Origin of the sequence: Kitasatospora sp. GAS204B, from assembly GCF_029892155.1 — a bacterium.
Classification (GTDB): domain Bacteria; phylum Actinomycetota; class Actinomycetes; order Streptomycetales; family Streptomycetaceae; genus Kitasatospora.
In genome coordinates this window covers 1-53076 of sequence record NZ_JARZAG010000041.1, presented here as the reverse complement: position 1 = coordinate 53076, position 53076 = coordinate 1, and the positions used below count along the sequence as shown (strand labels likewise).

The following is a 53076-nucleotide window of genomic DNA, read 5'->3' as shown; positions in this document are numbered from 1 at the left end:
CTCGTCGACCAGCTCCGGAGGAAACGCCCGCGTCAGCACTCCCAACGCGATCCGATCCGAGAACCGATCAACCCCCGACGACTTCAACTGACCCGCCCTTGGCATACCCCACCCAACGACCAGAACCCACCAAAGTCACCGGTATTGCGCCTAGGCGGAGTGCACTTGACTATCCAGCGCATCCCCGGATGGCTCATCGCCACAGCCACAACAGGAGGTGGAGCCCTCGCGGCGTGGTGGGCACACAAGTAGCGGCCGGCGGTCACCGCTCAGAACGGCGGGTTCCTCGCCCCGAAGTCCTCGCGCGTCTTGGCCTTGTGGCGACGAGATCCCGCCCGGTGCACCGGCCATTGACCGACTCCAGCGGGCGCGTGCGGAGGCATGAGCGGCTGAGCGAGTCTTTGCCGAACGGTTCATGGAGCTGGACCGAACGGACGGGCGGGCGTAGCTGAGCGTCACGACCGCCGAGCGTTCCACAAACGATGGTTAGTGGAACGGTCGAGCCGGACACCTGATCGGGACTCAGATCCGTTCCAAAAGTCGTTCCAGAACATGCCTCAAACCCCTTGGGTTTCGGAACGAGTTTTGGAACGATCGGGGCATGGCGACGAAGACCGCCACCGGCCACCTGATCGGCTACGCCCGAGTCTCCACCGACGACCAGGACGCACAGCTCCAGCACGACGCGCTGACCGAAGCCGGCTGCTCCCGGATCTTCACCGACAAGGCCAGCGGCAAGAACACCGACCGGCCCGAGCTTGCCGCCGTTCTGGACTACCTCCGCCCCGGTGACACCCTGGTCGTCTGGAAGCTCGACCGCTTCGCCCGCTCGCTCATCGACCTTGTGACCACCGTGGACGCCCTCACAGCGCGCGGAATCGGCTTCAAGATTCTGACCGGCGCACTGGCCAGCATCGACCCGAACACGCCGGACGGACGGCTCATGCTCCAGGTGGTCGGTGCCATGGCCGAGTTTGAGCGGAGCCTGATTCAGGACCGGACCCGCGCCGGACTGGAAGCCGCCAAGGCCCAGGGGCGCACCGGCGGACGACCGAAGGCCATGACACCGGACATGCTCGCCGCCGCACAGCGCCGCAAGGCCGCCGGAGAGTCCTACGGCGAGATTGCCAAGGCTCTGGGGGTCGGCAAGGGCACCGTGCACCGGGCGTTGACCGCCGAGTAGGCGCAGCAGGACCGAGGGACCACCTACGCGAAGCCGGTAGGTGGTCCCTTCGTCGTTCCGGGACGCTTGGGACGCTTTCGGGGGGTGGTTGCCTGAACCTGCTCCATACGCGTGTTGGGGAAGGTTGGTGCAATGGCCTCTCAAAGTGTCCGAAGCGTCCCGGCTGGAGTCCTCCCGCTGTCTAGCTGGGCTGGCCGAAGATGTCCGCTGCCAGGGTGCGCACGCCGACCACCCCGCGCTTACCGGCCCGCTTGCTGACCTCCGCACCGAACTGGCGGGCCACGGCCTTCGACCACGCTTGCGGCTGCCCCGGCAGCTTCGGGTGCACCCGTTCGCCTCTCTGCTTGATCTCGCTGCTGGGCACGAAACCGCCCGGGTCGGGCTCGAAGTTGGCTACCACCCAGTCCGCGAACGGGTCGGACTCCTCGCGGTACTCATCCGTTGCCCTGGTGACCCGCTCAGGCTCGTTCAGGCCGTGCCTATGCCACTCAACAACACCCCGGACCACCCACGCCGCGATGCCCTCTGCTTCGGCCAGCAGGCGGCCCTTGAGCCCCTTGTCCTCCCTCCCGATGAACGACTCATCCCACGGCACGCAGCGGAACCGGCGCCAGATGCCTTCGTCGGTGCCCGGATGGTCGGCTTGTCGTTGCCGGACATGATGAGCAGCGCCGTGGGGGTGAAGTCGTAGGCCGGCTTGTACTTCTGGTTCGCGGTGAGCAGGTCGGCAGCGGTGAACAGCTTCACGAACGCTTCGTCCAGACGGGCCGCTGTCATCTCGCTGGACAGCACCACCCGGGCCCCGTGGAGCTTGGCCACCAGCGACCCGTTGCGGCCGTTGCGCTGCTTCTCCCAGAATTCGGCCTCCTGAGCCGTGGTCACGGCTGCGAAGACCTTGCCCAGCGTCTCCGTGAACACCCCCTTGCCGTTGCGGCCTGACCCGTAGAAGAACGCCAGGCACTCCTCACGCGTCGAGCCGGGCACGGCATAGCCGGCCAGCCGCTGAAGGAACGAGTGCATCTCCGGATCGTTCGGTTGGGAGCTCTCCAGGAACCCCAGCCAGGAAGGACACTCGGCTTCCGGCCGATAGTCCAGTTCCACGAGTCGTGTGATCAGATCAGCAGGGTCATGGGGGCACAGCATGCCACTGCGTAGGTCCACGGTGCCGTTGCGGAAGGTCAGCGCATACGGGTCGGCGTCCAGGTCGGCCACGCTGCGCCGGATGGCGGGCATGGCCTGCATCTCCAGCAGCGCCGCCGAGATGTGCCGAGAAGTGCGCAGTGCCTTTGCCGCGTCGATCAGCGCATCGCTGCCCGTGCTGGCCGCCTCCTGCAACAGCTCGCCGGACACGTCGTGCACCATGCGGCGCGCCACCGCGTCACGAGTTGAGTCGTTCGCCCAGCGCCGCCCGTTTCACGCGTACCACCCTGGCCCTTCCACGTAGATCAGCTCCCCGCGCACCCGGCCAGCGATGAACTCCGCACGGTCCACGTCCGTGCCATCCCGCAGGGTCAGAAGACGCACAGTCTCCGTCGCTGTCGTCACTGTCCACCCTCCCGGTTCGCCGTCCAGGCAGCTAGGTACGCGCTGTTGCGCCCCTTCTTGCTGCTTTCCTCGATCTCTTCCGCAGACGTCCCGGGTCGAAGCGCTGTCCTCGGCCACTCGCCGGAAGATCTCCCGGAGCACGTCCGCCCGGGACGGCATCCCCTCGGCGGCCGGGGCGGTGTCCGGCACCAGCATCCGGTCACGGGTGACCGAGTAACCCCACGGCGCCCGCCCGGCGACCCACAGCCCCGAATCGCGCTGCTCTTCCTTGGTGTCCCGGACCCGGCGGGAAGGTTCTCGCTGTACTCCCGTGCTTCCTCGGCCCGGTTGATGATCCAGCGCCGATCGCGCGGTTCGTTGGAGTCGAGCCCGTCCATGTCGAAGATGACCTGGGCCTTCCCGATCACCTTCAACAGGTCCTCGGCGCCCTTGCGGCTGAACCGGTCCACCGCGTAGGCCCACAGCGCCGGTACGTCCCCGCCCGCCAGCGCCTTCAGCGCCCGGTCGAAGTCGGCCCGCTCAACGTCCTTGTAGCCGCTCGCGATGTCCTTCCAGACCTTGCGGACGGCGTACCCCTCGCGGTGCGCGCGGCGGTGCCCCTGCTCCTTCTGGGCGTCCGTGCTCAGCTCCTGCCGGTGGCCCCGAACGAGCTTCGACTTCCGGCAGTAGAGATCGATGCTCTGTGCCTCAGGCTGGCCGCACAGAACGCATATGTAGGTGTCGCTGCCTTCCAAGGTGGTGCTCCCGCTGACCGTTTCCGCTGGTCACAGCATGGTATGCATGTGTCCACGCCTCCTCGGCGAGTAGGACACGGATGGTCACGGTCAGCCCTTTCGGCCGGCGCGGAGCGGCAGTTCGGCGTTGATACGGAAGCCCCCGGTCGGGCGCGGTCCGGCGGTGAGGGTGCCGCCTGCGGCTCTGGCCCGTTCGTGCATCCCGATCATTCCGTGTCCGGTGCCGGTGCCGTGGGCTTCGTCGGTGGTCGTGGTGGCGGGTCCGCTGCTGCTTCCCCGGGTGCCGGGGCCGTCGTCTTCGACGGCGATCCGCAGGGCGTCGGTGCGGTAGTCCAACTGGACCCGCGCCGGTACGAGGCCGACGTGCTTGCGGGTGTTGGTCAGGGCTTCCTGGATGATCCGGTACGCCGTCAGGTCGGTGATCGGCAGCAACTCGTCCGGTTGCCCGGTGCGTTCGAGTGTGATCTCCAGGCCGGAGTGGCGGAAGGAGTCCAGCAGAGGCTCAAGATCGGCGAGGCCGGGCGCTGGTTCGCGAGGTGCGGCCGGGGCGTCGCTGTACCGGAGCAGTCCTACCGTGGCGCGCAGCTCGTCCAGTGCCGCCCGGCTGGTGTCCCGGATGCGTTCGAGGGCTTGGTAGGCGTGGTCGGGGTCGGTGCGCATCAGGTGGTGGGCGACGCCTGCCTGGGCGTTGACCAGGGTGATGTGGTGGGCGACGATGTCGTGCAACTCCCGGGCGATGCGCAGGCGTTCTTCGGTGACGCGGCGGCGGGCCTCGTCCTCTCTGGTGCGCTCGGCCCGTTCGGCTCGCTCCAGGGCGGAGGTGAGCAGTTTGCGGTGGCTGCGGACGGCGTCGCCACTGGCCACGGCCAGGCCCAACCCGGCGATCTGGGCCAGGTATTGCCAGACGTCTTCCAGGCTGGGACGGGAGATCAGCGACGCGCCGACGAGTGCCACGGTGGCGCACGCGGCGATGCGCCAGGCCGTACGTCGGTCGGTGCGCATCGCCACCGTGTGGAGCGCGACCGCGATGGGGGCGGCCGTCGGTCCGGCGAACGCGAGGACGAGGATCTGGGCGATGTTCACGGCCAGAGTCGCCGCGACCACCTGGATCGGCCAGCGCCTGCGGGCGACCAGCGGTACGCAGGCGACCGCCAGGCCGCTGAGGTACCAGGCGACCGAGGCGCGGTGGACGTAGGCGACGGCTACCGCCACGGGGGTGGACAAGATGAAGCAGCCGACCGCGACGACCAAGTCGCCCCTCCACGGCTGGGCCCGCAGCCACTGCGTGAGCCGGTTGATCATCTGCACTCCTCTACCGTACGCAGTCCGGCCGGACCGGCTGATGACGCCGATCCGGCCCCGCAGTGTTCGCGGGGTCGTCGGACGAGCCTGTGGATCGCCGTCGACGGATTCGACGCGCGCCGCCGCCGCGGCACCGTCAGATCCCCGATTCCAGCGCACAGGCCGTCCGGCGACGGTCGTCAGTTCGCTACCACGGCCTGGTCTTCGTGCGCCAGCAGCTCCTGCAGCCGTGTCTTCTCGGCCTGCAGGCCCTGGAAGAGACCGGTCCGCTGTTCGTCAGGGAGCGAGCCGATCTCGTGTTTCGTCAGACGCGACGCATCGCACCAGGCGAGGAGGTCGGGGTCCGCGGACCAGCGCAGGAGCAGGTCATCGGCGTGCACCATGCCGCGCAGCCAGTCCAGGGTGGTGCCGGGGTGGGGCGAGGCGACGCACAGCTCGTTCTTCTCGGTGTCGTCGCCGTATGCCGCCTCGACGTGGGCGGCGAGCGCGGCGCTGAACACCTGCTGGCACGGGACGATCGCCTGAAGTGTGATGCGGGAACCACTGAACATCGGCACCGCCGGCCGCGCCTCGAGGCCATCCGCGGTGCAGTCGATGTAGAGGGTTCCGGGACGGGCGGAGACGGTCGCCCCGTCGAGTTCCACGGTGTCGGCGCCGATCCGCTTGACCCTGCCGTGGCGGACGATGCCGGGGATCCGCCGGAGCTGTTCGAGTTCGGAGCGGGTGACGGTCGCGCAGCGAAACGCCGTCGGCGTGACGTCCGAGGACAGCCGCAGCAGGAGGCCGCCGGCGTCCAGCCGCTGAAAGAGCTCCTCGACCGTGTGGGACCCGAGGACCGCTCCAACGCGGGCCTTGAGCAACTCGGCGTTGATCGCGGCGAACTCCGGTCCGGGCTGGATCTGCGCACGGTCGAGCAGCCATGCGTCGCGCGGCATGATCCAGGTGATGCCGGACGGGTCGACGTCATGCTGCAGCAGCCAGAGGCACGCGTCGATGCCGGTCTTTCCCGCTCCCACCACGGTGTAGTGCGACGACGGATGATCCTGCGCCGGCAGTTGGTTGGGAGTGATCAGCCGGACTCCGGAATCCACCTCGTACTTCGGCGGGCACATCGCGGGAACCGTGACGTTCATGTAGGTGGCGTCCACGGTTCGCCGGCGCACGTGGATGTCGAACTCGCGGCCGGTGACGACGGAGTGACACCGCTGGACATCCGGTCGCGCCGGATCCGCGCCATCGTGACTGGACATGGGGAAGTACGAGACGCGACCGGTGGGCAGGAGGGTTTTGCGCATCACCTGGTCGAAATAGGTCAGGATCTCATCGGCCGACGCCAGCTCGTGCAACCCCGCGTTCCAGCCGTGCCGGTCCACTTCGCCTGTTCCCAGTTCACGAGAATTGACGCCGTAGAACGACGAAGGCTGATGCAGGCGCACGAACGGGTAGGCGACCGTCCAGTGGCCACCGGGTCGACCGTAGCGATCGACGATGGCCACGGTCGCGTCCGTCTCGGTCACCAGAGTGTCGGCGAAGGCCATGCCCATGGCTCCGGCCCCGATGATCAGGTAGTCGACCTCTATGGATTCCCGCTCTGACAACGTATTTCCTCTCTCTGTGGTGGTGTGGAATTCGCCATCGCGCTGGCAGAACGACGCCTTCGTCGCCGCTCACCAGTGCGTTGTGTCTCCGCTGGATGCTCGTGCACGCGCGGCAGGACAGCGGCCCCGTCTCGTCAGGACTCGCGCCCGAAGGCGGCTCGCACGGCTTCGCGGTGCGCTGCGGGGTCCACGGCTGCTCCAGGCTTCGACAGATGGTGCTCGTTTCGCCGCTCGCGGCACTGTCCACCGTGCCGTCTCGCCCCGAGGCTGTCGTCGTGCGCCTGCAGACTCTTGACCTACCGCGCGCGCAGTACGAGGTGTGCAGCGCCTACCGCAGGGGCAGACGCCGTCCGAATGCCTGAAGGGTTCCTGAAGTCCCATGCACGCGCTGATCTGGGCGTGCAGGCGTGGCCTGTCCCCCTTTCGGGTAATTCCCAGCGCATTCCGCGGCCCGGGTATCTCGGCGGCCGGATGATCCTCCTGGGGGTCGTGTCCTGCGGCCCGAGGAAGGATGGTGCGCACACCGATGAGCACGACGCGACGAGTGGTGCTGAGCGCGGCTTTGGCTGCGCCGTTGCTGGCCCAGTTCACGGGGACGGCGTCCGGCGCCACCGCGGACGGCAAGTGGGGCACGGTCTCCGACGGCTGGGTCGAGGTCCGCTGGACCGCGCAGGCCCAGGCGCAGCTGGACCGATTCGAGGCCGTGGTCGAGGCGGTGGCTCCGGCCCAGCTGGTCAGGGACTCCGGTGGTTCGGCGGTGCGGTTCCCCGTGCGGTCGGGCACCGGCGATGCGTCGCTGACGAACCTCCCCAAGGCCCAGGGGGACGGTGTCCTCGACGGCGGGGTCGCGGTGCGCACGTCGAGCGGCACCTTCCAACTGGTCAACTTGGAGAGTGTTCTGCAGGACGGGGTGGCGTCTGGGAAGTGTGTGGTCAACGGCGTCGACGTCGGGCACCACGCGGTGGTCCGTTGCGGTCTGGCCGAGGGTCTGCTGACCGCCGACACCGTGCCGGTGGGCCTGCCGCTGAAGGTTCAGCTCAGCGAGGTGCCGCTGCGCGCCACCCCCGAACTGTTGGAGGTGTACACGGCCACCTTCGGCACGCCCGCGTTCACCGCTGACACGGTGTTGGCGTACGTGACCGCTCAGGGCGTGTACACCCCGCCGAAGCCGTGAGGTGACGTCCGGCCGGCCCCGGGCTCAGGAGATCGGGGCCGACCGCACCGGGCGGGCAGGGGCGGGAAGGTCGCCGCCGAAGCGGCGCCGGCGGCCGGCGTACGCCGTGACGGCCTCCTGCAACTGTGCCAGGCCGAAGTCGGGCCAGGGCGTCGGATCGAAGACCAGTTCGGCGTAGGCGAGGTGCCAGGGCAGGAAGTTGCTGATCCGCTGCTCGCCGGAGGTGCGGATCAGCAGATCGACGTCGGGTAGACCGGGTACGTACAGGTTCCGGGCCAGGTCGGCGGGGCCGATGTCCTCGGGCCGGATCGTCCCCGCGACCGCCTCGGCGGCCAGCGCGCGGGCGGCGGCGGCCAGTTCGTCCCGTCCACCGTAGTCGACGCACAGGGTCAGCGACAGCACGTCGTTGTTCGACGTCAGGCTCTCCACCAGCGCCAGGGCGGAGGCGAGCGAGGGCTCGATGCGGTCGCGTCGCCCGCACCAGCGCACCTGCACGCCGAGTTCGTGCAGCCACGTCGCGCCTTGGGCGATCCCGTCGGCCAGGGTGTCGAACAGGGCGGCCAGTTCCTCCTGGGAACGGTCCCAGTTCTCGGTGGAGAACGCGTAGATGCTCAGGTGCCGCACCCCCAGCCGCAGGGCGGCGTTGACCAGGCGCATCGCGGCCCGCTCGCCCGCGTGATGGCCCTGGGCGGTCGGCAGGCCCCGCAGCGCGGCCCACCGCCGATTGCCGTCCATGATCACCGCGACATGGCCCGGCACCGCAGCCACGTCCGGCCGGGCCGGGCGGCGGCGCGCCGCACCGGCCGCCGTCAGCGGCTCGACACCGTCGACGAAGACCCGAGCCTGCTGGAGCGTGACCTCGTCGAACTGCAACTGCGCCCCCAGCAGCAGGCCGTACAGGAACGGCTGGTACTCGGGACCCACCGTCGCCGTCACCGGCACCGCCTGCTCCAGCAGGCCGCGCCAGCGGCCGAGCTGGACTCCCACCAACTCCTCCAGCGCCTCCCGCCGCACGCCACGTTGCAGGTCGTCGACCTCCAGTCCCAGCCCGCGCATATCCTCGCGCGGCAGGTAGCAGCGGCCTGCGGCGAGGTCGACCGGCAGATCCTCGAAGATGTCCACCAGCTGGCACACCTCGCCCAGCACCGAGAACAGCGACGACACCTCCGGTCCCCTCGCGCCCAGCAGCGGAGTCCACAGCTCGGCAACCGCCCCCGAGGCTCCCCGCAGATAGCGCCGCTGGTCCGCGAACGTCTCGAACATCGGCGGGCGGACACAGTCGGCCCAGATGGCATCGAGGAACTCCTCGACCATCCCGCGGTCCAGATCCCACTGCCACACCGTGTCCACGAACGCCCGCCGCAACGGGTGCTCGCTGTGCCCGGAGCGGAGCTCTTCCAGGGTGTCGCGGCGCCAACGGGTGGTCCGCTTCTCGCGGTCGGCCTGTGCTCCCTCGTCGGCGAGGCGGTCGGTCCGTGCCATGAAGGCGTGTACGGCGTGGAAGTGGGGGCGGATCGCGGTGGGCACCAGCTCGGTCGCCGTCCACATCGGTGCCAGGAACTGCCTGGTCTCGGCCGCGCACAGCTCGTAGGACCCACGCAGTTCGGGCGAACCGTTGAACGCCGCCTGGTTCCTCAACACTTCTGGACCTCACCTTCGAGCGCGCTGCCGGGACGAGACCCGCAGTCCCTGCAGCGCGGCGGGCGTCGACACCTCCTCGCCAACTCACGACGGGGGTCTCTGCCATCACTAACGACCGGCCGGCCGACTGGTGCCGATCTCGGTGACGGATCGATGGCAGAAGTAACAGCTGTCGCGCGTAGGCATATTGGCCCGTCCCCTGAGCGGGCGACCGCAACGTGGAACTCCTACCACAAGGTAGGACCCCATTGGCGTGCTTTGTCCGCGAAGTAGCTGGTTCGAATGACTCCGGGGTGATCCCGTTCCGTGCCGGGGCAGGATCGCCGACACTTGCGGTGCAGTGCACCGCCGTTCGGCGGACAGTCGCCGCGTCGGTACCTCTGGGGAGGGTGGGGACAGTCGTGTCAGTGCAGGGGAGTGCGGGAGCGCGCGCCGACCGGAGCGCCGAGGCGCTCCAGCTCATCGCCGGTGTCGTCGACTTGGGGCTGGAGCAGGCGGAGGGGCTGTTGCGCCGGATGCGCGGTGTGCTGGGCCGGTCCGACCTGCACGAGGTGGCGGCGGACGGGCAGGAGGAGTTACGGGCACGCGGCGAGTTGCTTCTGGGTCGCCTCGCGTCCGCTTCCGAGTCGCACTTGGAGGCTGTGGCCCGGCGCGCGGCAGCGGCCCGCAAGCCGTCGCCCGATGCCTGAGCAGCTGCAGGCCCCGGCGTTCAAGTCCCGGGTCGACCAGGCACTGCTCGCCTTCGTCCGGGAGGAGACTGGGCTGCTGGTCGCCGTCGATCCCGAACTGAAGCCGGTGGCTGAGCAGTTGCGTGCTGCGGTGGCCGAGGGTAAACGGCTGCGGGCGGCGTTCGCGTACTGGGGCTGGCGCGCGGCCGGCCAGCCGGACAGTGCGGCGATGGTGCGCGCCGCTTCGGCGATGGAGTTGGTGCACGCGGCGGCCGTGGTCCACGACGACCTGATCGACGACAGTCCGATCCGCCGCGGCGCGCCCACCGCGCACCTGGCCCTGCGCCGGGCCGTCGCAGATGGGCCCGAACGCGAGACCCAGGGACGTGCGTTGGCGATGCTGGTGGGTGATCTGCTGATGTCCTGGGCGGGGCAGCTGTTCGCTGGTTGCGGCCTGCCTGCCGCCTACCTCGCGCGGGCCCGCCCGCTGTGGGCCACCCTCGCCCGCGAGCTGATCGCCGGGGAGTGCCTGGAGATCCTGCGCACCCGAGCAACACCCAGCGCGGAGAGCTCACTTGAGATCATCCGCTACAAGACCGCGAAGTACACCGTCGAGCATCCGCTGCACCTGGGCGCCCTGCTCGGCGGCGCTCCGCCCGCCCTGCTCGCCGCCTTCACCGCCTACGGTGTGCCGCTGGGCGAGGCGTTCCAGCTCCGGGACGACCTGCTCGGCGTCTTCGGCGACCCGCGGCGCACCGGCAAGTCCAACTTGGACGACCTCGCCGGCGCCAAGCCCACGGCGCTGCTCGCCCACGCCCTCACCAGTGCGACACCCGCCGACCGCGCGCGACTCCAGGCCCTGGTGGGCCGTGACGACCTCGGTACCGCCCAACTCGACGAGTTGCGGGAGATCCTGGTCCGTTCCGGAGCCCGCACCCGCGTCGAGGAGATGATCGACGAGCGGGCCACCGCCGCCCGCACCGCGCTCACCCGGGCCGCGCTCCCGCCACAGGCCGCCGGCGCACTCGCCGACCTGGTCGCCGCCGCGGCCGAACGCACCTCCTGACCCACAGCACCGAACGAGGGGGCACCCCATGACCGTGACACCCGAAGCGATGGACGCCCTGCGCCTGACGGGCGACCCGCTCGCCGACGCCGTGGTGGACGCGCTCTTCGAGCGCGGCGACATCGGCAAGTTCAACACCCTGATGCGCTGGTTCGCCCAGAGTGGCCAGCCCTTGCCCGACGACGTCCCCGACGAGGCCCGCGACTACCTGCACACCACCGCCACGCCACCCGACTGGATCGACTGGGACCAGCTGGAGCGGGCCCGGCTCTTCTTCATCCGCAACAACGTGCACATCTCCACCGCGCTGTCCTTCGCCGCGATGCCCGCCTGCTACGTCGTCCCGCACGTCGCCCGCCTGCTCAGCGCCACCCACTCGCTCGACTATCCCTCCAAGCGGATGGCCGAGACCGGCCAGTTCACCGTCTACCTGATGCGCCCCGACGCCTTCGAGGCCGGCGGCCGGTTCCTCCCGGCCGCTCAGAAGGTCCGCCTCCTGCACGCCTCCATCCGCCACCACCTGCGCCGTGAGAACCACTGGGACGAAGCCGCCCTCGGCGTGCCGATCTGTCAGGAGGACATGATCGGCGGGCAGATGATGTTCTCCATCCAGGTGCTGGACGCGCTGCACCGGATGGGCATCCACATCTCCAACGAGGGGGCCGAGGCCTACTTCTACGCCTGGCGGGTCGTCGGCGCCATCCTCGGTGTCGACACTCGGGCCGCACCCGCCGACCTGGCCGAGGCACGCGACTTCTCCGACCTCTACATGGCCCGCCACATGGGCCCCTCCGAGGAAGGCGTCACGCTCACCCGCCAACTCATCGACCTCTACGAGCAGGTCGTGCCCGGCACCCTACTCGACCCGGTGGTCCCCGCGCTGATCCGCTACCTGATCGGCGACACCTGCGCAGACTGGCTCCAAGTCCCGCGCTCCACCTGGGACAAGGCCATCACCCTCGCCCCCACCCTGCTCGGCATCCTGGAACGCATCGAGGACTCCTCCCCCCTCGGAGCCTGGGCCCTGGACCGCCTCGGCGACCTCACCACCCGCTTCGAGCTCAGCTCCCTCACCCGCGGCCGGGTCATGCAGTACGCCATCCCCGAACACCTCCACGACGAACACGGCGTCACCTCCACCAAACACCGCACCGACCCCTGGATCCCGCCCCCGCTCTCCAACAGACTCCCCGCCTGACCACCGCCTGTGAGCGCGGAGTTCACGGTTCGCAACATCGGCCGCGCCGGCTGGAAGCCGCTCTGACCTGACGGATCGTCATTGGCGCCAGGGTGGAATCTCACCGTGCATCTGCTCGCCGCTGGGCAGGGAGAGGAGGAGGCCGAGGGGGTGGAGGCGGCTGAGGCGGACGGCGGCCGCGGCAACGCCGCACAGGACGAAGAGCGCGATCAGGGTCCAGGCGATCCCGAGTGCGATGCAGGCGAATGCCAGGCCCACGACGGAGCCGAGCAGGAGGGTGAAGCCCACCGCCGTGGTGATCGCCTCGCGCAGGCGGCGGCCGCGGCTGTGCGTTCGTTCCCAGGTGGCGCCCGTACCGGTCAGTATGTCGATGAGTGCCTTGGCGTAGATCAGGTTGAGGAACTGGTCGAAGAGGACTTCCGGCACGAGCGCGGCGGCCAGGAGCAGGGCCTTCCATCCGCCGCGTTTGGCGGCCCAGACGCGTTCGAAGGCGGCGACGGAGGTGATCGCGAGCCAGAACCACGGCCACCCGGGGAAGCCCTTGCTGACGGTGTAGTACAGCAGGACGGTGAGGAAGAAGGGGACGAAGGCCACGCTGAGGTACGTGAGCAGTTGCCGGCAGACGTAGGGCAGCGTGACCCGGGTGACGCCGTAGGCCTTGAGGTTGTCCAGGGCGCCGCGTTGCCAGCGCAGCCGCTGGTAGTACAGCCGGGACCAGGTGGGCATGAGTTCGGTGCCCACGATGCAGGCGCACGGTGATACGCACCGGTAGCCCAGGTGTTTGAGGGCGAGGGTCAGTTCGTTGTCCTCGGTCAGCGACTCCACGTCGTACACGTCCCGCCCTCGGGGCAGGGAGCCGTGGGCGCGGGCCTCGTGGACCTGGCGCAGGGCGTTCACCGGGTAGAGGGAGGCGGTGCCGGTCAGGACGTCGGCGCGGCCGTGGCGGCGGTGGAGTTCACGCGCGTAGCGCACGTACTCGTTGTTCTGCAGGTGGCAGACCAGACCGCGCAGGGGGTAGCCGAAGAAGATGGCGCCCACGCCGCCGATGGGCGCTTGGTCCGTTTCCTGGTGGCGCAGGCGCCGGCCGGCCTCGGCGATGAACTGGGGTGAGAGGGAGGTGTCGGAGTCCATGACCATGACGGCGTCGTCGTCGGACAGCTGCGGCAGCAGCCGGGCCAGGACCTGGTTGAGGGCGCCCGCCTTGTCCTGCGTGTTGCCGACCGTCTCGACGGCCTCGGCGCCGTGGGCGGCGCTGATTTCAGCCGTGAGGTCGGTGCAGCGGTCGGCGACCACGATGATCTCGTCCGGGGGCCTGGTCTGGGCCGCGAGCGACTCCAGGGTCTCGCCGATGAGCGCCTCTTCGTTGTGCGCGGGCACCAGCACCACGATCCGGCCAGGTCCCGCATGCCGCAGGTCGGAGATGTGGCCGGGCTTGGTGCGGCCCTCCCGGGTCAGGTTCCTGGGCCTGCGCACGAACGCGGGCCCCCGCGCCTCTCTGCGCGCCTGTCTCCGCATCGGTCCGAACAGGCCCACCAGCGACTCCTCAGCATTCCGCGGCGCCCAGGCGGTCAGGCCGAAGCCAGGAGGCGCACCCAGTGGATTGTCGTGCCGTGCCGCGTCGGTCGTAGCGGCTGTTGCCCCGAACGGAGCATCATGTTCACCATTGGGGGCTGCCGCGGATCTGTACCCCCGCCTCACGCGGAGGTGTAGAGCGGGGCTGCGATGCCGCTGCGAAAGGCGCTCAAGGCTGCGCGAGAGGACCAGACGCGCCAGTCGGTCTCCTTGTCGGCGTTGAACCACACCAGAGCGCTGATCCGGTCGTCGCCGTCGATGGCGGCGAACATGGCCGTGATCCAGGCGGCCTTGTCGCCGCCCAGCTCCGTGCAACCGACCTCCGTGAGCCAAAGCGGCTTCGGGGTGAAGGTACGGATGGTGGCGATGGTGGGATCGAAGACCTCGGTGAAGGTCTGCCAGGTGCTGCCGCTGCGGGAGGTGCCCCAGTTGTAGCCGTCGACGCCCACCAGGTCCACGTACCCGTCGCCCGGGTAGAGCGTGGACAGCGGCGTCGAGCCGGCGTACTGGTTGATCGGCGTCCACAGCCACTTCACGTTGGTTGCGCCGACCGTGGTGAAGATGGCGCGGATGTGTTTCCACGTCGCCACGTACTGCGCGGTGGTGTTCCCGTTGACTCCCGGATCCCACGGGTTCCAGTTCCCGTTCATCTCCGCGCCCCACCGCAGGTAGACGGTGGTGCCGAAGGCCTTCGCAGCGGTCGCCCACCGCGTGATGTAGGCGTCGAAGCTCCCGGCGAGGATGTTGGAGAGTGCGTAGGCGGGCTGGTTCGCGTCGCCGGTCCAGTCCCAGGACTCCCACGTGATGAGCGGCGTCTGGTCGCGCGAGCGGACGTAGGCGGCGTCCGAGGTGGGGAACGGTTGCCGTCCCTCCCACTGGACGTACCACTGCACCACGCTGGGCCGCCGACCCACGGCAGCGTCGTAGCGGTCCAACTGGTCGTGCCATCCGGCAGGATCCCCGAAGGGGTCGGGGACATAGGCCCCGCTGGTGACTTTGCGGACCGTGAAGGAAGTCTCCCCACGCGAGGCAGGTCCGAGATCGGTGCCGGTGGAGACCAGTGCCAGCAGCATCACCCACCAGATGACTGCCCGGATCGGCCGCGCTGCGAACGGTGGACGATTCACCGGTTCGGACATCTGCCGCCAACCCCGTTCTTCGCAAGTCGAGTTCCATGTTCCCCAGGCGCGATCCGGGGATGTCATCGGGCCAGCCAGACGGCCGCATCGCCGGGCAGCAGCCCGTCCTGCAGGCGAACGCTGCTCAGCAGCACCTCCCGGTGGTCCGCCAGGGGAACCGCCTGCGGGCCGAAGTTGACGATGCATTGGAAACCGGAGGGGCGTGTGAACGACAGCAGGTCGGGTACGGCCGTACGGTCCCAGACCAACGCCCCGTCGCCCAGGGCCGGATGGATCCGGCGGATGTGCAGGGCCCTGCGGTACAGCTCGAGCATCGACCGCTCGTCGCCGCGCTGTGACTGGACGGTGAGCTGCTTCCAGCGCGGCGGTTGTGGCAGCCATGGAAGTGCGCCGGCGCGTTCGGGGCTGAAGCCGAACGGCGGGGCGTCGCCGGACCAGGGCATCGGCAGGCGGGAGCCGTCGCGGCCGCGGTCGGTGCGCCCCGACCGCTCCCAGGTGGGGTCCTGCAGGGTCGCGTCGGGCAGGTCCTCGACCTCCCACAGACCCAGTTCCTCGCCTTGGTACAGGTAGACGGAGCCCGGAAGTGCCAGCATGAGCAGGGCGGCCGCCCGCGCGCGCCGCGTGCCCAGGGCCAGGTCGACCGGACCGGGCGGGGAGTGGTTGGCGAGGGTGTGGACCGGGCCGTCGGGCTGCGGCCTCCCGAAGCGGGTGAGGTGCCGCACGACATCGTGGTTGGAGAGCGCCCAGGTCGCCGGGGCACCTACGGCGCCCATCGCGGTCAGGGAGCTGCCGATCGCGGTTCGCAGGTGTGCCGCCCGCCACGGGGCCGTCAGATAGTCGAAGTTGAAGGCGGTGTGCAGTTCATCGGCCCGGACGTAGCGGGCCAGGCGCTCGGAGTTTCGGGCGCACGCCTCGGCGACGAACACGCGAGGCTCGGGGTAGGAGTCGGCCACCGCGCGCCAGCCGCGGAAGATCTCGTGGACACCGTCGCGATCCCAGTGGGGATGATCGGCATGGGCCGCCGACGCGACGAGTTCCATGTCCAGGGGACCCAGGTCGGGTAGACCCGGGGCCTTGACCATGGCGTGCGCAACGTCGATGCGGATCCCGTCGACGCCCAGATCGAACCAGAACCGCAGGATCGACTCGAATTCACGGCGGACCAGGCGACTGTCCCAGTTGAGGTCGGGTTGCTCGGGCGCGAACAGATGGAGATACCACGGGCCGGCCCTGCCGTCGGGTTCGACGATGCGAGTCCACGCGGAACCACCGAAGACGCTGCGCCAGTTGTTGGGCGGGGCGTCACCCCCCGGGCCGGTGCCCGGCCTGAAGATGTAGCGGTCGCGCCCGACGCAGTCCGGGCCGCCCGCCAGCGCTTCGCGGAACCACGGGTGATGGGAGGAGGTGTGGTTCGGCACGATGTCGATCAGGATTCGCAGGCCCAGAGCGTGGATCTCCTCGATCAACGCCCGGGCATCGGTCAGGGTGCCGAAGACCGGATCGATGGCCCGGTAGTCGGCGACGTCGTAGCCTCCGTCGACCATCGGCGAGGGGAACCACGGGTTGACCCACAGAGCGTCCACCCCCAGATCGACCAGGTGGTGCAGGCGTTGGTGGAGCCCGGCGAGGTCCCCGACGCCGTCACCGTTTCCATCGGCGAAACTGCGCAGGTAGACCTGGTAGCAGACCGCGTCACGCCACCAGTCGAGGGCCTGGGCAGACGATCGGTTCCCGGAAACGCCCAGGACCCGCCCTGGCGAGCGCTCGCGTCGTCGATCTGCTCTCACCGGCCCAGGATGCCCCGCAGATGACGGCCCGTAGCGCTGGCACGCCGGGATGACGCGCGAGGGGATGTGCCCGAGGGGGAGATGCAAGGCATCCGGCGCCCCGGGGAACGGCCGGGCACCTCGAGCACTCCTTCTGCCTGTCGTGGCGTCATGAACGAGAAGTCGACAGTGCCACCACGAACCAACCGCGCGAGGGAATCCCGAATCCCTTTACGGGGAATGACTTATCCATTACGCTGAGTAGGCGCAGTGAAATCGCACCCCGGCGTGGCACGTCGACGAACGTGCCCTCGCCTGTTCCTGGCCAGCCCGTACCGGATTCCATGACCGAGGTACTGCTCTGACGCGGCCGGGCTCCCATCGCGGATTCAGCTTGAATCACTCTGATCGACCGTTGGGGCTGGCCACCGGACCCTGGTGAAGTGCCAGTCCCAGCTGCAGCACCCTCCACCAACAGTGCGAGCTTGGACGGAGATCATCATGGCCACCAGTTACTGGTTCAACGTCCTGGACTACGGCGCGACCGCCAATGGCGTCACGGACGACACCACCGCGATTCAAACCGCGATCAACGCGGTGCCCTCCTCCGGCGGAACGGTCGTCTTCCCCGCGGGTACCTACAAGATCTCCTCGGTGCTGGTGGCCCGCTCCAACCTCGTGCTGGAGGGGGTCAGTGACGGCTCGTCAGTGATCGCGCAGAGCAGCACCACCGCCAACGGGCTGACCGGCTCGGACATCACCCGGTTGACCGTCCAGGACCTCACCATCCAAGGGCCGGGCAGCGGCAGCGGTAAAGGGATCGTGCTCACCCGATCGGCCAACCCCGCGACCGTCTCGCTAGCGTTCGCGCGGATGACCGTGAAGTTCTTCGGCGACACCGGAATCGACCTCTCCAACCCGATCGTGTCCACGTTCGAGGGCGTGACCTCGGCCGACAACGGCAACCACGGCTGGAGCATCCACGGTGTCTCCGGAGGTGCCGCGGGGACGAGTTGCTCGTTCTCCTCCTGCTACGCCGACACCAACACCAACGCCGGCTTCCACATCGACACCATGGCCTACTGCTCCTTCGTCGGCTGCGCCGCCGACAACTGCGGCATCGGCTACGAGGTGACCGGCATCGGCAGCCAGGGCATCAGCTTCACCGGATGCGGCGCCGAATCCGCGGTCAACCGCGGCACCGGATACAACGGCTACAGCTGGAAGATCAACGCCGCCATCGGTGTGGGCCTGTACAACTCCTTCACCTACAACAGCCCGAACATCAGCATCTGGGTCACCGGCGCCGCGCGAGCGGTCAGCATCCTCGGATTCGCCGAGAACACGCCCGCCGTCTCGGCGGTCAACTCGGTCACGGTCGACGCCGGCTGTTCGGCCACCCTCGGCGACTGCAGCAACGTGAAGCCCCTGTCGCTGGCGGGCTACACCAACGTCATCAACGACACCGCCGGCGGCACGGTGGCCAGCGGCTTCGTCTACGGCTCGAACTCCGCCTACTACGAAGGCAACGTCTCCACCACCGCCGCACCGACGTCGGCCGAGCACCTGACGCGCAAGGACTACGTCGACGCGAAGGTCAGCCCGGCCCCCGTCACCCTCACCGACGCGGCCACCATCGCCACCAACGCCGCACTGGGAAACCTCTTCCGCGTCACCCTCAAAGGCAACAGAACGCTGGGCACCCCCAGCAACCCCACGGATGGCCAACGCCTCACCTGGGAGCTCATCCAGGACGGCACCGGAAGCCGTGCCCTCATCCTCAGTTCCGCGTTCGGTCTGGGTACCACCATCTCCTCGACCACGCTCACCACGACGCCGAACAAGCGGGACTTCCTCACCGCGGTCTACAACGCCACTGCCGCCAAGTGGTACGTGACCAACTTCGTCAAGGGGTACTGAACCGCTGCGAGCGAGTGCCTGGCGATGTCGGTGTCGGGCTCAGGCGAGGGCTTGGGCAGGTGGGCGTGGGAGGGGCTGCTCGGCCCAGATGGTCTTGCCGGTGCCGGTGTACCGGGTGCCCCAGCGTTCGGTGAGCTGGGCGACCATCATCAGGCCGCGTCCGCCTTCGTCGAAGATGCGGGCGCGGCGCAGGTGCGGTGCCGTGCTGCTGGCGTCGGAGACCTCGCAGATCAGCGTCCGGTCCTTGATGAGCCGCAGCTGGATGGGCGTGGTGGCGTAGCGGATCGCGTTGGTCACCAGCTCGCTGACCGCGAGTTCGGTGACGAAGGCCAGCTCGTCCAGCTCCCACGTGTGGAGCTGCGCGGTCGCCTTCGCGCGGATCTCGGCGACGATGGCCGGATCGGCGGGGACGTCCCAGCTGGCGACGTGCCCGATGTCCAGGACGCGGGTGCGGGCGATGAGCAGTGCGACGTCGTCGGTGGGGCGCTGGTCGAGCATCTCGGCCAGGACGGTGTCGCAGGTGGTGTCGAGCGAGGGGACGGCAGCCGCGGCCAGGGCCGTTCGCAGGGCGCTCAGGCCGGTGTCGACGTCGCGACCACTGGCTTCGATCAGGCCGTCGGTGTACAGCGCGAGCAGGCTGCCTTCGGGAAGTTCGCTCTCGACGCACTCGAAGGGCAGGCCGCCCAGGCCCAGTGGCGGGCCGGTGGGCAGTTCGATGAAGTCCACGCTGCCGTCGGGGGTCACCAGAGCGGGCCAGGGGTGGCCGGCGTCGGCGAGCGAGCACTTACGGGAGACCGGGTCGTAGACCGCGTACAGGCAGGTGGCTCCGAGCTCTCCCGGTGGTACGTCGGCACGCTCCTGCTCGGTGCCGAGCCGGATGACGAGGTCGTCCAGGTGCGCGAGCAGCTCGTCCGGGGCCAGATCGACGTCGGCGAGCGTGCGTACGGCCGTGTGAAGGCGCCCCATGGCGGCAGCGGCGTGGATGCCGTGGCCGACGACGTCACCCACCACGAGGGCGACCCTGGCTCCGGAGAGCGGGATCACGTCGAACCAGTCGCCGCCGACGCCGGCCTGCGAGCCCGCGGGCAGGTACCGGCCCGCGACGTCGACGGCGGTCTGCGCGGGCGTCCCGTCCAGCAGCAGGCTCTGCTGAAGAGCCAGGGCGGTGTTGTGCTCACGCGTGTAGCGGCGGGCGTTGTCGATGCAGACCGCGGCGTGCGCCGCCAGCTCCTCGGCGACCCGCAGGTCGTCCGGCCCGTACGGTGCGGCAGCGGGGTCCTGACGGGTGAGGAGGACGACGCCGAGATTCGTGCCGCGGGCACGCAGCGGCGCGGCGATCAGCGAGTGCGGGCGGTGCCGGCTCACCCAGGCGGCCCGGTCCGGATCCTCGGCCAGCCACTGGGCGATCTCCGGGTCGACCATCCGGTGGACGACGGCGCGGCCGGTGGCCAGGCAGCGGGCGGTGGGGGAGGCCGCCGGGTAGCGGGCCGGCTCGCCGACCGCGACGACGCCCCGCAGGTCCGAGCGGACGGCCGCGCGCCGCAGGACCAGCGGGCCGCCGGCCGGGATCGGCGCGGGCTCGTCCCCCTGCAGCACGGCGTCGAGCAGGTCGACCGAGACGAAGTCCGCGCAGGCCGGCACGGCCACATCGGCCAGCTCCTGGGCGGTGCGGACCACGTCCAGGCTGCTGCCGATCCGCCTGCTGGCCTCGTTGAGCAGCGCCATTCGCTCACGGGCCGCGTGCTGTTCGGAGAAGTCGAGCGCAACCTGCTGCACACCCCGGACCAGGCCGGCCGGGTCCTTGAGCGGGGTGAAATGGCTGGTCCAGGCGTGTGGGCGGGCCTCGCCCGGCACCCGCACGTAGTTCTCGAGCTGCTCCGGCTCACCGGTCGCCGCCACCCGTTCGACGCTGCGCTGCGGGTCCTCGAACAGCGGATCCGGCATGTGCTCGGTGATCCGAAGCCCGCGGAGCTCCTCAGGCGAGGCTCCGAGCTGCCGCGTCATGGCCTCGTTGACGTGCAGGAACCGCCCCTCGGTGTCGTAGATCGCCAGGGCGAACGGGGACTGGTCGAACGACCAGGGGAGCAGCATGGCCTCATCGAGGTCGCCCGCCTGCCGCTCGACCCCGGCCTGGAGCAGCCAGTCGACCCGCCCGTCATCGCCGGCCAGCGACCGCACGCGCAGGCGGCATTCCACCGGCCGTCCGTCGCGACCGCGCAGCACGACGCTGCCGGCCCAGCCCTTGGGTGAACCGAGCTCCTCGCGAGCGGCCCCGGGAAGCGGCGAGGCGAGCAGGCCCGCTGCCGGGCGACCCACCGCTTCGGAGGCGGAGTACCCGAGCAGCTGCTGGGCGCCGCGACTCCAGTGCGTCAGTACTCCGTCCGCGGATGCCACGGCCACGGCCAGGGTCGCACTCGTGGCGAAGGCCTCGCTCGGATGACTGTCGCCGGTCGCTGACGTGTCCATGGTTGACCATCCCGCTTCGGGGCTCCGTTGGTTCAAGGATTCCTCGGGTATGGCCCCATTTCACGTCGATCACTCGTACCAGAGCTGTCAGCCGGGAGCGCTGCAACTGATGCTCCTCAGCGCTGGTGCAGTCTTCTCGCGCCACAGCGGTGTCGCCCGCAGCCTGGCGGGCTGGTACCACCGGATCCGCCCGGTCGCGCAGCAGCGCGGAGACGGACTCAGGGGAGAAGGGGCAGCGTCTCGAGGCCCCGCATGAGTCGTGTGTGTCGCCACTGCAACTCGGCGCTGGGTACGGCGAGCCGGAGCCGGGGGAAGCGAGTGGCGATGGCCCGGAAGGCGATCTCGCCCTCGGCGCGGGCCAGCGGGGCCCCGAGGCAGCGGTGGATGCCGTGCCCGAATGCGAGGTGCCCCTTGGTGTTCCGGTCAAGGTCGAGCCCGTCGGGTTCGGAGAACTGGGCGGGATCGCGGTTGGCGGCTCCGGGTGCGATGAGCACGGGTGAGCCGGCCGGGATCTCCACGCCGCCGAGGCTGATGGCCTCGGTGGCGAAGCGGAAGGTGGCCATGCTGACGGGGGAGTCGAACCGCAGCAGCTCGTCGACGGCTGCGTCGACCAGCTCGGGTTCCTTGCGCAGCCGATCAAGCGAACCCGGAGCCTGGAGCGCGGCCAGCAGCCCGTTGCCGATCAGGTTGGTGGTGGTCTCGTGTCCGGCTACCAGCAGGAGGACGGCGAGGGAGAGGAGTTCGTCTTCGCTGAGCCGGTCCGCGCCGTCGCGGGCCCGGATGAGGTCCGTGAGCAGGCTGCCGTCGGGCGTCCGACGCTTGGCTGCGATGAGGTCGGCCAGGTAGTCGGCGATGGTGTGGGACGCGGAGTCGATCCGCTCGGGCTGCCCGGCCGCGAACAGCTCGTTCGACCACACGCGTACGTCCGCACGGTCCGGCTCGGGTACGCCCAGCAGCTGGCAGATTACGGTGACGGGGAGCGGGACGGCGAAGCTCTCGATGGCGTCGGTCTGCTCGCCGGGCGTCCACTGGTCGAGCAGCTTGTCGACCACGCTCTCGATGTACGGGCGGAGCCGTGCAACAGCCCCTGGGGTGAACGCCTTTGTGACCAGGTGCCGCAGTCGGGTGTGCTGCGGAGGATCGGTGGCGAGCATGCTGTGGGACACCGCCGGGTGCAGGCGTCGCCCGGTGTCCTTGCCGGCGAAGAAGACGGCCGTGTCCTTCGACAGCCGAGAGTCGGCGAACGCCGCTCGGGCTTCGGCGTAGCCGGTCACCAGGAAGCTGGGCCGGCCTTGGCCGCCGGGCATCTTCATCACCGGCGCGGAGCTCCGAAGGGCTGCGAAGGTGGGGTAGGGGTCCTGGAAGAAGGCAGGGTCCTGGAGCGGATTGCTCATGCTCATCCCTTCGCTCGTGGCGTACGCCTGGGCCACCGAGCGTAGCCAGCGAGCCAAGGCCGCGTCACCGTCGAGGATGATCTCGGGCAGCGCAGCGGTGAAGTCCCGCCAGGGCGGGCCGAGATCGGCGGCCGGGTCAGTCACAGGCAGGGCAGGCCGCGCACGGTGAGGCTGAGGCCGACGGCGAGGACGACGCCGGCGGTCAGCAGGGAACTGTACGGAGCGAAGCGGCGCAGGGTGGGCAGCCGGCGGGCGGTGAGGCCGGCCAGCCGGGTGCTGCCGCCGGCCAGCAGGACACCGGCTGCGGCGAGGGCGAGGGCCATGCCCACGCCGTACCCGATCACCAGCAGGACGCCGAACAGGGTGCGGCCCAGGGCGACCGCGCCGAGCAGCACGACCAGTGCGGAGGGGCTGGGCACCAGACCGCCGGCCAGGCCGATGCCGAGCAGCGAGGGGAGGTTGGCCAGTCGGCGCCGGTGGGGGTGCTCGGCGTCGTGCGCCGGGTCGTGGTTGTGCGGGTGGCTGTGCCCGTGCGGGTGGGCGTGGTCGTGCCCGTGGTGATGGTCCTGTTCCGGTGCCTGCCGGCGCAGCGCGCGGATCGCGCGCAGCAGCAGGCTCGCGCCCACCACCGTGATCAGCGCCCCGCCCACGGCACCGAGCCAGCCCAGCACCCGCTCGCCCGCCAGGCCGACCGAGGCCGTCAACGCCAGGCCGACCAGCAGCACGCCGGCCGTGTGCGTCGCGGTCACCGTGGCGCCGACCGCCAGTGCCGCGCGCAGACCGCCGCGGCGTTGGGCCAGGCAGGCGGCCACGGCGAGCTTGGCGTGGCCCGGCAGGGCCGCGTGGCCGGCGCCGAGCAGCAGCGAGAGCGCGACCGCGAGCAGACCGACGGGGACGGTCAGGTCGCGGGAGCCGACCAGGGCGCCGAGCCGCCGTTCCAGCCCGGGGAAGAGCACCCAGCCACCGTTCGCGGTCGGCAGCGCGCCGGTGGCCGGTTCGTCGGCGGCCGGCAGGGCGCCGGCGTCGCCGGGCGCGCTGTGCAGCTCGGCGCTGAGCACGCCGAGCGGCTGATCGAGCAGGCCCTGCGGGTAGGCGGTGAGGCCGCCGCTGATGTTCTGGCCGGGGACGGAGGAGCCGGTCAGCCGGACTCGCTCGCCGGCCGTCGCGGTGATCTCCTTCCAGCCGATCCGTCCGCCGTCGGCGCCGGAGGCGAAGGTGACGGCCGCGGGCCGGGTGAGGTCGGCGTCGGCGGCGAGGGCGCAGGCGAGTTGGGCGGTGGGCAGGTCGGCCGCGCCGGGGCGGTAGGAGAGCGCGCTGCTGACGACCCGCCAGGTGATCTCGCGGCCGTCCACCGACGTCCGGATGCCCGAGGCCAGGTCGGTGCACCGGGTGGCGGCCCGGGCGGCCGCCTCGGTGGGGCTGATCCGGCCGTCGTGGTCGGTGTCGGTGGCGTCCTGGTCCTGGGCGGTGGGGATCTCCGCGCTGTCCACCAGGGCGGTGTCCTCGATCCGGTCGGGGAAGAGCCGCAGTTGGTCGAGCCGGTTGATCGAGAAGTTGCCGAGCGGGTGGGCCTGCGCGGTGGTGACGCCGGTGGTGAGGGTGAGGAGGAGCGTGGCCAGGAGGCAGAGCGCGGCCTGCTGCGGGCGGTTCACGGGAGTTCCTGACGGTGACGGACGGGGTTCCTGACGGACGAGGTTCCTGACGGACGGCTGGCGGGCAAGAGGGCGGTTCAGGGGTCACGGCGCGGACGCCGTCGCCAGCCCGGCGAGCAACTGCCGGGCCAGCGGGGCGTGGTAGGGCGAGAAGTGCGGGTTGAGGGCGAGCGCCTCCCGCAGGTCGTCGGCCGCCTCCGGCCGGCCGAGGGCGGCCTCGACCGCGCCCCGGTGGTAGGCGAAGAGCGGGTTGTGCCAGCCCGTGGCGGCCGCCTGGTGCAGCAGGTCGAGCGCCTCGTCGTCCTGCCCGGCGCGGTGCAGCGCCCAGCCGAGGGCGTCCGCGACCAGGACGCTGCGGCGCCGGTCCCACTCCCCGCGCAGCAGCCGCACCGCCGCCGCCGGGTCGCCGTAGTCGGCCTGATAGAGCATCAGCGCCGGGTCGACGGGCGCGTTGCCATCGCCGGCAGCCAGCAGTCGCACCTGGGCCGCGAGTGCGGACAACTGCCCGGCAGCGGCGCCGTCCTGCCGCTGGGAGAGCTCCAACTCGGCCAGCTCCAGCAGGAACTGGGGCAGCGGAGCGCGCGCCACCAGCCGCTGGTAGTCCGTCACCGCCTCGGCCACCCGGCCGCCGGCCGCCAGCACCCGGGCGTGCCCCGCCTGGGCGTAGTAGTCGTCGGGGGCGAGCGCCAGGGCGCGCTGGTAGTGGCCGTCCGCCTCGTCCAACCGGCCGTGGTCCCAGGCGAGGTCGCCGAGCCGGTGCTCGCAGAACGCGGTGTCGCCGGGTGTGCTCGCGCTGTCCAGCGCACGTCCGAGGGCGATCCGCGCCTCCTCCGCCCGCCCGTGGGTCTCCAGGTCGTAGGCGGCACGGGTGTAACCGGGCACGGTCGGCGCCAGATCGAGCAGGCGCTGGGTGGCGGCGGTGGCGGCCGGGTAGTCGCCGAGCTGGATTTCGGCGTCGGCCAGCACCAGGTAGCCGGTCGCCCGGTCGGGGGCCATCGCGGTCGCGCGCTGCCCGGCGTCCCGGGCGGCGGCGAACTCGTGGCGGGCGTTGGCGAGCATGCCGGTGCCGGTCAGCGCGCCGTAGTTGGCCTCCGGCTTGAGCGCCAGCGAGCGTCGGAACGCCTGGTCGGCGTCGGCGAGGCGGTCCGCGTCCAGGGTGAGCCGGGCCTGGTCGAGGTCGGCCATCCCCAACTGCTGCCAGGCGTACGGGTCCGCGGGTCGATCGCGGACAGCCGACCGGGCGCTCTGGAGCCGGTCGACCGTGGGCTGCGGCTGCGGCTGCGGCTGCGGCACGGCGCCCGGGCCGGCCGTCGGCGGTGCGAGCGGGCCGGTCGGTCCGAGGGCGAGCAGGCCGACCGCGCACCCGAGCACGACCGCGGCCGCGCCCGCCGCCCGGCCCGCCGTGCGCCACCGGGAGGGGTGGCGCACGGTGAACAGGCGGCGAACGGGCCGCTGTTGGGGATCGTCGGAGGTCACGGCAGGGCGTGCGGCAGGTTGAGGTACGGGAAGCTGTCGGTGGCCGGCTTCGGCTGGAGGTCGAAGAGCGGCGACGGCAGCAGCCCGGCGGCGGACGGGCCGCCGGGCTCGCCCTCCAGCATCCGCAGCAGCGAGTTGTCGATCATGTCGTTGGGTCGGCGGCCGTTCGGGTAGCCCTGGAGGTCGCCGTCCAGCACCCCGAACCGGTTGGGATTGGCGCTCACCGGCGTGCCGAGGTTGAGCCGCAGCTCGTCGGCCCAAGCCAGCGCGCCCGGGTCGGCGTCGGCGTTCATCGCCTGGGTGTTGAGGTCGAAGCCGAACTTGGCGCCGTTGTTCTTGCCGATCCCGCCGAGGAACAGGGCGCGGATGTCGGCGCGCGGGGTGGGCGGGGCGGGGAAGTTGCCGGCGGCCGCGATCTTGTGCGGCGGGGCGGGGTCGAGCGCGGAGTCGAGGAACGCCTGGTCGTGCTGGTCCTGGTCGGCCGGGCGGCCGTTGAAGCGGTCCTCGGGGCCGCCCGGGGTGGCGATGCCGCCGAAGGTGCCCCAGAGCGCGAACATGATGTGCGGGTTGCCGAGCCGGCCGACCTGACGGTACGAGGCGTCCTGGGCGCGCAGGTCCTTGGTGAGGTCGGCGCCGGGGCGGGACATGGTGGCCCATACGCCGACCACCGGGTTGCGGCTGACGTCGCCCTTCAACGCCAGTTCGCTCTTGGGCACTTGCAGGATCAGGCTGCTGACGTTGACCGCCGCGAGCGGGTTGGCGGCCGGCAGGTAGCCCGGCACCGGGCCGGCCGTCCCGAGGATGAAGTAGCCGAAGACCCGGGAGTCGGCCTGGAAGGACTCCGCGGTCTGGGCGGCCACCGAGCGGCCGCCGCCGGGGAGCGCGGTGGTGGCCTGGTCGCGCAGCGTCCGGTAGTCGGGCATCAGGCCGCTGCTCTGCTGGGTGGGGGCGACCGGGGCGTCCCTGACCAGGACCTCGGGCGCCTGGCCGGCCCGGATCCGCTCCAGCGTGTAGTACTGGCGGAACAGCAGCGTGCTGTCGTTCAGCGAGCGGACCGGGCCGACGGCGATCGGACCGGCGCCGAACAGTCGCCGGTCCTCGGTGCGGAAGGTCCACCGGTAGGTGATGTCGGAGCCGCCGGTGCCGCGCCCGTCGAGGTGGATCTCGTAGCGGGCGCCGCCGGTGGCGAACGGGTAGTTGACCGGCGCCGGGGTGCTGCCGGGCAGCTGGGTCGGCTGGACGTCGGCGATGATGGTCGCCATGTCCGGGTTGTCCGGGCTGCTGAAGGCGTAGATGTCGGTGAAGTTGGCCTGCGGGTCGGCGATCACACCGGGCGCGTCGAAGTGGCCGCCGGCCTGGCTGGTGCCGACGTAGGGGCCGGCCATCGCGGCGGTGGTGAGCAGCGCGGTGGCGGCGGCGAACGCGAGCCGTCTGGCGCGGCGGGCAGGGTGGCGGGGCATCGGCAACTCCAGGGCTGGGAGGGGGCGGTGCGGACTCGCCGCGCAGCACGAGGGACGGACGGTGACTCGCCGGGAACCACTGCGGCGGGCTGTCCGTGACCACACCCTAGGGCCGCTGTGGATCATGGATTGGCCAGGTCGCGGGGGCGCCAGTCGAACGAGTGATGATCTTCACTCGGCCGAGTGAGATCGATAGCCGCGGCCGCGTCAGGTGCGCTAGAGATGGGCCTGCTTCGCCGACGAAGCATCAACTTCGCATGAAAACTGGAGAACTGACCATGCGTCTGTTCCACACGGTCGCCGCCCTCGCCCTGGCCGGCGCCCTGGCCCTGTCGGCCGCGCCGGCCAACGCCGGCGCCGCCGCGCTGCCGGGCGGCCCGGCGGCCCCGGCGGCCACCGCCGCGGAAAGCCCGAACGGTCCGGCCGCACCTGGCATCTACATCTCCCCGTGGGGCAGCGCCCACGTCCGGGTCAGCGCCGAGACCGCGGCCTGGCTGACCCGCAACGGCGTCAAGCTCGGCGCGATCGCGCCGTTCGTGCTGGACCCCGACGGCCTCGGCTTCGACATGCCGATCGGTTCCACGGCCGGCGACCACCTCGACTCCCAGGGGCGGATCTTCTACCCCGGCGGGATGACCCTCGACCAGGCGAGCAGCGGCACCCACGTCGAACTCGAGCCCACCTGGATCCGGATCGTGCCCCAGCCCGGCTACTCGGCCGGTGTGCGGGTCAACGGGCAGAAGGTCAGCGACGAGACCCTGCTCGCCTACACCACCCCCGCCGAGGTGCTCGCCAACGGCCGTCCCACCCTCACCGGCTTCAAGCTCGACCGGGTGCCGTTCCACATCACCCAGGAGACCGCCGCCCTGACCACGCAGTACTTCGGTGAGGGTCTGAAGGCGGATTCCATGTTCGGCACGCTGACCCCGCGCTTCGACTACGTGCCCAGCTAGGGCGTGTTTCATAATTCGCGCCGGTGACGTGCGACGGGAACCGGGCGGGTCGCGCGAGGTGTCGTTGGAGTGACGGCGGCTTTCGCGGTATGCGAGGGTCGGGGTCGGCAGGGTGCCGGCGCGCGCCGGGCCGACACCGCGAAAGCAGCGTGACCATGACCGAGAGCTCCACCCCCTCGTCCGCCGCCACGCGGCTGTCCCGCCGCGCCGCGCTGCGGCTCGCCGCGGGCGGCGCGGCCGCGGCAGCCGTGGCCGGGTGCGGCCCGAGTCGGCCCGGCTCCGCGGCCTCGTCCGCGCCGGGCCGGTCGGCCGCTCCCACGCCCGTGCCCGCCTCGAGCGGTGGCGGCGCCTCGCCGAGCGCTACGGCCCCCAAGCCCTCGGCTTCCGGCGGCAGCGCCGGCCCGGCCGACTGGGCCGCGCTCGCCAAGGATCTCCAGGGCACGCTGGTGCGGCCCGGCGACGCCGCGTACCCCGAGGCGAGCCGGCTCTACCAGCCGCAGTTCGACACCCTGCGCCCGGCCGCGGTCGCCTACCTGGCCGGCGCCCAGGACGCCGCCAGCTGCCTGGCCTTCGCCCGCCGGTACGGCGTGCCGATCGTGCCGCGCAGCGGCGGGCACAGCTATGCCGGCTGGTCGGGCGGGCCCGGACTGGTGCTCGACGTGGGCAGGCTGAACGGTGTCTCGGCCTCCGGCGGCACGGCGACGGTCGGCGCCGGGGCCCGGCTGATCGACGTCTACAGCGGGCTCGCGGACCGGCAGCTCACCGTGCCGGCCGGCTCCTGCCCCAGCGTGGGCGTCGCGGGGCTCGCCCTCGGCGGCGGGCTCGGAGTGACCTGCCGGGCGTACGGACTGACCTGCGACAGCCTGACCGGCGCGCAGATCGTCACCGCGGACGGCCGGATCCGCGAGGTCTCGGCCGACAGCGACGCCGACCTGCTCTGGGCCCTGCAGGGTGCCGGCGGGGGCAACTTCGGCGTGGTCACCTCGCTCTCGCTGCGCACCCACCCGGCCGTGGACTGCTCCTACGGCTTCCTCAGCTGGCCCTGGTCACAGGCGGCGGCGGTGGTCGCCGCCTGGCAGCAGTGGGCGCCGGGCGCGCCGGACCAGCTCTGGGCGGACCTGCACCTGCAGGCCTGGCCGGACGGCCGCCGCACCGTCAGCAGCACGGTCAACTACCTCGGCCCGCAGAGCGAGTTGGCGAACCTGGTGGACCAGCTCGGGGTCCGGCCGCAGTCGGCGCCGCTGCACTCCGCCTCCTACCTCGCGACCATGCAGGTGATGGGCGGGGTCGCCGGCTGGTCGCAGGGCGCCGCCCATCTGGCGGGCACGCTGCCCGGACACTCCCCGCAGGGCCGGCTCACCCGGGAGTCGTACGCCGCCCGCTCGGACTTCTACACCCGGCCGATCGACCGGACCGGCGCCGCCGCCCTGGTCGCGGCCGTGGAACGGTACGCCCGCACGGTGCCGCAGGGAGGCAGTTCCTCGGTCGCGTTCGACTCGCTCGGCGGCGCCGTCAACCGCGTCGGGGCTACGGACACCGCGTTCGTCCACCGCAGCGCCCTGTTCCTCGCCCAGTACATAGCCAACTACCCTGACCCCGGCCTGGGTTCGGGCCCCGGCGTGGATCAGTCGCAGGCCTGGCTGCGGGACGTCTGGTCCACCATGCGCCCGTATGCCAGCGGCGAGGCGTACCAGAACTACGCCGACCCGCAGCTGGCCGACTGGGAGCAGGCGTACTACGGCGCCAACGCGCCACGGCTGCGCCAGCTCAAGCAGAGCTACGATCCCGACGGCCTGTTCCGCTTCCCCCAAGGCATCCCGGCTGCCTGACGCCGCCCCGCACCGATCCACGAATCCTGCGCCTGGCCCGTGTCGATTTCGCCGGGTGCCGTTCGTGTAGGGGGTGAGAGCGATCGGCGCCAGGCCGGTCGCCGAACCCGAGGAGAGTGTGCGATGGCCAGGATCGTGGTCACCGAGAGCGTGACGCTGGACGGCGTGATGCAGGGGCTGGGCCGCCCCGACGAGGACACCCGGGGCGGATTCCGGCACGGCGGCTGGGGGACGGGCTACCAGGACCAGGTGATGATGGCGGCGATGGGCAAGGAGATGGCCGGCACCGGCGCGCTGCTGTTCGGGCGGCGGACCTACCAGGACTTCCAGCAGGCCTGGGCCGAGCGCACCGACGGCAACCCCTTCACCGAGAAGCTGAACAACACCCGCAAGTACGTCGCGTCCGGGACCTTGGCGGAGCCGCTGCCCTGGCAGAATTCGACACTGCTGACCGGCGATCTCGCGCATGCCGTCGGGCAGCTGAAGAAGGAGCTGGAGCAGGACATCGTGGTGCTCGGCAGCGGCGAGCTGGTCCGCTCGCTGGTCGCGGCCGGGCTGGTCGACCGGTTCGTGCTGTCCATCCACCCGCTGCTGCTGGGGTCGGGGCGGCGACTGTTCCCCGAGGACGGCTCGTTCAGCCGGCTGCGGTTGGTCGACAGCGTGGCGACCACCACCGGTGTGCTGCTCGCGACGTACGAGACGCTCTGAGGGAAGGCGCAGGACGATGAAGCAGTACCTGCTCAGCATGTACCAGCCGCAGGGCGGCATTCCCGAACCGGAGTTCCTGGAAGCGGTGATGGCCGATCTCGGCGTGCTGCGCCGGGAGCTGGAGTCCACCGGCTGCTGGGTGTTCGGCCAGGGCCTGCACGACCCGAGAACCGCCACGGTGCTGCGGCCCGGCGACGGCGAGGTGCTCGTCATCGACGGCCCGTTCACCGAGGGCAAGGAGTACCTCGGCGGGTTCACCATCATCAAGGCCCCCGACCTGGATGCCGCGCTGGCGTGGGGTCGCAGGTACGCCCGGGCCACCCGCCTGCCGGTGGAGGTACGGCCGTTCCAGGGCGAAGCCGAGGACTGACGTGACGTCAGCGACGGAGATCGAACAGGTCTTCCGCCAGGAGTACGGGCGTGCCGTGGCCGTCCTGGTCCGTCTCGTCGGCGACATCGACAGCGCCGAGGAGGCGGTCCAGGAGGCGTTCACCACGGCGGCCCAGCAGTGGCCGTCCGCCGGGCTGCCGCCCAGCCCGGCCGGCTGGATCATCACCACCGCCCGCAACAAGGCGATCGACCGGCAGCGTCGGGAGGCGTCCCGTGCGGGCCGGCACGCCGAGGCGCAGCTGCTGCACACCCGCGACGAACCGGCCGAGGAGGGACCCGTGCACGACGACCGGCTGCGCCTGATCTTCACCTGCTGCCATCCCGCCCTCGCCGAGTCCGCACAGGTCGCGCTGACCCTACGGCTGCTCGGCGGGCTGACCACCGCCGAGATCGCCCGCGCCTTCCTGGTCGGCGAGTCGGCCATGGCGCAGCGGATCGTCCGCGCCAAGGGCAAGATCCGCGACGCCCGGATCCCCTACCGCGTCCCGGCCGACGCCGACCTGCCGGACCGGCTGCGTGCGGTGCTCGCCGTGGTGTACCTCGTCTTCAACGAGGGCTACCTGAGCGGCTCGAGCGCGGAACCGTTGCGCGAGGAGCTCTGCGCGGAGGCGGTCCGGCTGGGTCGCCTGCTCGCCGAGCTCATGCCCGACGAGCCGGAGGTCCTGGGGCTGCTCGCCCTGCTGCTGCTCATCCAGTCGCGGCGGCCCGCCCGCACCACCCCGGACGGTGCCCTGGTCCTGCTCGCCGACCAGGACCGCTCCCGGTGGGACCGCGAACTCGTCGCCGAGGGGCAGGCGCTCGTCCGGCGCTGCCTGCGGCTCGGCCGCCCGGGCCCCTACCAGCTCCAGGCGGCGATCAACGCCGTGCACAGCGACGCGCCCACCGCGGCCGCCACCGACTGGCGGCAGATCGTCCAGCTCTACGACCAGCAACTGGTGCTGGCCCCCACCCCCGTGGTGGCCCTGCACCGCGCGGTCGCCGTGGCCGAGGCCGACGGCCCCGAAGCGGCGCTGGCCCTCGTCGAGGCCCTCGACCTCGACGCCTACCACCTGAGCCACGCCGTCCGCGCCGACCTGCTGCGCCGGCTCGGCCGCGACGCCGAGGCGGTGCGCGCCTACGAAGCGGCGCTGGCCCGCACCGAGAACCGGGCCGAACGCGCGTTCCTGGAAGGCCGGTTGCGGGAGCTGCGGTAGGGCGGCGGGTACGTTCATCCCCGTGCGCTCTCGGCAGGACACGCCCTAGATGAGCCGGTCGTGGTTCTGGGCGGCGACGGCGCGCACGGCTGCGGCGAACTGCGCTCGGCTGTGGTGCTGGTGGCGCTCGGCCGCTTCGTCGTCCGGTTCCTCGGTGTCCTCCGCGTCCTCGTCGGGCAGGGGTTCGGCGTACTCGTCGTGGATGAGCCAGCAGCCGTGGATGCCGGTGAGCAGGTCTTCGAGGAGGTCGCGGGCGGGCCGGCGCGGGTCCAGCGGTGTCAGGCGGATGCCGGTGAGGACGGCGTCCGCCTCCTCGGCGTCGTCGGCATCGTGGTCGGTGTACTCGGCGATCATCTCCTCGGCCTCGTCGAGCTGTTCGCGGAAGGCCGCCGGGTCGGGCAGGACGCCGTCGGCGACCTTCATGGCGTGGCGCACCAGGCCGGTGACGGTGTCGTACGGGGAGACACCGGCGTCGAGGAGTTCCAGGACGAGGGTGGGCGTCTCGTGGGGGAGGGCCTCGATGGCGTCCGCCTCCCGGACCACCTCGGCCAGCGGGTACCCGGACGCCTCCGCGACGGCTTCGGCCGCGGCTTGCAGCCAGTGGGCCGCGGCCACGGCGGCGGCGGTCGGGTCGACCTCGGAGTAGAGCGCGGCCGGGCCGAACGGGTCCTCCTGGAGCAGCCGGTCGGCGGCGGCGACCTGGACCGGGGAGGCGCCCTCGCGGCTGAGCAGGACGGCCTGCTGGGCCCGACCGGTGAGGTCGCCGAGCTCGGCGCCTTCCACGGCGGCCAGCTCGGCCGCGGTCTCGGCCTGGACCGCCTGCGTCAACTCCGCCAGGTCCAGGGCGAGCAGGGCGCGGCCGACGCGGTGCGCGTTCTCCAGCACGGGGCTGTAGGAGACCGTCATGGTGCCGCCGTGCGGGAGGTTGGGCGCGGCCACGGCCTCGGCGACGTCCTCGAACGCCTTGCGCTCCTGCTCCCGGCGCCAGCCCTCGCTCTCCACCTCCAACGAGTCGGCGGCGCTGGCCGGGTGGGTGTAGGTGCGCCAGGCCGCCGAGGACAGCTGGGTGAGGGCGGCGGCCAGCCGGGACAGCGTGGCGATGTCGGTGCCGGCCGGTGCGACGGCGATCCGGGCGGCCAGGTCGCCCCGGCCGGTTCCCCAGGTGGCGATGAGTTCGTGTCGAACAGGGTCGACGCAGTAGCGGGTCATGGCGGACACCTCCAGCTCGGCTCCGTCATATCACCTATCGGCCGGTGGGTGGCCGCTGCGGTGAACGGGCCGGTGGTCGATCGAGCCGGGTGACCAGCTTGTCGATCACGCCGCCCAGGGTGTCGAGCTCCTCGTCGCTCAGCGCGTCGAAGACGAGTTCACGCACCGTCCGGGCGTGTGCCGGTGCGGCCCGCTCGATGGCGGTGCGGCCGGCCGGGGTGAGGACGATGAACGCGCCTCGGCCGTCGTCCGGGCACTCCTCGCGCTCCACGAGCCCGCGGCCGGCCATCCGCTTGATGTGGTGCGAGAGCCGGCTGCGCTCCCAGTCCAGCGCGCCGGCCAGGTCCGACACCCGCAACCGGGCCTGGGGGGTGTCGGTGAGCTGGACCAGCACGTCGTAGTCCGGCAGTGACAGCTCGGAGTCGGCCTGGAGCTGTCGGTGCAGGGCGGCCGGCAGCCGGCTCTGCGTGCTCAGCCAGCCGCGCCAGACGCGCTGCTGCTGCTCGGTCAACCAGGGGCTGTCGGCGGTCATGGTGTCACCGTAGCCGGGAATGATTGACGCGTCACCTAAGTTCTCCTCCATGTGCGTGACGCGTCACCTATCGGCGTCGCGCAGGATGACCGGCGGCGGCACTCGCTCGCCAGGCATCCCCGAGTGAGAGGACCGCCTCATGGGCAGCACGACCGTCACTCCTGGCGTCGACATCCGGCGTGCCGCGGACCGCTTCAAGAGCAACATCGACTGGCTGGACTCCAAGCACTCCTTCGCCTTCGGCCACCACCGCGACCGCACCAACACCCACCACGGGCTGCTGCTGGTCAACAACGACGACCTGGTGCAGCCGGGCACCGGTTTCGAGACCCATCCCCACCAGGACATGGAGATCGTCACCTGGGTGCTGCAGGGCTCGCTCGTCCACCAGGACTCCGAAGGTCACAACGGCGTGATCTACCCGGGCCTGGCCCAGCGGATGAGCGCCGGTCGCGGGATCCTGCACTCCGAGAAGAACGACTCCTGGCGGCTGAGCGGGGACGTCCACCGCGATCCGGTGCACTTCGTGCAGATGTGGGTCGTGCCGGACGAGGACGGGATCACCCCCGGGTACGAACAGCTGGAGATCGAGGACGAGTTGCTGACCGGCGGCCTGGTGCCGGTGGCGTCCGGCATGGCCAAGTACGACGGCGCGTCGGCGATCCGGATCAAGAACAAGTACGCCGCGCTGCACGTCGCCCGGTTGCGGCCCGGCCAGTCCGTCGAGCTTCCGCAGGCGCCGTTCCTGCACCTGTTCGTGCCGCGCGGCGCGGTCGTCCTCGAAGGCGCCGGGGAGTTGGCGACGGGTGACGCGGTGCGGTTCACCGCCACCGGCGGGCAGCGGGTGACGGCCACCGAGCCGGCCGAGATCCTGGTCTGGGAGATGCACGCCACCGTCCGCGCCTGAGCCTCGCGGCACAGGCACAGGCACAGGCACAGGCACAGGCACAGGCACCGGCGCGGGCGCAGGCAGAGGCGCGGGCACCGCTACCGGGCGGCCACCCGGTAGCGGTGCTCGGGGCGCCCGGTGGTGCCGTAGCGCAGGTCGAGGCGGACCAGGCCCTCGCGCACCAGGTACGAGAGGTAGCGCTGGGCGGTGGCGCGGGAGATGCCGGTGCGTTCGGCCACCTGGCTGGCCGACAGGTCGCCCGGCTCGGCGCGCACCGCGGCCAGCACCACCGAGAGGGTCGGCGCCGAGTGGCCCTTGGCCGGGATCGTCGGCAGCGCGGCCGGCCGCACCGCGCTGAACAGCGCGTCCACCTCGGCCTGGCCGTGCTCGGTGCCGCCGTCGAGCGCCGCCATCCGCTCGCGCAGTTCCCGGTAGCCCGCCAGGCGTTCGGCCAGCACGGCGAAGCCGAAGGGCTTGACCAGGTAGCCGGTGGCGCCGAGCTGCATCGCGGCGCGCACCGAGGCGGTGTCGCGGGCGGCGGTGATGACCAGGGCGTCGGGGCGGCTGTCCGGGCTGTCGGCGGTCAGCCGGCGCAGCACGTCCAGGCCGCTGCCGTCGGGCAGGTAGACGTCGAGCAGCAGCAGGTCGGGGCGCAGCTCGTGGACGGCCGCCACGGCGTCGGCCACGCCGGCGCGCTGTCCGGCCACCTCGAAGCCGGGCACCCGGCCGACGTAGGCGGCGTGGATCGCGCTGACCCGGAAGTCGTCGTCCACCACCAGGGTTCTGATCACAGCGCGCCCTCCAGCACGACGGGGGTGACGGTGAAGACGGCGCCCAGTGGCGCCGGGCTGTGGTCGGGCAACGGGAAGCGGACGGTGAAGACCGCGCCCGGGCCCTGGCTGACGGTGATCGTGCCGCCGTGCCGCTGGACCAGCCGGTGGACCAGCGCCAGGCCGAGGCCGCGCCGGGCGGTGCCGCGGTCGGGGCTGGTGGACCAGCCGTCCTCGAAGATCTTCTCGGCCGCGCCGGGTGGGATGCCGGGTCCGCTGTCGGCGACCCGGAGCAGGATCTCCCGCTCGTTCTCCACCAGGGTCAGCCGTACCTCGCCGGCCCCGCTGCCCGGGCCACCGGCCGGTCCACCGCAGTGGGCGGCCTCGACGGCGTTGTCCAGCAGGTTGCCGGTGATGGTGAGCAGCCGGCGCAGGTGGCCCGGCTGTTCGGTGAGCCGGGAGTCCGCGGTGAGCTGGATCCGCACCCCGCGTTCGGCGGCGACCGTGGTCTTGGCCACGATCAGGCCCGCCATCAGCGGGTTGCCGATCCGGTCGCGGATCTCCGCGGCCGGCGCGGCCTCGGTCTGGCCGAGTTCGACGGCGTACTCCAACGCCGCCTGGTGGTCGCCCAGTTCCAGCAGCCCGGCCAAGGTGTGCAGCCGGTTGGCGAATTCGTGCTGCTGCGCCCGCAGCGCGTCGGTGAGGCCCCGGACGGAGTCCAACTCGCGGAGCAGGCCGACCAGTTCGGTGCGGTCGCGGACGGTGACGACGGCGCCGAGTTCGCGGCCGTGCAGGACCACCGGCATCCGGTTGACGGCCAGGCAGTGGCTGTCGGTCAGCACGGTGAGGTCCACGCCCTCCAGGGTGCCGTCCAGCGCCCGGCGCAGCCGTCCGTCCGGCAGCAGCTCCGGGAGCCGGCGGCCGAGCGCGGTGCCCAGGCCCAGCAGGCGGCGGGCCTCGTCGTTGACCACGCTGATCCGCTCCTGCGGATCGAAGGCGATCACGCCCTCCTTGATGCCGTGCAGCATCGCCTCGCGGTCCTGCAGCAGGCCGGCGATCTCCTCCAGCTCCAGGCCGAAGGTGGTGCGCTTGAGCCGGCGGGCCAGCACGTAGGAGGCGACGCACCCCACGGCCAGCGCGATCGCGGCGTACAGGGCGAAGCTGGACAGCTCGCGGCGCAGGTCCCCGAGCACGTTCCGCTCGTCGATGCCCACCGAGACCTCGCCGGCCAGCGCGCCGCCAGGCCCGTACAGCGGCGCCTTGGCGTTGGCCGAGCGGCCGGTCGCACCGCTGTCCATGCCGGTGTGCGCAGCGTGGTCCAGCACGGCGATCGGCTCGCTGACCCGCTGGCCGACCAGATCGGGGTGCGGGTGCGAGTGCCGGACGCCGTTCAGGTCGATCACCACCACGTAGGAGGCCTGGGCGGCGTCACGGATCCGGCCGGCGGCCCGCTGCACGACGCCCCCGTCGGTGCCGTCCGCCATCGCCTGGACGATCTGCGGATCGCGGGCGGCGATGGTGGCGATCGCCAGCGCGTGCTGCTCGGACTCGTGGTCCAGCTGCGCCCGCTGTGCGTAGCCCAGCAGCACGAAGCCGATGGCGCTGGTGATCGCCAGGATCACCAACTGGCTGACCAGGATCCGCGCCGAGAGCTTGCGGCCCTGCCCGCTCCTTCGGGCCATCGGGCCCCACCTCCGTACTGCTCCGCCCCCCGTCCGCTCTGCGTGTGCCCGGCGATTGTGCCTGGTGAATCGGCCTTTGCCCAGCCCCACGACCGTGCGCAGAACGAGCAGAACCCACCGGAACGCGGTGAAGGCGCGCAACGCTCGCAAGACTCCCGCCGCCGTCGGGCCCGGCTCTACCTTCTCGTCACCGCGCAACACCCCGGAAACACGCCGGGGGTGGCGGCGGAAACGACGGCTGGTCCGGGCACCCGGCGCGGCCGGCCAGGCAGCGAACTGGTCCGGACGCCCGGCGTGGCCGACCAGGCAGAGAAGGAGAGGGATTCGATGGCTGCGCGCAACGAGGTCGCGACGAGCCCGGCCGACGGCCGCACCGACCCGGGCAACGCCCGGATCGAGCTGTCCGGTGTCACCAAGAGGTTCCTGACCCCCAGCGGCGAGGCCTTCACCGCCACCCGCGACGTGACCTTCGCGGTGGAGCCGGGCCAGTTCTGCGCGGTGGTGGGGCCGACCGGCTGTGGCAAGTCGACCACGCTGAGCCTGGTGTCCGGCCTGGACAAGCCCAGCGAGGGCTCGGTGCGGGTCGGCGGCCGCGAGGTGTCCGGCATCACGGACGGCATCAGCTTCATGTTCCAGGCGGACGCGCTGCTGCCGTGGAAGACCGTGCTCGGCAACGTGGCGATGGGGCCGATCTTCCGGGGCGTCGGGAAGGCGCAGGCGCACGCCTCGGCGCGGGACTGGCTGCGCCGGGTGGGTCTGTCCGGCTTCGAGGACCACCACCCGCACCAGCTCTCCGGCGGGATGCGCAAGCGGGTCGCGATGGCCGCCGCGCTGATCAACGAGCCGTCGATCCTGCTGATGGACGAGCCGTTCGGTGCCCTGGACGTGCAGACCAAGGCGATCATGCAGAACGAGCTGCTGACCCTGTGGGAGCAGTTGCGCCCGGCCGTCATCTTCATCACCCACGACCTGGAGGAGGCCGTCGCACTCGCCGACCGGGTGGTCGTGATGACCTCCGGGCCCGGGTCGGTCAAGGCGGTCTACGACATCGACCTGCCCCGCCCGCGCGGCTCGGTGCAGACGATCCGCTTCGAGCCCCGCTTCCTCGAACTCCACCACCAGATCTGGGAGTCGCTGAGCGAAGAGGTCCAGCGCGCCTACGCACGTACGACGGGAGAGACGTCATGAGCAGTGCCGCCACCACCACTGACACGAAGACGACTGACGCAGCGTCAGATCAGGCTGCCGGAGCCGGAGTTCGCGCGGTGCGGCGGCGCAGGCTGCTGGTCCTGGCGGCCCGGCTGGCGGTGGCCGCCGTGGTGATCGGCGGCTGGCAACTGGCCACCACGGTGGGCTGGCTGGACCCGTTCTTCTTCGGGCAGCCCAGCGGGATCGCCGGCCGGCTGGGCGACTACTTCTCCCAGGGCAGCCAGGCCACCGAGTTCGGCTCCTACTGGGCGCAGATCGCGACCACGCTGCGCGAGGCCGTGTTCGGCTTCGTGCTCGGCGCGGTGACCGGCATCGTCTTCGGTGTCGCGCTCGGCCAGAACCGGTTCCTGGCCGACGTGTTCGGCCCCTACATCAAGATCGTGAACGCGATTCCGCGGATCGTGCTCGGCTCGATCTTCGTGGTCGCCTTCGGCATCGGCGAGACCCCCAAGGTGCTGCTCGCCGCGGTGCTGGTGTTCTTCGTGGTCTTCTTCAACGCCTTCCAGGGCGTGCGGGAGGTGGACCGCAACATCCTCGCCAACGCCCGGGTGCTGGGCGCCTCCCCGCTGCAGATCGTCCGGCACGTCGTCGTCCCCTCGGCGCTCACCTGGATCATCGCCAGCCTGCACACGGCCTTCGGCTTCGCCATCGTCGGCGCGCTGGTCGGCGAGGTGCTCGGCGCGCAGAGCGGACTCGGGCTGGTCATCAAGACCGCGCAGAACAGCTTCGACCCCAACGGCGTGTTCGCCACGATGTTCGTGATCGCCGTGATCGCGCTCACCGCCGAGTGGCTGATCACCAAGCTCGAACGCCGCCTGCTCTCCTGGCGTCCGCCGGCGCCCTCCGAGGCCGCGGCCATCTAGTCCGATCGCCTGCCCCCACCCCCACCCCGTAGTACCCCCACCCGCAGTACCCCAGGAAAGGAACGTGGCCGCCATGTTCAAGCGGACCCTCACCAGCTCGCTCGCCGGCGCTCTCGTGCTCTGCGCCGGTCTCACCGCCTGCTCCAGCGGCTCGTCGACGGCGAGTTCGGGCACCCCGACGGTGAAGCTGATGGTCGGCGGCATCGACAAGCAGATCTACCTGCCGTACCAACTGGCCCAGCAGCTCGGCTTCTACAAGAAGTACGGCGTCAACGTGGTGCTCAGCACCGAGATCGACGGCGGCGTCGGCGCCGAGGACGCGATGGCCTCGGGTCAGGTCGACATGGCGGGTGCCTGGTACGTCCACACCATCGACTTCCAGGTGAAGGGCAAGGCGGTCGAGGACATCGTCAACCTCTCCGGCGCACCCGGCGAGCGCGAGATGTGCACCACCAACAGCGGCGTCCACTCGCCCGCCGACTGGGCCGGCAAGACGCTCGGCGTGACCGACCTCGGTTCGGGCACCGACACCCTGACCCAGTTCCTGGCCGGACAGAACAACCTGAAGACCGACCAGTACAGCCGGATCGGCGTCGGGGCCGGCGCCACCGCGGTCGCCGCGCTCCAGAACGGCAAGACCGCCTGCGTGATGACCACTCAGCCGACGGTGCTCGCGATCGAGAAGAAGAAGCTCGGCTACTCGGCGGTGGACCTGGCCACCACCGCCGGCGCCCAGCAGGCGATGGGCGGCACCTGGCCCTCGGCGGGCGTGCTGGCCCAGACCTCCTGGGTCAACTCCCACAAGGACGCGGCCCAGAAGGTGGTCGACGCGCTGGTGGCCACCATGCACTGGATCGACACGCACAGCGCCGCCGACATCGCGAACGCGCTGCCGCCGTCGTACGTCTCCAACGGCACCGTCACCAAGGACGACTACATCGCCGCGCTGACCGAGGACAAGGGCCAGTTCATGCCGGACGGCATCATGCCGGCGGGCGGGCCGAAGACGGTGCTGGCGACGGAGAAGCTGGTCGGCGTGAAGACCGACTCGGTGAACCTGGGCACCACGTTCACCAACGAGTTCGCGGTCGCGGCCAACAAGCTGGAGGGCTTCACCCCGACCACGACGGGTGCCGACTCCAACGGCTGACGGTCTGCGCGAGCGGCCACCGAGCCGGACGTCCGGGCGCGCCCCCCATCGCGCCCGGGCGTCCTCGGCGTTCGGCGCCGCTCGCCTTCGTGAAGCCGCCGGCTCAGGCCGGGATGGCCGCTGCGTCCGGCAGGTCGGGCGCCGGCGCGGCTGCCGGGGTGCCCGGGTGGGCCGCGCCGTCCGCCGCGAGTACCTCGTCGAAGGGCAACTGCCCGCCGAGCACCAGGCGGGACCGGTCGTGGTCCAGTTCCCCGGTCCAGTGGCCGATCAGCACGGTGGCGACCGCGTTGCCCGCGAAGTTGGTCAGCGCGCGGGCCTCGGACATGAAGCGGTCGATGCCGACGATCAGGCCGACGCCGTCCACCAGTTCGGGGCGGTGCGACTGCAGGCCGCCGGCCAGGGTGGCGAGCCCGGCGCCGGTGACGCCGGCCGCGCCCTTGCTGGCGATCACCATGAAGATCAGCAGGGAGATCTGCTGGCCGAGCGAGAGCGGCTTGTCCATCGCCTGCGAGATGAAGATCGAGGACATGGTCAGGTAGATCGCGGTGCCGTCCAGGTTGAAGCTGTAGCCGGTCGGCACGGTGATGCCGACCACCGGGCGGCTCACCCCCAGGTGCTCCATCTTGGCGATCAGCCGGGGCAGCGCGCTCTCGGAGGAGGAGGTGGAGAGGATCAGCAGGAACTCCCGGCCCAGGTAGCGCAGTAGCGCGAGCACGTTGATGCCGGCGACCAGGCGCAGCAGCAGGCCGAGCACCACGACCACGAAGATCGCGCAGGTCAGGTAGAAGCCGAGCATGATCACGGCGAGGCTCTTCAGTGCCGCGACCCCGGTGGCCCCGACCAGGGCCGCCATCGCGCCGAAAGCGCCGATCGGCGCCACCCACATGATCATCGACATGATCCGGAAGACCAGCCGCTGCAGGTGCTCGACACCACGCAGCATCGGCTGTCCGGCCGGCCCCATCGCCTGCAGCGCGAAGCCGGTCAGCAGCGCGATCAGCAGGGTCTGCAGCACCTGGCCCTGGGTCAGCGCCGAGACCAGCGTGGTCGGGATGATCCCGAGCAGGAAGTCGGTGGTGCTGGTCGCGCCGGCCGCCACCTGGGCGTGCCCGGCCTTGGCCAGTGCCTGGGTCAGGTGCAGGCCCGAGCCGGGCTCCAGCAGGTTGCCGACCACCAGGCCCAGGGCCAGCGCGATGGTGGACATCACCAGGAAGTAGCCGAGCGCCAGACCGCCGACCTTGCCGACCTTGGCGGCTTTCCCGACCGAGCCGACGCCCAGCACGATGGTGCAGAAGATCACCGGACTGATCATCATCTTGATCAGGTTGACGAACCCGGTGCCGACCGGCTTCAACTGGACGGCGAAGCTCGGCGCCGCGAATCCCACGACCACACCGGCGACCACGGCCGCGAGCACGACGAGGTAGAGAACGTGGGACCGGTCGGCCGGTCTCGGGGGAGTGGCTCCGTCGGATGGCTTCGGCGTGGGGGACGGCATGGGGGAGGCTCCTTTGCCTGGGTGGGAGCTCTGACTATCGGGCCACCGCGTGACGGCCGTCACGTTTGCGTTCATAGAGTTCACGCCGGGCGCCTGAGGCAGACTGGCCGGCATGTTCCGCCGTCCCCCCGAGCACCCGCCCGCGAGCTCACCGGCGAGTCCCGCGAGCCCCGCAACATCGCCGCGTCGCCGCCCGGGCCCGCTGCGTCGGCTGCTGCGCAGCCTGGCCGGGCAACTGTTCGTGATGCAGGTGGTGATCGTGGCGGTCGTGGTGGTCGGCGGCGCGGTGCTCGCCTACTTCGCCACCGCCCGGTGGGCCGAGGACACCGCGCGCCAGCAGGTCATCGCGGTGGCCCGCCAGGTGGCGGACGCTCCGAACGTGCGCCAGGCGGCGCTCGGGCCCGACCCCTCGGCGGCGCTGGAGCCGTACGCCGAGCGGGTCCAGGCGGACGCGGGCGTCGACTTCGTCACCGTGATGGACACCCACGGGGTGCGCTGGACCCACCCGGACCCGGCCCGGATCGGGCAGCACTACCTCGGCACCATCGATCCCGCGCTGCACGGGAGCACCTTCACCGAGACCTACACCGGCACGCTCGGGCCCTCGGTACGGGCTGTCACCCCCGTCCTGGACGGCCACGGCAAGGTGATCGCGCTGGTCAGCTCGGGCATCAAGGTCCAGTCGATCAGCCGGCGCACCCAGGGCCCGCTGCTGGCCCTGGTCGGTGTCGCGCTCGCCGCGCTGGCGATCGGCGCGGTGGGCAGCTACCTCGCCAACGCCCGGCTGCGGCGGCACACCCACGGCATGGGCGCCGCCGAGCTGAGCCACCTCTACGACTACCATCAGGCCACCCTGCACTCGGTCCGCGAGGGCCTGATCCTGCTCGACCCGGCCGGACGGGTGGTGCTCTGCAACGACGCGGCACGCGAACTGCTCGGCGCCGACGAGGTCGAACCGGGCTGCCCGTTCGCCGAGTTGGGCCTGCCCGAGTCGCTGACCCGGGCCGCGCTCGCCGCGCTCGGCGGGGAACCGGTGCTCGGCGAGCTGCACTTGACGGCGGAGCGCGTGGTGGTGGTCAACACCTCCACCATCGGTTCGGGCCTGGGGGTCGTGGTGACCCTCCGCGATCACACCGAACTCCAGGCGCTCTCCGGTGAGTTGGACACCGCTCGCGGCTTCGGTGAGGCGCTCGCCGCGCAGGCCCACGAGGCGGCGAACCGGCTGCACGCCGTGGTCTCGCTGGTCGAACTCGGCCGCCACCGCGAGGCCGTGGAGTTCGCCACCACCGAACTCGCCCTCGCCCAGCGGCTCACCGACCAGGTGGTGGGCGCGGTGGCCGAACCGGTGCTGGCCGCACTGCTGTTGGGCAAGGCCGCGCAGGCCGCCGAGAGCGGCGTGGAGTTCACCCTCACCGAGGACAGCCGGATCGACGACGCGCTGCTGCCGCCGGGGTTGCCCGCGCGCGACCTGGTGACCATCCTCGGCAACCTGATCGACAACGCGCTGGAGGCGGCACTGGCGAACGCCGCGCACACCGCCGGGCCGCCCGAGGTGGCGGTCACCGCACGCGTCGACGACGCCGAACTCCTGCTACGGGTGGCCGACAGCGGCGCCGGGATCCCGCCCGACGCGGTCGGCCAGGTGTTCCGGCGCGGCTGGTCCACCAAGGAACGGGCCGGCCACGGACTGGGGTTGGCGCTGGTCGCGCAGACGGCCCGGCGTCATGGTGGCACGGTCGAGGTCGGCACGGTCGAGGTCGGTGCGGTCGCGGTCGGTACGGTCGACGTCGGGCGGCAGCACGGCGCGGTGCTCAGGGTGCGGCTGCCGCTGCGGTCGGGACGGGCTGGTGCAGTGGTGGGGTCGGAGGAGGCCCGATGATCGAGGTCCTGGTGGTCGAGGACGACCCGTTGGCGGCCGACGCGCACACCCTCTACGTGAACCGCGCCCCCGGCTTCCACGCCGCCGGGACGGTGCACTCCGCCGGGGCGGCGCTGCGCTTCCTGGAGCGGCGGCGGGCCGAAGGCGGCACGGTCGACCTGGTCCTGCTCGATCTGCACCTGCCGGACGGCCACGGGCTACAGCTCTGCGGCCGGATCCGCACGGCCGGCCACTCCTGCGACATCATGGCGGTCACCTCGGCCCGCGAGCTGGCGACGGTCCGTCAGGCGGTCTCGGCCGGCGTCGTCCAGTACCTCCTCAAGCCGTTCAGCGCGGCCACGCTGCGCGAGCGGCTGGAGCGCTACGCCCGCTACCGCGAGAGCCTGGCCCGCTCCGGCGAGGCCACCGGCCAGGCGGAGGTCGACCAGGCCTTCGCCGTGCTGCGCACCGCCGACCGCAACGCCCTGCCCAAGGGCTTGAGCGCGCCCACCCTGGACGCGGTGGCCCGGGTGCTGCGCGCCGCCGAGGGCAGCCTGTCGGCCGCCGCGGTCGGCGCGGCGGCCGGCGTCTCCCGGATCACCGCCCGGCGCTACCTGGAACACCTGGTGGACGCCGGACTCGCGGTGCGCGAGCCGCGCTACGGGCAGGTCGGGCGGCCCGAGCTGTGCTACCGGGGTGTCGGGCGGTAGTGCAGCTCAGGCCGATACCTGCGGTCCGGTGTCAGCCGCTGATGCTCGCCGCGCCGGTCTCCAGGTGGCCGACGGCCCGGCGCGACCAGCTGCTGTCGCCGCTGACCGTGACCGTGAAGTCGTACCAACCCTGCGCGACGGTCACCGCGTTGAAGTAGTCCGCGACGGTGGCGCCGGGGGCGACCTGGTACGTCCACACGCCACCGCGGTAGTTGTTCGAGGTGATGGTGTAAGTGACGCTGCTGGAACCGGTGTTGACCATCTTGAACCAGACCGCCTGCTGGCCGGTGTCCGGCGCCGGTGCGTAGTACGTCGAGGCCTCGGCGCTCTTCCCCGCAGTCGTCGCGTTGCCCGTGAAGTGCCGCAGGAAGCGGTTGGGGCCGACGACCGTCAGGTCGTACTGGCCGTTGCCGTAGTTCGCGCCGATGTTGAAGAAGTCGCTGGCGCTGCCGTCGGTGCGGGTGGCGGCGTCGTAGGGCGCGACCGTGTACTGCCAGGGGCCGCCGCTGCGGTAGGCGTTGGCGTAGATCGAGTAGTGCGCGTAGGCGGTGGCCTGCGGGCCCTGGTTGGCCATGTCGATCCAGAGCAGGATCTGGTTGTTGGCGTCGTACTCGATCCGGTCGACCCAGGCGTTGGGCTGGTAGGGCAGCGCGCGGGCGGGCTTGGTGCCGCTCTCCTGCCCGGGCATGGCGTTGTTGCTCGGACCCGGGTTGATCTGCGTGTTCGCCGTCGCCTGGCTGATCGTGGCGCCGGTGCCGGGCAGGCCGCCGGGGAGCCCGTAGACCGGGTTGGCGAAGTCGAACGCACCGGTGAGGTCGCCGCAGACCTGGCGGCGCCAGGCGCTGATGTTCGGGCAGCTGGCCGGGGTGCCGAGGGCGGTGGTCCAGGTCTCCAGGAACCGGATCACGCTGGTGTGGTCGTAGACCTGCGAGTCCACGAAGCCGCCGCGGGTCCACGGCGAGGCGATGATCATCGGGACCCGGAAGCCGAGGCCGATGTTGGTGCCGGAGTAGAACTCGTCGGCGGTCCCGGCGGGCGCGACGGGCGGCGGCACGTGGTCGAAGAAGCCGTCGTTCTCGTCGTAATTGAGGAAGAGGACGGTGGAGTTGAAGGTGTCGGCGTCCGCCGCCAGCGCCTGCAGCACGAGGTTGACGAAGTGCGCCCCGTTCTCCGGCGGGCCGTCCGGGTGCTCGGAGAAGAGCTGGTTGGCGACCACCCAGGAGACCTGGGGCAGCGTCCCCGCGAGCGAGTCGGCCTTGATCGCGGCCGCGATGTCGTCCGGCGTCGAGCCGGTGCTGGGCACCGAGCCCATGCCGCGCTGGCTCAGCGGGCTCGAACTCGCCGCACCCGTGAACTGGTTGAAGTAGGCCAGCGCGTTGTCGCCGAAGTTGTCGGAGGCGTTCTGGTAGACCTTCCAGCTAACCCCGGCGTTCTGCAGCGCCTCCGCGTAGGTCTGCCAGTGCAGGCCGCTCTCGCTGCCGCCGTCGTAGGCCGCGCCGCCCGCGGTGCCGTTCGGGTCGATCGTGCCGGACCACAGGTAGGTGCGGTTGGGGCCGGTCGCCGACAGGATCGAGCAGTGGTACGCGTCGCAGATCGTGTACGCGTCGGCCAGCGCGTAGTGGAACGGGATGTCCGACCGGGTCATGTACCCCATCGTCCGGTTCGAGCCCTTGGCGCCGATCCAGGAGTCCATCTTCCCGTTGTTCCACGCCTGGTGCTGGGTCGACCAGGAGTGGTCGAGCGACCCGTCGCACTGCGCCAGCAGCTCGCCGCTGCTGCCCCACCACCAGGTGTTGGTGGCGCTGAGCTGCCACGGGTACTGCCGCCCGCTGCCGTCGGGCTGGTTGAAGACGCTGTTGCCGCCCGCGAGCTGGATGGTCGAACGGTCGCCGAACCCGCGCACGCCCTTCATCGAGCCGAAGTAGTGGTCGAAGCTGCGGTTCTCCTGCATCAGCACGACGACGTGCTTGACGTCGGTGATCGTCCCCGTCGTCGCGGCGGCCGCGCGGGGCGCGACGCCGGGCAGGGAGTCCAGACCCACGGCAGCGCCGAGCGCGGCGGCGGAGCCGAGGAAGGTACGACGGGTCACGGGCGACACGGGGGGCCTCCGAAAGTAATCTATACAACTCCAGCTGTGAGACTCTGTGACAGTAAGGTTTCGACCGGCCCCTGACAATATGTCGGCCAGATGAAGTGCGGCGGACCATTGCACAGGTTCGCCGACGACGCTTCAGCGAGTTCGGGCCCGGACGCGGCGATGCCGCCCCCCTGGACGCGGCGATGCCGCCGCACCCTGGCGGGCCCGGCGACCGGGTGGTCAGACCCGGCGGATGGTGGCGATGGGGAGGGCGTTGGCCGGCATGATCCGCACCACGGCGCCGCGGTGCGGCGCGTGCGCCACTTCGCCGTTGCCGATGTAGATGCCCACGTGGCCCTCGGGGCCGTCCTCGGCGTTGTAGATCACCAGGTCGCCGGGCTGGGCCTGAGCGAGGCCCGGCACCGCGGTGCCCACCGTGGCCTGCTCCTGGGAGGTGCGCGGCAGTTGGATGCCGGCCTGCTCGTAGGCCCACTGCATCAGGCCCGAGCAGTCGAAGGCGTTCGGGCCGCTGGCGCCCCAGTAGTAGGGGTCGCCGAGCCGGCTGAGCGCGGCCTGCACCGCGGCTCCTGCCTGGCCGGAGGCCTGCGGCAGGGCGGCGAGGTCGGCCCGGGTGCTGCTGCGGGAGACCTCGCCGCCGTCGGCCTGCTGCTGGGCCGCCAGCAGTTGGGCCCGCTGGCTCGCGGTGAGCGAGTTGAACAGCGACTGCGACTGCTGGAGCTTGGTCTGCACCTGGGTCTTGGCGTTGTTCAGCGCGGTGGTGGTGGTGTCCAGCTGGGCGAGCGTGGTCGCGGCGTCCTGCTTCTGCTGGTCCAGGCTGCGCTCGGCCTGCTGCAGGGCCTTCAGTGCCGCGGCCTCGCTGATGCTCGCCTGGTGCTGGGTAGCGGCCCGGTCGAGGTAGCCGGACGGGTTGGCGCTGAGCATCAACTGCACCGACGGGTCGATCCCGTCCTGCATGTACTGCTGACCGGCCACCGAGGCCAGCCCCTCCTCCAGCTGGTCCACCTGCGCCTGGGTGCGGGCCACCTCGTCCTGGAGCTGGGAGGCCCGCTGGCGCAGCCCGTCCGCCTTCTCCTTGGCGCCGTCGTACTGCTCGGTGGCCCGCTCCGCCTGCGAGTTCAGGCCGTCCATCTGCGCCTTGACGTCACCGACGGACGGCTGCGGATCGGCCCACGCACTCTGTGCGGAGAGGGCGACCGCGGCCGCGGCAGCGGCGGTGAGCACGACGACCCGGGCGTGGCTCGGCGGCTTCGGACGGCGGTGGGTCGCCACGGCGTTCCTTCTTCCCGAGGGGTCGCTCGGTCGAGTGAGTCGGCCGCGCAAAGGGTTTGACGTCAGACCATACGCTACTTCTCCAATGATCGAACCGGCTCGCTCCTGAAGAACTCGCAGGTCAGGCAGGCTTGTTGAGCCTTCAGCAACAAAGTTGGCACTTTAGGGCAAGGTTGTCCGAGACGGTTCGTCAGGCGGATGACTCCTGCACGGCCGAGCTGGACGATCCGGTTACACGGCCAACTATCTGATAGGAGCCACTAGCTGGACTCGGTCAAAGGTGGTGCAGGCACTCGGAAGGCGTTGAGCAGGGCCGAAGTCGCGAGGTATGCGCCGATCAGGTTGACCATGTCCAGGACGCCGGTCTGCCCCACCGCCTCGACCGCGAGGCGGTACGTGTCGTCACAGACGGACCGCGTGCGTGCCAGTTCATCGGTGAATCGGTGGACGGCTGCCTCGGTAGACGAGAAGTCGACACTCGAGCGCCCGGCGAGGACGGCCTCGATCACCGGCTCCGCGACGCCGGTGTGCCGGGCCATCGCGGTGTGGACGTAGATCTCGTACTCGCAGTTCCACACCGCCCCGACGGTGAGGATGACGATCTCACGCAGGGGTGCGGCCAGGGACGACTGGTCCTGGTCGGTGAGGACCCAGGCCAGGAAGGCCATGCCGACGGCGGGACGGTGCACGAACGCGTTGAACGGGCCGATCGGATCTCCTTCGACCGTGGCCGCGGCGGCCCCCGCCTCCCGGGCCCACGGCACCACCTCGGCCCGTATTCGTCGCTGCGCGGCGAGCTGGTCCTCGGTGAGCGGACCGCGGGAGGCCAGGGGCAGCCGCCCGCCCCAATCCCGGTCTCCGGTCGAGGGCTGAGCGGCGCCGGTCATGACGCGGCGAAGGCGGTGATGAGGTCGGACAGGGCCTGCGGCGCTTCCAGCGGCACCTGGTGGCCGGAGTCGACCGATGCGATCGTGACGTTGGACAGGTGGGGCACCGTCAGTTTCTTCTGCATCTCCAGGCCCCAGACCGGGTCGCTGTCGGCGACGATCAGTAGGGTCTCGACGTCGATCGGCGCGGCGCGCTCGGTCCAGTCCTCGTAGATCCCCTTGTTCAGCCATGCGTCCCAGGCCTTGCGGTTCATCCGCGCGTAGTCCTCGCAGGTGCGGTCGAACACCGCCGGCGTCAGTGGCACCGCGGTGCGGTCCAGCACGAACTTCTCCGCGTCAGCGTGGTCCCTGCGGCTCTCGAACAGTTCGCGCGGCAGGTCCTCGCCGCCGACCTCCTGCCCGAGCGGGGTGGGGGTGATCAGCACGAGCTTCGCCGGGGGATGCTCGAGCCCCAGCCCCGCGCCCGCGCGGCTGGCGAGGATCTGCATGACCTTGCCGGTCATCGAGTGGCCGACCAGCACGTAGTCGGTCAGGCCGAGTTCGTTGATCGTGGCGGCGAACGCGGCGGCCATCTCGGCCATCGTGTAGCCGGGGATCTCGCGCGCCTCGCCGTGGCCGGGCGCGTCCACGGCGACGACCCGGAACTGCTCCGACAACGGAGCGCTGGCCTCGATCCATTCGCGGCGGGCGAAACTGAACGAGTGCGAGGCCACCAGGGTGCGCCCGGGGCACTTCGCATGGGGCTGCTGAGGAGTGTCGGTGATGGGAAGCATGGTCCTAACCTCCGGTTGCCTTCGGTGCGAGGGATGGGGTGGTCGGTCGAGTGAGGATCAAGCCCCGCAAGGCCGTGCGGGCCAGGTGCACGCAGGAGTCCACGTCGACCGGCTGGTGGCCGAGCAGCAGGCGGAACGCTGCCGGGCCGAACAGCAGATCGATCGCCGCATCGGGCTCGACCTGCGGGTCGAGCTCGCCGCGCGCGACCCCGCGTTCCCACAACTCGCGCAGCGCCGCCCGGCGCGGCGCGAAGAACCGGGAGTTGAGCAGGTCGGCGGTACCGGGTTCCAGCACGGCGGCGGCGACCAGCTGGGCGAAGACGACGCCGTCGCGACCTTGGTAGTACTCGGCCAAACTGGCGACGGCCTGGACCAGGTCGTGCGCACTGTCCCCGGTCTCGACCAGCGGCACCAGGCGGCCGATGTGCGCGGCGAAGGCCTCGATCGCCAGCGCGGTGCGGTGCGGCCAACGCCGGTAGATCGTGGGCTTGCTGACACCGCTGCGGCGGCTCACCGCCTCGACCGTGCAGGCGGCGACGCCGCCTTCCAGGAGCAGTTGCGTGGCGGCGGTGAGGACGACCTCCTCGTGCGCGGACTCGCGAGGCCGTCCCCGGCCGCGGGTCTGCGGGCCGGTCACGGCTGAGCCGGGGGTCGGACGGCCTGCAGCGGGCCGTGCCGCTCGCCGGAGACTTGAAGTGATCCGAGCGTGGTGTGGCGCATCGTCATCTCCTTTACGTGACGACACGTAATCTAATACGGGTTCCGCCGATCCGCAACGCCCGGGCTCCGGGACGCGGGCGGCATGGCGCCGAACCGCCCTGGAAAGGTCCAGGTCCGAGGCGTGGTCCGGGCGAGGACGATGCGCGCGGACCACGGATGCCCGTGATGGCCGACATAACCGGGCCAACGATCTGGGCAATGCCACTAGCGGGGACGGAGGTCTGGCCAGTGCGGGGGGTGGCCGGACCAGGCGGAGCGCACCCGCACCCGGTGCACGTAGCGTCCCGCGCGTTCGAAGCCGTCCACGCAGTAGGGGAGAGTCACCGGGCCGGTATCGGTGGTGATCTGGGGGCCGGGGGCGACCAGGGTCTGCCGGTCGCAGCAGACGCACCAGCCGAACCGCCACTGGTGCCGGGGCGGCAGCGGGATGGGCCCGCTGGGTTCGGCGTCGGCGGCTTGGGCGGTCAGCATCGGCGGTCCTCGGCGGCGGGGGCGCGAACGGCGCGCAAGTCCGGCGCGCCAGTGACCGGTTGGATCTCGCTCGCCGGCGTCTCCCACTCGCACCCGCCGCCCTCTGGGCGCAGGTAGACGGTGGGGTACTTGCCGTAGCCGGGACCCATGTAGTGGCCGGTCAGGCCGTGCTTCTCGTCGCGGACCAGCTCCCCGACCCGCGGGATGTACAGCGCCGGCGGGGGCGTTTTGCGCGCGGTCACGGCGACTCCTTTCCGTAGTCGTTCCACTACAAGAATCGGCATCCGTGGCTACGATCGGAAGGGTCTCCTACTTGACACTTCATGGCTGGGGGACTCGGATCCGAAAGGGTGATCGACCATGCGACGTACGGAACTTGACCCCTCGTCATCGCCTGCAGCCGCGTTCGGTGTGCAGCTTCGCAGGTCGAGGGAGTCGATGCGGCTCTCGCAGGTCGGCCTGGGCAGGATCATCGGGTTCAGCGACACGCTCATCTCGTGCATCGAAAGAGCTACACGCAATCCCACATTCGAGTTCGCCACCAAGTCCGACGTTGCCCTCCTCACCGGTGGGACGCTGGAGCTGATGTGGTGGAACCTCAAGCACAAGGGCCTTCTCGAGGGCTTCCCGGAGTACGCCTCGCACGAGGCCAAGGCCGCCGAGATCCGCCACTTCGAGATGGGGATCGTCCCCGGTCTCCTCCAGACGCGGGAGTACGCGGCGGCGTTCGCCCTGGCGGCGGTTCGCCGGGGCAGCATCACCAAGGACCAGGCCGAGGAGCGGATCGAGTTCCTGGCGTCCCGTCAGCGGCTGCTGCTGGAGCGGCCTTCCGCGCCGCTGTTGCACGTCGTCTTGGACGAAGGCAGCATTCACCGGACCGTCGGAGGCGCGAAGGTGATGCGCAAGCAGCTCCAGCACATCGAAGAGCTGGCAAACCGGCCGAACGTGACCATCCAGATCGCACCGTACAGCCTGGCCGAAGAGCTGCCCTTCACCATGATGGTCACCCTGCTGACCATGTCCGACCGTGCCGTCCTCGCCTACTCGGAGTGCCAGCTGCGGGGCTTCCTGGAGCGGGGCGGGGACACGGCCCGGGCCTGGGAGAAGGATTACCATCAGCTGCAGGTGGAAGCCCTCTCCAAGGGGGCGACTCTGGAACTGCTCCGCAAGGCGTGAAAGGAACTCGTCCATGACCCCCGATCTGTCCGGTGCTGCCTGGTTCAAGTCCTCCTACAGCAACAACGGGGGGTCCTGCGTCGAGGTCGCCCCGAACTTCCCCGGCATCGTCCCGGTCCGCGATTCCAAGGACCCGAGCGGGCCCGCCCTCGTCTTCACCGCCGAGGCCTGGCACGCGTTCGCCCGCAGCACCGCTGCCGGGGACTTCGGCACCGTCTGATCAACCGTCACCACCGGGCCCCGCCACTTCTCTCGCCGGAGTGGCGGAGCCCGCGTGTGCGCGGCCGTGACCGCTGTTACTACTCAAGACCGGTCCTCTCCGCCACCTTGTCTCTCGTCGGGCGCTGTCGAGTCAGGTGCCCAGCGGGCAAGGTACGACCCGTGAGACCGTGTCCGGCCGCGCAGTACACCGCCGGACCGGACGCCCCCGGCTGGAAGAGGCGAACATGCTCGGTGAGACCGCCTGTACCTGGCTGCGGCGATGGGACCGGCAGCAGGAGCGCTACAGCCTCGACTGGGACAACGCTTCCAGGTGGTCGTCGACACCGTCGGCTGGTTGCTCGAGCGTACCGAGGTGGCCCGGCCTCGCCTGGTGGACCTGGGCTGTGGCACCGGATCACTGACGGTCCGTCTCGCCCGCGCCTTCCCGCATGCCGATGTCGTGGGCGTGGATGCCGATCCCCGCCTCCTCGGCCTCGCCGAGGGGGCCGTCAGCGGCACGACTGCTCGGCTGCTCGCGCGTGACCTCACCACGCCCGGGTGGGCCGACGAGGCCGGCCCACCCGCTCCCTGGGACGCGGCGGTGTCCTCCACCGCCCTGCACTGGCTGACCCCCGACGAACTCGCGGCGCTCTACTGCACGCTGGCCGGGCGCCTGCGCCCCGGAGGGATCCTGGTCGACGCCGACAACCGTGCTCCCACCGCAGACCCTGCCCCCCTCGGACTCGCCCGTCAGCTGCGCGCGCGGCGTGCCGACCGGGCCGGGCGTCATGGCCACGAGGACTGGGCCGGCTGGTGGCAGACCATCCTGTCCGCCCAGGAACTCGCCCCCTCGCCCAGGCCCGCTCCCCGATCGCGCAACGCACCTTCACCGAGCCCCACGATCTGACGACCGCCGAACAGATCCGCCTCCTTCACGAAGCAGGCTTCACGCTGCCGCCACCGTCTGGCAGCGCGGCGACGACAGCGTTCTAGGTATAAAAATGCCGGACATTGGTGACACATGGGTCTCCGACTACTACGGAGATCTCTCATGCCTCCTTCGTTGCAACAGCAGCAGGATCGT

General features: G+C 71.1%; 45 protein-coding genes and 1 pseudogene. 20 read left to right on the top strand and 26 right to left on the bottom strand.

Translation table 11 applies throughout. The annotated features are described in order from the left end of the window. The first annotated feature begins 601 nt into the window (after positions 1-601). Positions 602-1183, top strand: coding sequence for a recombinase family protein (locus P3T41_RS34325; RefSeq protein ID WP_280694557.1), 582 nt, complete (start codon positions 602-604; stop codon positions 1181-1183). 181 nt (positions 1184-1364) lie between these two features. Here P3T41_RS34325 and P3T41_RS34320 read toward each other — a convergent pair whose 3' ends face one another. The 5 genes and pseudogenes from P3T41_RS34320 to P3T41_RS34300 all read right to left on the bottom strand — a co-directional run bounded on the left by P3T41_RS34320 (position 1365) and on the right by P3T41_RS34300 (position 6362). Then, positions 1365-1583 (bottom strand): hypothetical protein, encoded by a 219-nt coding sequence (locus tag P3T41_RS34320; RefSeq protein WP_280694556.1) that lies wholly within the window; start codon positions 1581-1583, stop codon positions 1365-1367. Positions 1584-1651: 68 nt separating this feature from the next. After that, positions 1652-2584, bottom strand: a pseudogene (locus P3T41_RS34315) (phage/plasmid primase, P4 family); the annotation flags it as partial. A 140-nt stretch (positions 2585-2724) separates the two neighbouring features. After that, the gene (locus tag P3T41_RS34310) at positions 2725-3462 is read right to left on the bottom strand and encodes a recombinase family protein (RefSeq protein ID WP_280694555.1); all 738 of its coding nucleotides are present in this window, start codon (positions 3460-3462) and stop codon (positions 2725-2727) included. 90 nt (positions 3463-3552) lie between these two features. After that, positions 3553-4764, bottom strand: coding sequence for a histidine kinase (locus P3T41_RS34305; protein WP_280694554.1), 1212 nt, complete (start codon positions 4762-4764; stop codon positions 3553-3555). Positions 4765-4943: 179 nt separating this feature from the next. Next, positions 4944-6362, bottom strand: a complete 1419-nt coding sequence (locus tag P3T41_RS34300; protein WP_280694553.1) for an NAD(P)/FAD-dependent oxidoreductase — start codon at positions 6360-6362, stop codon at positions 4944-4946. A gap of 526 nt (positions 6363-6888) precedes the next feature. Here P3T41_RS34300 and P3T41_RS34295 point away from each other — a divergent pair. Beyond that, positions 6889-7536, top strand: a complete 648-nt coding sequence (locus P3T41_RS34295; protein ID WP_280694552.1) for a hypothetical protein — start codon at positions 6889-6891, stop codon at positions 7534-7536. A 24-nt stretch (positions 7537-7560) separates the two neighbouring features. Here the strand turns inward: P3T41_RS34295 and uppS are convergent, their stop codons facing one another. After that, a complete protein-coding gene (uppS, locus tag P3T41_RS34290) occupies positions 7561-9177 on the bottom strand; it encodes a polyprenyl diphosphate synthase (RefSeq protein WP_280694551.1) in 1617 nt (538 codons plus the stop codon). Positions 9178-9578: 401 nt separating this feature from the next. Here uppS and P3T41_RS34285 point away from each other — a divergent pair, with 401 nt between their 5' ends. Genes P3T41_RS34285 through P3T41_RS34275 form a run of 3 tightly spaced genes read left to right on the top strand, consistent with a single transcriptional unit; the run spans position 9579 to position 12109 of the window. Then, the gene (locus P3T41_RS34285) at positions 9579-9866 is read left to right on the top strand and encodes a polyprenyl synthetase (protein ID WP_280694550.1); all 288 of its coding nucleotides are present in this window, start codon (positions 9579-9581) and stop codon (positions 9864-9866) included. Next, positions 9859-10911: a polyprenyl synthetase family protein gene (locus P3T41_RS34280; RefSeq protein WP_280694549.1), complete on the top strand. Its 1053-nt coding sequence runs from the start codon at positions 9859-9861 to the stop codon at positions 10909-10911. Before P3T41_RS34285 ends, P3T41_RS34280 begins: the two co-directional genes overlap by 8 nt. 28 nt (positions 10912-10939) lie before the next feature. Beyond that, entirely contained in the window at positions 10940-12109 is a 1170-nt protein-coding gene (locus P3T41_RS34275; RefSeq protein ID WP_280694548.1) for an oxygenase MpaB family protein, read from the top strand. Between the two features lie 78 nt (positions 12110-12187). On the opposite strand, the gene P3T41_RS34270 is transcribed toward P3T41_RS34275, so the two are convergent. From P3T41_RS34270 to P3T41_RS34260, 3 genes are all read right to left on the bottom strand, one after another. Next, entirely contained in the window at positions 12188-13582 is a 1395-nt protein-coding gene (locus P3T41_RS34270) for a glycosyltransferase family 2 protein (RefSeq protein ID WP_280694547.1), read from the bottom strand. 221 nt (positions 13583-13803) lie between these two features. Next, on the bottom strand, positions 13804-14754 hold the full coding sequence (locus P3T41_RS34265; RefSeq protein WP_280694561.1) for a glycosyl hydrolase: 951 nt from the start codon (positions 14752-14754) through the stop codon (positions 13804-13806). 128 nt (positions 14755-14882) lie between these two features. After that, the gene (locus tag P3T41_RS34260; protein WP_280694560.1) at positions 14883-16565 is read right to left on the bottom strand and encodes an alpha-amylase family glycosyl hydrolase; all 1683 of its coding nucleotides are present in this window, start codon (positions 16563-16565) and stop codon (positions 14883-14885) included. 522 nt (positions 16566-17087) lie between these two features. On the opposite strand from P3T41_RS34260, the gene P3T41_RS34255 reads away from it, so the two are divergent. Continuing rightward, positions 17088-18506, top strand: coding sequence for a glycosyl hydrolase family 28-related protein (locus P3T41_RS34255; protein WP_280694546.1), 1419 nt, complete (start codon positions 17088-17090; stop codon positions 18504-18506). A 39-nt stretch (positions 18507-18545) separates the two neighbouring features. Here P3T41_RS34255 and P3T41_RS34250 read toward each other — a convergent pair whose 3' ends face one another. From P3T41_RS34250 to P3T41_RS34230, 5 genes are all read right to left on the bottom strand, one after another. After that, entirely contained in the window at positions 18546-20972 is a 2427-nt protein-coding gene (locus P3T41_RS34250; protein WP_280694545.1) for a SpoIIE family protein phosphatase, read from the bottom strand. Positions 20973-21190: 218 nt separating this feature from the next. Further along, the gene (locus P3T41_RS34245) at positions 21191-22366 is read right to left on the bottom strand and encodes a cytochrome P450 (protein ID WP_280694559.1); all 1176 of its coding nucleotides are present in this window, start codon (positions 22364-22366) and stop codon (positions 21191-21193) included. A gap of 140 nt (positions 22367-22506) precedes the next feature. Beyond that, positions 22507-24018, bottom strand: a complete 1512-nt coding sequence (locus P3T41_RS34240) for a nickel transporter (RefSeq protein WP_280694544.1) — start codon at positions 24016-24018, stop codon at positions 22507-22509. Between the two features lie 84 nt (positions 24019-24102). Further along, the gene (locus P3T41_RS34235) at positions 24103-25494 is read right to left on the bottom strand and encodes a tetratricopeptide repeat protein (RefSeq protein WP_280694543.1); all 1392 of its coding nucleotides are present in this window, start codon (positions 25492-25494) and stop codon (positions 24103-24105) included. Next, a complete protein-coding gene (locus tag P3T41_RS34230; RefSeq protein ID WP_280694542.1) occupies positions 25491-26954 on the bottom strand; it encodes a DUF4331 domain-containing protein in 1464 nt (487 codons plus the stop codon). Before P3T41_RS34230 ends, P3T41_RS34235 begins: the two co-directional genes overlap by 4 nt. A 278-nt stretch (positions 26955-27232) precedes the next feature. Between P3T41_RS34230 and P3T41_RS34225 the strand changes: the two genes are divergently transcribed. The 5 genes from P3T41_RS34225 (at position 27233) to P3T41_RS34205 (ending at position 32027) form a co-directional block, all read left to right on the top strand. Continuing rightward, on the top strand, positions 27233-27907 hold the full coding sequence (locus P3T41_RS34225; RefSeq protein ID WP_280694541.1) for a hypothetical protein: 675 nt from the start codon (positions 27233-27235) through the stop codon (positions 27905-27907). A gap of 155 nt (positions 27908-28062) precedes the next feature. Further along, complete coding sequence (locus tag P3T41_RS34220) at positions 28063-29736, top strand: FAD-binding protein (protein ID WP_280694540.1); 1674 nt, start codon at positions 28063-28065, stop codon at positions 29734-29736. 123 nt (positions 29737-29859) lie between these two features. Beyond that, positions 29860-30444 carry a dihydrofolate reductase family protein gene (locus P3T41_RS34215; protein ID WP_280694539.1) on the top strand — a complete coding sequence of 195 codons (585 nt, stop codon included), beginning with the start codon at positions 29860-29862 and terminating at the stop codon, positions 30442-30444. Between the two features lie 16 nt (positions 30445-30460). Further along, a complete protein-coding gene (locus P3T41_RS34210; protein ID WP_280694538.1) occupies positions 30461-30814 on the top strand; it encodes a YciI family protein in 354 nt (117 codons plus the stop codon). A 1-nt stretch (position 30815) separates the two neighbouring features. After that, on the top strand, positions 30816-32027 hold the full coding sequence (locus P3T41_RS34205; protein ID WP_280694537.1) for a sigma-70 family RNA polymerase sigma factor: 1212 nt from the start codon (positions 30816-30818) through the stop codon (positions 32025-32027). Positions 32028-32072: 45 nt separating this feature from the next. On the opposite strand, the gene P3T41_RS34200 is transcribed toward P3T41_RS34205, so the two are convergent. Both P3T41_RS34200 and P3T41_RS34195 read right to left on the bottom strand, forming a co-directional pair. Then, on the bottom strand, positions 32073-33236 hold the full coding sequence (locus tag P3T41_RS34200) for a hypothetical protein (RefSeq protein WP_280694536.1): 1164 nt from the start codon (positions 33234-33236) through the stop codon (positions 32073-32075). Between the two features lie 34 nt (positions 33237-33270). Further along, entirely contained in the window at positions 33271-33768 is a 498-nt protein-coding gene (locus P3T41_RS34195) for a MarR family transcriptional regulator (protein ID WP_280694535.1), read from the bottom strand. Between the two features lie 139 nt (positions 33769-33907). Between P3T41_RS34195 and P3T41_RS34190 the strand changes: the two genes are divergently transcribed. After that, on the top strand, positions 33908-34675 hold the full coding sequence (locus P3T41_RS34190; RefSeq protein ID WP_280694533.1) for a pirin-like bicupin family protein: 768 nt from the start codon (positions 33908-33910) through the stop codon (positions 34673-34675). Positions 34676-34755: 80 nt separating this feature from the next. Here P3T41_RS34190 and P3T41_RS34185 read toward each other — a convergent pair whose 3' ends face one another. Both P3T41_RS34185 and P3T41_RS34180 read right to left on the bottom strand, forming a co-directional pair. Then, complete coding sequence (locus P3T41_RS34185) at positions 34756-35448, bottom strand: response regulator (protein ID WP_280694532.1); 693 nt, start codon at positions 35446-35448, stop codon at positions 34756-34758. Beyond that, a complete protein-coding gene (locus tag P3T41_RS34180) occupies positions 35445-37109 on the bottom strand; it encodes a sensor histidine kinase (RefSeq protein ID WP_280694530.1) in 1665 nt (554 codons plus the stop codon). The genes P3T41_RS34185 and P3T41_RS34180 overlap by 4 nt, the downstream gene beginning before the upstream one ends. 327 nt (positions 37110-37436) lie before the next feature. On the opposite strand from P3T41_RS34180, the gene P3T41_RS34175 reads away from it, so the two are divergent. The 3 genes from P3T41_RS34175 to P3T41_RS34165 all read left to right on the top strand — a co-directional run bounded on the left by P3T41_RS34175 (position 37437) and on the right by P3T41_RS34165 (position 40331). After that, positions 37437-38297 carry an ABC transporter ATP-binding protein gene (locus P3T41_RS34175; protein ID WP_280694529.1) on the top strand — a complete coding sequence of 287 codons (861 nt, stop codon included), beginning with the start codon at positions 37437-37439 and terminating at the stop codon, positions 38295-38297. Then, positions 38294-39181, top strand: coding sequence for an ABC transporter permease (locus P3T41_RS34170; protein ID WP_280694528.1), 888 nt, complete (start codon positions 38294-38296; stop codon positions 39179-39181). The genes P3T41_RS34175 and P3T41_RS34170 overlap by 4 nt, the downstream gene beginning before the upstream one ends. A gap of 73 nt (positions 39182-39254) precedes the next feature. Beyond that, positions 39255-40331, top strand: coding sequence for an ABC transporter substrate-binding protein (locus P3T41_RS34165; protein WP_280694527.1), 1077 nt, complete (start codon positions 39255-39257; stop codon positions 40329-40331). 103 nt (positions 40332-40434) lie between these two features. On the opposite strand, the gene P3T41_RS34160 is transcribed toward P3T41_RS34165, so the two are convergent. Further along, positions 40435-41829: a cation:dicarboxylase symporter family transporter gene (locus P3T41_RS34160; protein ID WP_280694526.1), complete on the bottom strand. Its 1395-nt coding sequence runs from the start codon at positions 41827-41829 to the stop codon at positions 40435-40437. 244 nt (positions 41830-42073) lie between these two features. Between P3T41_RS34160 and P3T41_RS34155 the strand changes: the two genes are divergently transcribed. Next, entirely contained in the window at positions 42074-43708 is a 1635-nt protein-coding gene (locus P3T41_RS34155; protein ID WP_280694558.1) for an ATP-binding protein, read from the top strand. After that, the gene (locus tag P3T41_RS34150; protein ID WP_280694524.1) at positions 43705-44397 is read left to right on the top strand and encodes a response regulator; all 693 of its coding nucleotides are present in this window, start codon (positions 43705-43707) and stop codon (positions 44395-44397) included. Before P3T41_RS34155 ends, P3T41_RS34150 begins: the two co-directional genes overlap by 4 nt. A gap of 31 nt (positions 44398-44428) precedes the next feature. Here P3T41_RS34150 and P3T41_RS34145 read toward each other — a convergent pair whose 3' ends face one another. The 7 genes from P3T41_RS34145 to P3T41_RS34115 form a co-directional block, all read right to left on the bottom strand. Continuing rightward, entirely contained in the window at positions 44429-46495 is a 2067-nt protein-coding gene (locus tag P3T41_RS34145; protein WP_280694523.1) for a phospholipase C, phosphocholine-specific, read from the bottom strand. Between the two features lie 219 nt (positions 46496-46714). Then, a complete protein-coding gene (locus P3T41_RS34140) occupies positions 46715-47764 on the bottom strand; it encodes a C40 family peptidase (protein ID WP_280694522.1) in 1050 nt (349 codons plus the stop codon). A gap of 260 nt (positions 47765-48024) precedes the next feature. Continuing rightward, positions 48025-48651: a carboxymuconolactone decarboxylase family protein gene (locus P3T41_RS34135; protein ID WP_280694521.1), complete on the bottom strand. Its 627-nt coding sequence runs from the start codon at positions 48649-48651 to the stop codon at positions 48025-48027. Next, the gene (locus tag P3T41_RS34130) at positions 48648-49424 is read right to left on the bottom strand and encodes an alpha/beta hydrolase (protein WP_280694520.1); all 777 of its coding nucleotides are present in this window, start codon (positions 49422-49424) and stop codon (positions 48648-48650) included. Before P3T41_RS34130 ends, P3T41_RS34135 begins: the two co-directional genes overlap by 4 nt. A 4-nt stretch (positions 49425-49428) precedes the next feature. Next, positions 49429-50061, bottom strand: coding sequence for a TetR/AcrR family transcriptional regulator (locus P3T41_RS34125; protein ID WP_280694519.1), 633 nt, complete (start codon positions 50059-50061; stop codon positions 49429-49431). Positions 50062-50348: 287 nt separating this feature from the next. Further along, positions 50349-50615 (bottom strand): hypothetical protein, encoded by a 267-nt coding sequence (locus P3T41_RS34120; protein ID WP_280694518.1) that lies wholly within the window; start codon positions 50613-50615, stop codon positions 50349-50351. Beyond that, on the bottom strand, positions 50609-50857 hold the full coding sequence (locus P3T41_RS34115) for a hypothetical protein (RefSeq protein WP_280694517.1): 249 nt from the start codon (positions 50855-50857) through the stop codon (positions 50609-50611). Before P3T41_RS34115 ends, P3T41_RS34120 begins: the two co-directional genes overlap by 7 nt. A 118-nt stretch (positions 50858-50975) precedes the next feature. Here P3T41_RS34115 and P3T41_RS34110 point away from each other — a divergent pair, with 118 nt between their 5' ends. From P3T41_RS34110 to P3T41_RS34100, 3 genes are all read left to right on the top strand, one after another. Then, on the top strand, positions 50976-51791 hold the full coding sequence (locus P3T41_RS34110) for a helix-turn-helix transcriptional regulator (RefSeq protein WP_280694516.1): 816 nt from the start codon (positions 50976-50978) through the stop codon (positions 51789-51791). A gap of 13 nt (positions 51792-51804) precedes the next feature. After that, a complete protein-coding gene (locus P3T41_RS34105) occupies positions 51805-52011 on the top strand; it encodes a DUF397 domain-containing protein (protein ID WP_280694515.1) in 207 nt (68 codons plus the stop codon). Between the two features lie 336 nt (positions 52012-52347). Beyond that, positions 52348-52899 carry a class I SAM-dependent methyltransferase gene (locus P3T41_RS34100; RefSeq protein WP_280694514.1) on the top strand — a complete coding sequence of 184 codons (552 nt, stop codon included), beginning with the start codon at positions 52348-52350 and terminating at the stop codon, positions 52897-52899. Positions 52900-53076: the final 177 nt, after the last annotated feature.

What these genes read in the sequence shown, in the direction of transcription:
- P3T41_RS34325 (WP_280694557.1), top strand. Translation starts at nt 602, where the DNA reads ATGGCGACGAAGACCGCCACCGGCCACCTGATCGGCTACGCCCGAGTC.
- P3T41_RS34305 (WP_280694554.1), bottom strand. Translation starts at nt 4,764, where the DNA reads ATGATCAACCGGCTCACGCAGTGGCTGCGGGCCCAGCCGTGGAGGGGC.
- P3T41_RS34295 (WP_280694552.1), top strand. Translation starts at nt 6,889, where the DNA reads ATGAGCACGACGCGACGAGTGGTGCTGAGCGCGGCTTTGGCTGCGCCG.
- P3T41_RS34280 (WP_280694549.1), top strand. Translation starts at nt 9,859, where the DNA reads ATGCCTGAGCAGCTGCAGGCCCCGGCGTTCAAGTCCCGGGTCGACCAG.
- P3T41_RS34275 (WP_280694548.1), top strand. Translation starts at nt 10,940, where the DNA reads ATGACCGTGACACCCGAAGCGATGGACGCCCTGCGCCTGACGGGCGAC.
- P3T41_RS34265 (WP_280694561.1), bottom strand. Translation starts at nt 14,754, where the DNA reads ATGCTGCTGGCACTGGTCTCCACCGGCACCGATCTCGGACCTGCCTCG.
- P3T41_RS34255 (WP_280694546.1), top strand. Translation starts at nt 17,088, where the DNA reads ATGGCCACCAGTTACTGGTTCAACGTCCTGGACTACGGCGCGACCGCC.
- P3T41_RS34250 (WP_280694545.1), bottom strand. Translation starts at nt 20,972, where the DNA reads ATGGACACGTCAGCGACCGGCGACAGTCATCCGAGCGAGGCCTTCGCC.
- P3T41_RS34245 (WP_280694559.1), bottom strand. Translation starts at nt 22,366, where the DNA reads ATGAGCAATCCGCTCCAGGACCCTGCCTTCTTCCAGGACCCCTACCCC.
- P3T41_RS34230 (WP_280694542.1), bottom strand. Translation starts at nt 26,954, where the DNA reads ATGCCCCGCCACCCTGCCCGCCGCGCCAGACGGCTCGCGTTCGCCGCC.
- P3T41_RS34225 (WP_280694541.1), top strand. Translation starts at nt 27,233, where the DNA reads ATGCGTCTGTTCCACACGGTCGCCGCCCTCGCCCTGGCCGGCGCCCTG.
- P3T41_RS34220 (WP_280694540.1), top strand. Translation starts at nt 28,063, where the DNA reads ATGACCGAGAGCTCCACCCCCTCGTCCGCCGCCACGCGGCTGTCCCGC.
- P3T41_RS34215 (WP_280694539.1), top strand. Translation starts at nt 29,860, where the DNA reads ATGGCCAGGATCGTGGTCACCGAGAGCGTGACGCTGGACGGCGTGATG.
- P3T41_RS34210 (WP_280694538.1), top strand. Translation starts at nt 30,461, where the DNA reads ATGAAGCAGTACCTGCTCAGCATGTACCAGCCGCAGGGCGGCATTCCC.
- P3T41_RS34200 (WP_280694536.1), bottom strand. Translation starts at nt 33,236, where the DNA reads ATGACCCGCTACTGCGTCGACCCTGTTCGACACGAACTCATCGCCACC.
- P3T41_RS34195 (WP_280694535.1), bottom strand. Translation starts at nt 33,768, where the DNA reads ATGACCGCCGACAGCCCCTGGTTGACCGAGCAGCAGCAGCGCGTCTGG.
- P3T41_RS34190 (WP_280694533.1), top strand. Translation starts at nt 33,908, where the DNA reads ATGGGCAGCACGACCGTCACTCCTGGCGTCGACATCCGGCGTGCCGCG.
- P3T41_RS34180 (WP_280694530.1), bottom strand. Translation starts at nt 37,109, where the DNA reads ATGGCCCGAAGGAGCGGGCAGGGCCGCAAGCTCTCGGCGCGGATCCTG.
- P3T41_RS34175 (WP_280694529.1), top strand. Translation starts at nt 37,437, where the DNA reads ATGGCTGCGCGCAACGAGGTCGCGACGAGCCCGGCCGACGGCCGCACC.
- P3T41_RS34170 (WP_280694528.1), top strand. Translation starts at nt 38,294, where the DNA reads ATGAGCAGTGCCGCCACCACCACTGACACGAAGACGACTGACGCAGCG.
- P3T41_RS34165 (WP_280694527.1), top strand. Translation starts at nt 39,255, where the DNA reads ATGTTCAAGCGGACCCTCACCAGCTCGCTCGCCGGCGCTCTCGTGCTC.
- P3T41_RS34160 (WP_280694526.1), bottom strand. Translation starts at nt 41,829, where the DNA reads ATGCCGTCCCCCACGCCGAAGCCATCCGACGGAGCCACTCCCCCGAGA.
- P3T41_RS34155 (WP_280694558.1), top strand. Translation starts at nt 42,074, where the DNA reads ATGCAGGTGGTGATCGTGGCGGTCGTGGTGGTCGGCGGCGCGGTGCTC.
- P3T41_RS34150 (WP_280694524.1), top strand. Translation starts at nt 43,705, where the DNA reads ATGATCGAGGTCCTGGTGGTCGAGGACGACCCGTTGGCGGCCGACGCG.
- P3T41_RS34135 (WP_280694521.1), bottom strand. Translation starts at nt 48,651, where the DNA reads ATGACCGGCGCCGCTCAGCCCTCGACCGGAGACCGGGATTGGGGCGGG.
- P3T41_RS34130 (WP_280694520.1), bottom strand. Translation starts at nt 49,424, where the DNA reads ATGCTTCCCATCACCGACACTCCTCAGCAGCCCCATGCGAAGTGCCCC.
- P3T41_RS34120 (WP_280694518.1), bottom strand. Translation starts at nt 50,615, where the DNA reads ATGCTGACCGCCCAAGCCGCCGACGCCGAACCCAGCGGGCCCATCCCG.
- P3T41_RS34110 (WP_280694516.1), top strand. Translation starts at nt 50,976, where the DNA reads ATGCGACGTACGGAACTTGACCCCTCGTCATCGCCTGCAGCCGCGTTC.
- P3T41_RS34105 (WP_280694515.1), top strand. Translation starts at nt 51,805, where the DNA reads ATGACCCCCGATCTGTCCGGTGCTGCCTGGTTCAAGTCCTCCTACAGC.